The sequence below is a fragment of the Megasphaera hominis genome (assembly GCF_014269395.1).
Taxonomy (GTDB): domain Bacteria; phylum Bacillota; class Negativicutes; order Veillonellales; family Megasphaeraceae; genus Megasphaera; species Megasphaera hominis.
Genome location: NZ_JACOGK010000025.1, coordinates 1 through 42212 on the forward strand (window position 1 = coordinate 1; position 42212 = coordinate 42212).

At 46.9% G+C, this 42212-nt stretch carries 56 protein-coding genes, 1 tRNA gene and 1 pseudogene; 53 read left to right on the forward strand and 5 right to left on the reverse strand.

Annotated features, from left to right (window positions below; genetic code table 11):
• Nucleotides 1-271 precede the first annotated feature (271 nt).
• The 3 genes from H8J70_RS08670 to H8J70_RS12620 all read left to right on the forward strand — a co-directional run bounded on the left by H8J70_RS08670 (nt 272) and on the right by H8J70_RS12620 (nt 1421).
• A complete protein-coding gene (locus tag H8J70_RS08670; RefSeq protein ID WP_343068705.1) occupies nt 272-1030 on the forward strand; it encodes an SMP-30/gluconolactonase/LRE family protein in 759 nt (252 codons plus the stop codon).
• 89 nt (nt 1031-1119) lie between these two features.
• Nucleotides 1120-1195 (forward strand) — tRNA-Lys (locus H8J70_RS08675).
• Between the two features lie 58 nt (nt 1196-1253).
• Nucleotides 1254-1421, forward strand: a complete 168-nt coding sequence (locus H8J70_RS12620; RefSeq protein ID WP_246415326.1) for a hypothetical protein — start codon at nt 1254-1256, stop codon at nt 1419-1421.
• 264 nt (nt 1422-1685) lie between these two features.
• Here the strand turns inward: H8J70_RS12620 and H8J70_RS12865 are convergent.
• The 4 genes and pseudogenes from H8J70_RS12865 to H8J70_RS08695 form a co-directional block, all read right to left on the reverse strand.
• A pseudogene (locus H8J70_RS12865) lies at nt 1686-2660 on the reverse strand (recombinase family protein); the annotation flags it as partial.
• Between the two features lie 315 nt (nt 2661-2975).
• Nucleotides 2976-3617 (reverse strand): hypothetical protein, encoded by a 642-nt coding sequence (locus tag H8J70_RS08685; RefSeq protein WP_186503605.1) that lies wholly within the window; start codon nt 3615-3617, stop codon nt 2976-2978.
• Between the two features lie 30 nt (nt 3618-3647).
• Nucleotides 3648-4088: an ImmA/IrrE family metallo-endopeptidase gene (locus H8J70_RS08690; protein ID WP_186503606.1), complete on the reverse strand. Its 441-nt coding sequence runs from the start codon at nt 4086-4088 to the stop codon at nt 3648-3650.
• 8 nt (nt 4089-4096) lie between these two features.
• Nucleotides 4097-4474 carry a helix-turn-helix domain-containing protein gene (locus H8J70_RS08695; RefSeq protein ID WP_186503607.1) on the reverse strand — a complete coding sequence of 126 codons (378 nt, stop codon included), beginning with the start codon at nt 4472-4474 and terminating at the stop codon, nt 4097-4099.
• Nucleotides 4475-4648: 174 nt separating this feature from the next.
• On the opposite strand from H8J70_RS08695, the gene H8J70_RS08700 reads away from it, so the two are divergent.
• The 47 genes from H8J70_RS08700 (at nt 4649) to H8J70_RS08930 (ending at nt 35508) form a co-directional block, all read left to right on the forward strand.
• A complete protein-coding gene (locus tag H8J70_RS08700) occupies nt 4649-4864 on the forward strand; it encodes a helix-turn-helix transcriptional regulator (RefSeq protein WP_186503608.1) in 216 nt (71 codons plus the stop codon).
• Between the two features lie 41 nt (nt 4865-4905).
• Nucleotides 4906-5088, forward strand: a complete 183-nt coding sequence (locus H8J70_RS08705; protein ID WP_186503609.1) for a hypothetical protein — start codon at nt 4906-4908, stop codon at nt 5086-5088.
• Between the two features lie 3 nt (nt 5089-5091).
• Nucleotides 5092-5457: a hypothetical protein gene (locus tag H8J70_RS08710; protein ID WP_186503610.1), complete on the forward strand. Its 366-nt coding sequence runs from the start codon at nt 5092-5094 to the stop codon at nt 5455-5457.
• A complete protein-coding gene (locus H8J70_RS08715) occupies nt 5450-5857 on the forward strand; it encodes a DUF2116 family Zn-ribbon domain-containing protein (protein WP_186503612.1) in 408 nt (135 codons plus the stop codon). Before H8J70_RS08710 ends, H8J70_RS08715 begins: the two co-directional genes overlap by 8 nt.
• 1 nt (nt 5858) lies before the next feature.
• Nucleotides 5859-6365: a hypothetical protein gene (locus H8J70_RS08720; protein WP_186503614.1), complete on the forward strand. Its 507-nt coding sequence runs from the start codon at nt 5859-5861 to the stop codon at nt 6363-6365.
• Complete coding sequence (locus tag H8J70_RS08725; protein WP_186503616.1) at nt 6362-6622, forward strand: hypothetical protein; 261 nt, start codon at nt 6362-6364, stop codon at nt 6620-6622. The genes H8J70_RS08720 and H8J70_RS08725 overlap by 4 nt, the downstream gene beginning before the upstream one ends.
• A 536-nt stretch (nt 6623-7158) precedes the next feature.
• Nucleotides 7159-7491, forward strand: a complete 333-nt coding sequence (locus H8J70_RS08730) for a DUF4406 domain-containing protein (RefSeq protein WP_186503618.1) — start codon at nt 7159-7161, stop codon at nt 7489-7491.
• Between the two features lie 343 nt (nt 7492-7834).
• The gene (locus H8J70_RS08735) at nt 7835-8617 is read left to right on the forward strand and encodes a rolling circle replication-associated protein (protein ID WP_186503620.1); all 783 of its coding nucleotides are present in this window, start codon (nt 7835-7837) and stop codon (nt 8615-8617) included.
• Nucleotides 8618-8772: 155 nt separating this feature from the next.
• The gene (locus H8J70_RS08740; protein ID WP_186503622.1) at nt 8773-8976 is read left to right on the forward strand and encodes a hypothetical protein; all 204 of its coding nucleotides are present in this window, start codon (nt 8773-8775) and stop codon (nt 8974-8976) included.
• Nucleotides 8973-9344: a hypothetical protein gene (locus H8J70_RS08745; RefSeq protein ID WP_186503624.1), complete on the forward strand. Its 372-nt coding sequence runs from the start codon at nt 8973-8975 to the stop codon at nt 9342-9344. The genes H8J70_RS08740 and H8J70_RS08745 overlap by 4 nt, the downstream gene beginning before the upstream one ends.
• A 21-nt stretch (nt 9345-9365) precedes the next feature.
• Nucleotides 9366-9995 carry a hypothetical protein gene (locus tag H8J70_RS08750; protein WP_186503626.1) on the forward strand — a complete coding sequence of 210 codons (630 nt, stop codon included), beginning with the start codon at nt 9366-9368 and terminating at the stop codon, nt 9993-9995.
• Complete coding sequence (locus H8J70_RS08755; protein ID WP_222433652.1) at nt 9992-10390, forward strand: single-stranded DNA-binding protein; 399 nt, start codon at nt 9992-9994, stop codon at nt 10388-10390. The genes H8J70_RS08750 and H8J70_RS08755 overlap by 4 nt, the downstream gene beginning before the upstream one ends.
• 11 nt (nt 10391-10401) lie before the next feature.
• Nucleotides 10402-10947, forward strand: a complete 546-nt coding sequence (locus H8J70_RS08760; RefSeq protein WP_186503629.1) for a hypothetical protein — start codon at nt 10402-10404, stop codon at nt 10945-10947.
• Nucleotides 10940-11275 carry a hypothetical protein gene (locus H8J70_RS08765; protein ID WP_186503631.1) on the forward strand — a complete coding sequence of 112 codons (336 nt, stop codon included), beginning with the start codon at nt 10940-10942 and terminating at the stop codon, nt 11273-11275. Before H8J70_RS08760 ends, H8J70_RS08765 begins: the two co-directional genes overlap by 8 nt.
• Nucleotides 11257-11589 (forward strand): hypothetical protein, encoded by a 333-nt coding sequence (locus tag H8J70_RS08770; protein WP_186503633.1) that lies wholly within the window; start codon nt 11257-11259, stop codon nt 11587-11589. Before H8J70_RS08765 ends, H8J70_RS08770 begins: the two co-directional genes overlap by 19 nt.
• The gene (locus tag H8J70_RS08775; protein ID WP_186503636.1) at nt 11590-12024 is read left to right on the forward strand and encodes a hypothetical protein; all 435 of its coding nucleotides are present in this window, start codon (nt 11590-11592) and stop codon (nt 12022-12024) included.
• A 299-nt stretch (nt 12025-12323) separates the two neighbouring features.
• Nucleotides 12324-12650, forward strand: coding sequence for an HNH endonuclease (locus H8J70_RS12870; protein WP_186503637.1), 327 nt, complete (start codon nt 12324-12326; stop codon nt 12648-12650).
• 197 nt (nt 12651-12847) lie between these two features.
• Nucleotides 12848-13153, forward strand: coding sequence for a hypothetical protein (locus tag H8J70_RS08785; RefSeq protein ID WP_186503639.1), 306 nt, complete (start codon nt 12848-12850; stop codon nt 13151-13153).
• The gene (locus H8J70_RS08790) at nt 13150-14814 is read left to right on the forward strand and encodes a terminase large subunit (RefSeq protein WP_186503641.1); all 1665 of its coding nucleotides are present in this window, start codon (nt 13150-13152) and stop codon (nt 14812-14814) included. Before H8J70_RS08785 ends, H8J70_RS08790 begins: the two co-directional genes overlap by 4 nt.
• Before the next feature lie 12 nt (nt 14815-14826).
• A complete protein-coding gene (locus H8J70_RS08795; RefSeq protein ID WP_186503643.1) occupies nt 14827-15063 on the forward strand; it encodes a hypothetical protein in 237 nt (78 codons plus the stop codon).
• Nucleotides 15064-15101: 38 nt separating this feature from the next.
• Nucleotides 15102-16379, forward strand: coding sequence for a phage portal protein (locus H8J70_RS08800; protein WP_186503645.1), 1278 nt, complete (start codon nt 15102-15104; stop codon nt 16377-16379).
• Complete coding sequence (locus H8J70_RS08805) at nt 16336-16929, forward strand: HK97 family phage prohead protease (protein WP_186503647.1); 594 nt, start codon at nt 16336-16338, stop codon at nt 16927-16929. Before H8J70_RS08800 ends, H8J70_RS08805 begins: the two co-directional genes overlap by 44 nt.
• Before the next feature lie 12 nt (nt 16930-16941).
• On the forward strand, nt 16942-18096 hold the full coding sequence (locus H8J70_RS08810; RefSeq protein WP_186503649.1) for a phage major capsid protein: 1155 nt from the start codon (nt 16942-16944) through the stop codon (nt 18094-18096).
• A 13-nt stretch (nt 18097-18109) separates the two neighbouring features.
• Nucleotides 18110-18421, forward strand: a complete 312-nt coding sequence (locus H8J70_RS08815) for a head-tail connector protein (RefSeq protein ID WP_186503651.1) — start codon at nt 18110-18112, stop codon at nt 18419-18421.
• Nucleotides 18414-18773 (forward strand): phage head closure protein, encoded by a 360-nt coding sequence (locus tag H8J70_RS12875; protein WP_186503653.1) that lies wholly within the window; start codon nt 18414-18416, stop codon nt 18771-18773. The genes H8J70_RS08815 and H8J70_RS12875 overlap by 8 nt, the downstream gene beginning before the upstream one ends.
• Nucleotides 18757-19185, forward strand: a complete 429-nt coding sequence (locus tag H8J70_RS08825; protein WP_186503655.1) for an HK97 gp10 family phage protein — start codon at nt 18757-18759, stop codon at nt 19183-19185. Before H8J70_RS12875 ends, H8J70_RS08825 begins: the two co-directional genes overlap by 17 nt.
• The gene (locus H8J70_RS08830) at nt 19178-19681 is read left to right on the forward strand and encodes a phage tail terminator family protein (RefSeq protein WP_186503657.1); all 504 of its coding nucleotides are present in this window, start codon (nt 19178-19180) and stop codon (nt 19679-19681) included. Before H8J70_RS08825 ends, H8J70_RS08830 begins: the two co-directional genes overlap by 8 nt.
• Nucleotides 19682-19691: 10 nt before the next feature.
• Entirely contained in the window at nt 19692-20858 is a 1167-nt protein-coding gene (locus H8J70_RS08835) for a phage tail sheath C-terminal domain-containing protein (protein WP_186503660.1), read from the forward strand.
• 15 nt (nt 20859-20873) lie between these two features.
• Complete coding sequence (locus H8J70_RS08840; RefSeq protein ID WP_246415327.1) at nt 20874-21308, forward strand: phage tail tube protein; 435 nt, start codon at nt 20874-20876, stop codon at nt 21306-21308.
• An 8-nt stretch (nt 21309-21316) separates the two neighbouring features.
• A complete protein-coding gene (locus H8J70_RS08845) occupies nt 21317-21718 on the forward strand; it encodes a phage tail assembly chaperone (RefSeq protein WP_186503661.1) in 402 nt (133 codons plus the stop codon).
• A gap of 243 nt (nt 21719-21961) precedes the next feature.
• Nucleotides 21962-24259 (forward strand): phage tail tape measure protein, encoded by a 2298-nt coding sequence (locus tag H8J70_RS08850; RefSeq protein ID WP_186503662.1) that lies wholly within the window; start codon nt 21962-21964, stop codon nt 24257-24259.
• Nucleotides 24259-25014: a phage baseplate protein gene (locus tag H8J70_RS08855; protein WP_186503663.1), complete on the forward strand. Its 756-nt coding sequence runs from the start codon at nt 24259-24261 to the stop codon at nt 25012-25014. The genes H8J70_RS08850 and H8J70_RS08855 overlap by 1 nt, the downstream gene beginning before the upstream one ends.
• A gap of 9 nt (nt 25015-25023) precedes the next feature.
• Nucleotides 25024-26556, forward strand: coding sequence for an XkdQ/YqbQ family protein (locus H8J70_RS08860; RefSeq protein WP_186503664.1), 1533 nt, complete (start codon nt 25024-25026; stop codon nt 26554-26556).
• 4 nt (nt 26557-26560) lie between these two features.
• Nucleotides 26561-26968: a DUF2577 family protein gene (locus H8J70_RS08865; RefSeq protein WP_186503665.1), complete on the forward strand. Its 408-nt coding sequence runs from the start codon at nt 26561-26563 to the stop codon at nt 26966-26968.
• A 1-nt stretch (nt 26969) separates the two neighbouring features.
• Complete coding sequence (locus H8J70_RS08870; protein ID WP_186503666.1) at nt 26970-27398, forward strand: DUF2634 domain-containing protein; 429 nt, start codon at nt 26970-26972, stop codon at nt 27396-27398.
• Nucleotides 27399-27404: 6 nt separating this feature from the next.
• On the forward strand, nt 27405-28493 hold the full coding sequence (locus H8J70_RS08875) for a baseplate J/gp47 family protein (RefSeq protein ID WP_186503668.1): 1089 nt from the start codon (nt 27405-27407) through the stop codon (nt 28491-28493).
• A complete protein-coding gene (locus H8J70_RS08880) occupies nt 28490-29197 on the forward strand; it encodes a putative phage tail protein (RefSeq protein WP_186503670.1) in 708 nt (235 codons plus the stop codon). Before H8J70_RS08875 ends, H8J70_RS08880 begins: the two co-directional genes overlap by 4 nt.
• Nucleotides 29194-30150: a phage baseplate protein gene (locus tag H8J70_RS08885; RefSeq protein WP_186503672.1), complete on the forward strand. Its 957-nt coding sequence runs from the start codon at nt 29194-29196 to the stop codon at nt 30148-30150. Before H8J70_RS08880 ends, H8J70_RS08885 begins: the two co-directional genes overlap by 4 nt.
• Before the next feature lie 9 nt (nt 30151-30159).
• Nucleotides 30160-31662 (forward strand): phage major tropism determinant, encoded by a 1503-nt coding sequence (locus H8J70_RS08890; protein ID WP_186503674.1) that lies wholly within the window; start codon nt 30160-30162, stop codon nt 31660-31662.
• Between the two features lie 334 nt (nt 31663-31996).
• Entirely contained in the window at nt 31997-32866 is an 870-nt protein-coding gene (locus H8J70_RS08895) for a reverse transcriptase/maturase family protein (RefSeq protein ID WP_186503676.1), read from the forward strand.
• Nucleotides 32867-33002: 136 nt separating this feature from the next.
• Nucleotides 33003-33284, forward strand: coding sequence for a hypothetical protein (locus tag H8J70_RS08900; RefSeq protein ID WP_186503678.1), 282 nt, complete (start codon nt 33003-33005; stop codon nt 33282-33284).
• An 11-nt stretch (nt 33285-33295) separates the two neighbouring features.
• A complete protein-coding gene (locus tag H8J70_RS08905) occupies nt 33296-33586 on the forward strand; it encodes a hypothetical protein (RefSeq protein ID WP_186503679.1) in 291 nt (96 codons plus the stop codon).
• 19 nt (nt 33587-33605) lie between these two features.
• On the forward strand, nt 33606-33941 hold the full coding sequence (locus tag H8J70_RS08910) for a hypothetical protein (protein WP_186503680.1): 336 nt from the start codon (nt 33606-33608) through the stop codon (nt 33939-33941).
• A 13-nt stretch (nt 33942-33954) separates the two neighbouring features.
• Complete coding sequence (locus H8J70_RS08915; RefSeq protein ID WP_026385523.1) at nt 33955-34137, forward strand: hypothetical protein; 183 nt, start codon at nt 33955-33957, stop codon at nt 34135-34137.
• Nucleotides 34134-34685 (forward strand): N-acetylmuramoyl-L-alanine amidase family protein, encoded by a 552-nt coding sequence (locus tag H8J70_RS08920; RefSeq protein ID WP_186503681.1) that lies wholly within the window; start codon nt 34134-34136, stop codon nt 34683-34685. The genes H8J70_RS08915 and H8J70_RS08920 overlap by 4 nt, the downstream gene beginning before the upstream one ends.
• Nucleotides 34686-34718: 33 nt before the next feature.
• Complete coding sequence (locus H8J70_RS08925; RefSeq protein WP_186503682.1) at nt 34719-35024, forward strand: hypothetical protein; 306 nt, start codon at nt 34719-34721, stop codon at nt 35022-35024.
• A 277-nt stretch (nt 35025-35301) separates the two neighbouring features.
• Entirely contained in the window at nt 35302-35508 is a 207-nt protein-coding gene (locus H8J70_RS08930; RefSeq protein WP_186503683.1) for a CPCC family cysteine-rich protein, read from the forward strand.
• 455 nt (nt 35509-35963) lie between these two features.
• Here H8J70_RS08930 and H8J70_RS08935 read toward each other — a convergent pair whose 3' ends face one another.
• Nucleotides 35964-36839, reverse strand: a complete 876-nt coding sequence (locus tag H8J70_RS08935) for a LysR family transcriptional regulator (RefSeq protein ID WP_186503684.1) — start codon at nt 36837-36839, stop codon at nt 35964-35966.
• 176 nt (nt 36840-37015) lie between these two features.
• On the opposite strand from H8J70_RS08935, the gene nifJ reads away from it, so the two are divergent.
• The 3 genes from nifJ (at nt 37016) to H8J70_RS08945 (ending at nt 41824) form a co-directional block, all read left to right on the forward strand.
• Entirely contained in the window at nt 37016-40531 is a 3516-nt protein-coding gene (gene nifJ, locus H8J70_RS08940; RefSeq protein WP_186503685.1) for a pyruvate:ferredoxin (flavodoxin) oxidoreductase, read from the forward strand.
• 87 nt (nt 40532-40618) lie between these two features.
• Nucleotides 40619-40834, forward strand: a complete 216-nt coding sequence (locus H8J70_RS12510; protein ID WP_222433653.1) for a hypothetical protein — start codon at nt 40619-40621, stop codon at nt 40832-40834.
• A gap of 9 nt (nt 40835-40843) precedes the next feature.
• Nucleotides 40844-41824 carry an aminotransferase-like domain-containing protein gene (locus H8J70_RS08945; RefSeq protein WP_222433654.1) on the forward strand — a complete coding sequence of 327 codons (981 nt, stop codon included), beginning with the start codon at nt 40844-40846 and terminating at the stop codon, nt 41822-41824.
• Nucleotides 41825-42212 lie beyond the last annotated feature (388 nt).

Consider the following 42212-nt stretch of genomic DNA (forward strand, 5'->3'; position numbering starts at 1 on the left):
GTACAGAGGATTTGTTTACTGACAATCGTGCTACAGCATGAGATACTGATTCTTTTCCTGCAAGAATATCTAGCACCGTATGTAGTTTTTCTTCTGCACAAACCTTAGTTCTATGCATAATAAATGCTCCCTTCCAAGTAGAGTGAGATTTTATTATTTCTCATGTCTACCTAGAAGGGAGCATATCAATAACTCGGGTGGGCTTCTTTGTTAGGTACATGGTTTTATTGAGCGCTTACCCTATCCGGGCGTACAGGCGAATAAGCAGTTCATCTGCGTCCAAAGCGTCGTCACCGACGACCAGGACCACCTGTGGATCCTCGACGCAGCCAAACTGCGCGGCAAAGACGTCGACCCAGGCGGCGCCAAGCTATACCGCGTCGACCTCGGGAGCAACGAAATTGACAAAGTCTACACCCTGAAAGCACCAGCCATCCTGCCCAACAGCTACCTCAACGACGTACGCATCGACACACAGCGAAAATTCGCCTATATGACCGATTCCAGCGCCGGCGGCATCCTCGTCCTGAATCTGTCCACAGGCAAAGCCTGGCGCGCTCTCACGGGCATACAGGAAGTCGCTGCCGAACCGCAGACACCATACCAGAAAGCCCGCCACATCAAACCAGCCGCTAGCGACGGCATCGAACTCAGTAAAGACGGCAACACCCTCTACTTCACGAGCCTCGGCGGCCGCCACCTCTACGCCATCAACACAGCCAGCCTGCGCGCCCCGGACCAGACCATGGAGGAACGGCAAAAAGCCATCGAAACCCTCAGCACCACCCTGCCCGGCGCCGACGGCCTCTGCCTGCAAGGCCACACCCTCTACATGGCAAACCTCCCGGAAAACAGCCTCTACGCCTTCGACCTAAAAACCAAGCAGGGGAGAACCATCGACACCCCACCCATCCGCTGGGCCGATACCCTCGCAGCCGCCCCGGACGGCACCCTCTACTTTACGACCTCCCAGCTCAACTACGACAAAAAAGACCGCATACCCTACGGACTTTACAAACTAGCAGAATAATGTAAAAAAAATTCAAAAAAAGACTTGCAATTTATGACTAAGTGGTGTAATATACTTTATGTGCTCAGCACTAAGGCACATAAAGCCATGGACCATTAGCTCAGCTGGCAGAGCACCTGACTCTTAATCAGGGTGTCCAGGGTTCGATCCCCTGATGGTCCACCATTCGGGAATTATCAGAACACTCCAGTGTTACAGGATTCTGTAATACTGGGGTGTTTTGTTGTCTATAATTGAACCGAATTTCAACAGCGTGCTCATGGATGATAACGGCCTGGATGAGGGCTGTGACAATAATGTATTTGTAACGGTCGTCATTAGCTACGCGCTTGGCAAGGGAGTGGAAAAAGAATTCTATGGTTTCCTGGTCCACGAAGTCGCGCTGATCTAATAGTTCTTTCCGGGCTACGTCTTCGCGCATGAAGGTAAGTTGACGTTCGTAGTCTTGTACGCGGGCTGTGAGGGTGCTGGAGATCATACCGGAATCGACGGCCTTCATGCAGTTGCTCAGTTTCTTTTCCAGGTCTTTGATGTTGTCCTTTAAAGCTTTGATTTCAAAGGATACATCCTGGCTTTTCTGGACGGCCATGGCCTGCTTGGCAATGGCTTCAATAGCTTTAGGATTATTAATGATGCGGAGCGTTGCGTTAAACACCTTGTCTTCCAGGCGGTCAGCGCGGATGTAGCCTGTATCACAGGCGTTCTGACGGGACGCGCAGACATAGTAATAGTACCGGACGCCTTGCCTCGACGTGCCGGACGTACCGGACATGAGGGCACCACAGTGGGCGCAGTAAAGCTTTCCGGATAAAAGGAAATTGTAGTCACTGTTAGACCGCGTTTTTTTGCGTCGCTTCATGACAGCCTGGGCAGCTGCGTAAGTATCCGGATCAATAATGACAGGGTAGACGTTGGCATGACGGATGTCACGCCAAATGAGAGTACCTGTATAGCGTTCATTGCAAAGCATTCGGTCCAACGTAGACATGCTAATAGGTTTCCCGTTTGCCGTCAGACAACCTGCAGCTGTCAATTCACGGATAATAGAGGATAGGCTGTGGCCTTCGATATAAAGACGGTATGCCTGACGCACGTAGGGAGCCTTCGTTTCATCAATTTGCAGATAGTGATCTACTACCTTGTAACCAAGAGGTACAGGACCGCCGGGCCATTTGCCTTCCAGCACGTTTTCCGTCATGCCACGCAGTACGTTTTCAGCCAGCTCGGCAGAGTAGAATTCTGCTAGGCCTTCAATGACTGATTCCAATAGAATGCCACTAGGGTCGCCTGGAATGTTTTCCGTGGCCGACATGATGCGGACACCATAGCCGTTTAAGATATGACGGTAGCGGGAGCTGTCATAACGGGAACGTGCGAAGCGGTTCAGCTTGTAAACCAAAATAAACTGAAAATGTTTTTGCGCAGCATCCTTAATCATATGCTGGAACTCCGGACGCCGGTCAGATCGTCCGGTCTGGGCACGGTCAATATAGGTGTTGATGACCTTCAGATTGTTACGTTTAGCGAAATCTTCGCAGATGCGAAGCTGGCCTTCAATGGATTCTTCGCGCTGCCGGTCGCTGGAATACCGGGCGTAAATGACTGCATATCTATTTTCTTTATTTTCCATGGCTTTATCCTTTCAAAGGGACAACTAGTTTGATATACTATGTATATGAGTTACCCCCCATTCGCACAGGCGGTAATCAGGATTTTAACAACTCTATACCATATCCGTCAGAGCTGCTGGCCGATATGGGGATAGCCCATTATCATGTTTGTTAGCCATGGTAATGGGCTATTTTATTGCCCTAGACTAGGACAAACAAGAGCTAAGTGATATAATATAAAAGACTTCAGGGTTATGAGTCATTGAATCACAACTAGGCACGAAAGAGACCTGTATGGAAAACCATGCAGGTCTCTTTCTTTTTGCCTGCAGCAATTAATTAGGCGTGCAATCAATTGTAGTTGAAATATAAGAATGAATTTGACCATTGTATACGTCAATTGTACTGAAATTACCATTTGTTTCAGGAAACGCTTCAGCCAATGTGTCACTGTGGTAATTCGTTTTTTCCTTAGTAACCATTGGGTCACTTGTATCTTTCGATGTATCAAGCTTCTGGGCGTCAGATGGGAGCATATCTTTGATGGCATCGTTTTTATAATATTTATTGCGCGGCTCAACGACAATATTAACTACTCGATTATCTAGATCGGATACAACAACCAATGTGACATGGGATCCATTAACGGTACCTGATTTAACCATATCTCCGGTAAATTCTCCATATTCCTTTTCCCACAGATTAAAGGTATCTCCAATGCCAGCCTTAACACCGATTTCTTTCACGACTTTCTTATGATTGGACTGAGACTGTGCTGCTTTTTCCTGGGCAACATCAGCAGGCATGGTATAGTTGGCCAGACCACTAAAAGCAATCATTAAGACAAGCCATACAGGAGCAATCTGTTTGCGTTTAATACTGGGACGCTGACCGAATAACCCCCATTTAGGCTTAATGAGGGATACAATGAGCATGATCAGCGAGATCACACAGAGAGCACCGAAGATTTGATACATTAAAACCACATCCTTTATAAAATTTTAAAATTACCAATCAAGACAGCGACATAAAAGTCTATGAGCTTCTGGAGCTGGTATAACATCTCTGGTACCGGGAGCCGCCTGTAGTAACCTTTCATCAATATCAAAACTGTAAGAGAGCAAATAAAGGGCGAACAGATTTGCTTCGTATTCGTCACGAGAGCGAGTAAAAGAAGCAGTATCAGCATGAAAAGAGTTAGTAGCGCCATGAAGCATTGCATGGCCAAGTTCGTGAGCTACTACAATATAAGCTTCACGATCATCAAGGGAATCATTAATTACGATTGTTTTTCTTCGAACAGGGCGTACAAGATAACCCTTTATCTTATCTGGCAAACTAGTATATACAATAGGAATACGCAACATAGAAGCTATTTCAATAGGATTTGCTGTGCCGGTTTTATTAACGAGGTTTTTTACACGTAGTTTAATATTCTTATGTACCATAAGGAGTTTTATTTTTTATTAGCTTTTTTAGCAGCATAAAAGGCTACTTCTAAAGATTTCATTATCATTGCACGTTCCTCTTCTGTTAAATTATAGGTATCTCCATTAAATACTATCTCTGTTTGCTGTAAGAATCTATTTAGATCTTTAGGAATCTTTACTAGTTCACCATTTGACAAGTCATACTTGTAACCACTTATAAGTTCTTCGAGAGGTGTATCTGTAGCAGATGCTATAGCCTTTAAAGATGACAGGCTAGGATTATATCTATCTTTTTCAATATCCCCAATATACGATCTAGATAGATTTGTTGCTTTAGCCAGTTCGTGCTGAGTCATTCCAGCATGCTTTCTAGCATTTTTAATATTCTCACCAAGACTATTCATATTTTTTACCTTCCTTTTAATGTGAGCAGATACCATGTCTATTTTTATTGTATGGTAAATCCGTCTATAATTAAATTATAATATATATCGGACGGAAATACTATTGACTTAGTGACGGAGATACGATACAATTACAAACGTAAGACGGTATATCACGGACAGGAGGTGACGCATATGGAAAATCTGGCAGAATTTATCAAACAGGCTAGAATTAAAAAAAGAAAAACTCAACAGCAGGTTGCAGATGAGGCTGAGGTATCGCGCCCCTACTATGCGGATGTTGAAAGAGGACGTTATACGCCAAGTTTAAAATTATTGTCTAAATTAGGGATAATATTAGATTTAGATCTTAATTTTTTGAAACAAAATGACGGAAAAACAAGTTCTTAAAATAAAATAGTCAGTTATACAAGTAAAATGGAGGGAGGAATATGGATAAAAGAAAAATCCCCATCGAAGAAAGACCAGTCATAATGCCACAGAAAGAAAGATGGGGACAACTGCCCGAATTCTTTTTGGTATGTATGAATGATTTGGCAAGAGAATACAAAGATGCACACAAAAAAGAATTCGAAGCCTGGAAACGGGCGAAGCGTGCAGCTGCAGGAGGCTGAGAAATGAGGTCATATTGTAAAATTTGTGGAAAAGAATTTGAAGGTGAAAATAACCGGAAGTTTTGTGCTGTCTGTGTTGATTTAATTCGTGTAAAGCGAGAGAAAGCAAAAGAAAAACATGAACGGACAGAGCATTGCATTATCTGTGGTGCAAAGATTGAAATACCAAGATTTAACAAGTTTACCTGCTCGGATGAATGTAGCAGCTTGCTTAACAGCGTCTATCAGATTAATAGACGGAGAAGGAGAAGAAAGAAGAATGCAAAAATAGGGCAGTCCAACCTAGATCAGCGGGTAAAAGAGGCCAATGAATCAGGGTTGACATATGGATATTACATGGCCATGAAACGAGGCCAGGGCAATGACTAAAAAAGTATGCAGTATATGCGGAAAAGAATATGAATTTGTACCGCATACCGGAGGGCACGTTATATTTTGCAATGCCTGCGTGAAGCGGGTCTTAGATCAGTTAAATAAACATGAAGAAATAGTAAAAAATGGCGGTATGTTCACGCACTGCGTGGTTTGTGGAAAACCCATTAAAAACCCTAACCCGCAGAGAAAAGCATGTAGTTCGCGCTGTGGTGAAACCATAGGGAAAATCAGGAGGACTGAATACGGTCGCCAGCATCCAAGAAAGAGCACGCAAACCAAAAAGAAACCAATAAAAAAAGACCTGCATGATAATAGCAGGCTTGATGAGAAAGCAAGGGCAGCAAATAAAATGGGGCTGTCATATGGAGAATATGTTGCATTGATGCGGAGGTAACATGGACGAAGAAAAGCTACAAGATAAAAGCGGGGCATATCCGGCGGCGGAGTTTTTAGCACCGTATGCTTTAGAAGACTATCAACGATTGCAAAAAAGATACGATGACATTAGTCGTAGGGCAGGGATAGCTCTGCTGGCTTCCATCGTCACTATGGCAGGCATGCTATACAGAGTAGATTGTATCATCCACGCAGGATTGCTATCACCTGGAATCATCTTCACGACAAGGGCAATCGTGTATTTATTCAAAACGTTTAAAAGCGACAGGGTGCCTGTGTTTAATAGCGAAGAATTGATAACCGAAAAAGTATACAAGGGAACACCGGAACAAGCTGCGTCATACCTCTTGTATAAGTACATCAATATATGTCATGAAATGCGGCCATTCGCTGAAAAAAAGCAAGCAAGGCTTGATGATGGCATGGGGTGGCTAGTACTGGGGATAGTAGTTTATATTGCCGGAATTATTATGGCAGCAATACAGTTAGGAGGCGTATTTAAATGACAAACAAGATGATGGCATCTGAACCGCTGGCTACTTGGATTAATTCAAACTACGAAAAGATGCAAACGAAGACAGCGGAACAAAGGGAACAAGAAAAAAGAGAAGCCGAAGCGGCTATAAAAGTTGCTAAGGAAGTGATGGCATTGCAAAACGAGGCGGATGCTTGGAAGGGAGCAACCTTGTTTCTGGCAGCCATTCTCATGGGCGTGGCCATGATCATTTATACTATGTGGAAATTTGGCCTGATTGTACGATGAAAAAACGCTACCTATCGGCAAATAGGTAGCGCCAAGAAAAAAGAGTTTATAAAAATTATCAAGTACATTATAGCACGGGCTAAATAATTGTAAAAGAGGTGGAACGATGGAGTTTCACAGTTTTAAGGAATTTGTATCTGCTATCGTGGCCGAAGCTGGAGGCTACTCATACGAAGAGACGCAAAGCATACGGGATATGCACAGCTTCGACCTGATCAGTGGAATGTTCAGGCATGCACCTAAGTTTACTATTTTATGTATAGTACATTATTTTTTATTGCAGGTTAATCAGCATTTAGCATGGATTGCCTTCACGGTGATCTGTGCATACATTACATATGTAATAGGGATGATGCATATATGAATACATTTTGTGTACTATGTGGAGAACCGCTAAAACACAGCGTGTATTGTCATTTGCAGAAGGGCTTCATATGCATGAAGCATTGCCCAATCTGTATGTGGTTCGAATCATATTCCGGTTGCTGGCACTGCGAGTATCCGGATCAAGATGAATCAAACAAGGGGGTGAGAAAATGATGATGGTGTACGTAAGTAATCCATATTCAGGCGCAGAATGCCTGAATACAATGTGTGCCAGGCACATGGTAGCGTCATTGGCTGCTATTTTCCCACATATTTATTTTTACAATCCCATAGACGCCATGAAGGCACAAGGGAAAGCAGAACTCAGCTATGAGAGCATCATGGCTCAGTGTAAAGAAGTGATAAAAAGGTCTGATGCCGTCATTTTGGGAACCGATTGGGAAACCAGCACCGGATGCCGAAAAGAAAAGGAATGGGCTGAAGAATTTGGCAAGCCTATCTATGTAAGCGCATACGAATTTATAGATGGCGGAGTCTACTGATGAAATGCTGGTACTGCCATAAAGAATTGGATCCAGGTGAATGGACCTGGGTTGCAATCTGGGATGGCACAAGGCGCAGGGTATGCAAGGATGATCGGACGTGTAAACCAAACACCGGTATACAGGGTAACGGACTCAGGCCAGCAATTCGCAAACAGCCAAAAAAACAAGATCTTGAAACAGAATAAACAGAGAATTTGATAGGGATAGAAATCGTCCCTATCAATTTTCATATAACGGCCTATATATAATACATATATATGTCAAAAAAAACACACCACCTTCGAGGTGGTAGGGGCTAGTAGTAGATACTATCTTTAGTTCCATTTTCTAAAGAGGTGAGATGATGGGGTTCATTCGAAACGTGAAATATTACTGCGGAGATGAATATCTGGAGACCGAGTTGTTTGAGATGCCAAACATGAACGACAGAGGGAAACCACTTCGCAGGAAGAAAGAAAAACCATCTACACCTGGAAAAGCGAAATGGAACAGGAAAAATGCTATCAGAAAGTTCCGGCAAAAAGTAATGACGAACTTTTCCAAAGAAGACTACTACATGACTTTTACCTTCTCGACGGAAAACATGCCAGAAACAAAGGAAGACGGGAAAAAAGAATTCCATAATTTTATTCGACGTATCAACCGCCGCAGAAAGAAGCTGGGCCTTGATGCGGTGAAATATATGGGGACCATGGAAAGCAAGGAAAAAAAGACAGGAACAACCTATCATTTCCATATGATTATCAGCGGCGGCCTGTCACGGGACGAAATGGAAGAGATATGGAAGAAAGGGCTGTGCAATGCAAGCAAGTTACGCATTGATGACAACGAACTCATGCAGAAACTTTGCCAGTACATCACGAAAAAAATAGACAGGAAGGAAAAGCATTCCAGATCGTATCTGTGCAGCCGAAACCTGAAGAACCCTATCATCAAAAAGAATGACTGGAAATTTTCTCACCGGAAGCTTAACGAACTAGCAGGGCTGACAGATTGCCCTGAAGTATGGGAAAGCATCTACATTGGCTACCAATTTATAGAGGCTTCGGCAGTATTCTCCGATCTGAATGGCTGGCATGTCATGGCCAAATTGAAGCGAAGGGACGTGAAGCAAAAGAAATGAAAATCATAATTCCTGGAACACTGCCTAGCCTGAACGAATATGTCCGGGCCTGCAGAGGAAGTGCTCATACTGGAAACAGAATGAGCAGGGATGCACATTATCTATGTAAGCTGGGCATGTTGAAATACCATGGCCAGCATATCGGGAGAGCACGCATGACGTTCATCTGGGTAGAGAAGAACCGGAGAAGAGATAAGGACAACGTTGCCTTCGGTAAGAAATTCATTCTCGACAGCCTGCAGGAAATGGAAATCTTGAGTAATGACGGCTGGAAAGAAATCGTAAGCTTTGAAGACCGGTTTGAAGTGGATAAGAAAAATCCACACGTGGAAGTTATTGTGGAAGAGGTCAAAGAATGAACGAAGTAATCACAAAAGAAATGATTATTCATTGCCTTGAGCAGTCCTATGATGAGTTTGAGATGTATATCACGCTGGTTGAAAAAGCAGAAGATGAGGTACGCTATGAGACCGGCCATGAAAGACAAGCTCGTCGCTTTCGTCAAAAGGCCCGTGGCAAAAGGAACGAAGCAATTAAGCTGGTGAAGGTTGCCAGAAAAATGGCAAAAGAAATGGGACTGAATAACTATTTTGAATGGATGTGGATTATTGAGCTTCTTGAAGAAATGGATGGCCATGATTGGAATGGCTACTTAATAGATGATGGATTGTTAATGCTGTCGTTTTATGAACACCTGAAGTATTTCATCAAAAAAGAGGAAGTGTAAATACCGGGAGGAAGGTGGAGTATGAAGAAAGAGCCACAGAAGAAAAGCATGAAGGATAGAGGAATTATCCTGGAAGAGATGGGCCTGATCTGTGTCAAAATCAATGAGCTGTTGCAGGATTGGATTCACGCCTACGACTTCAGCAGGGAAAGCCAAATGAATTTCATCAAACGGGAACTCATGTCCAAACTCATAGATCTATACATTCGCGCGGAAAAGTTGGAGCTTGAGATTGATATGGATTGGCTCTGGCTCATCCAGAAGATCATGATGCTGCCAAAAGAATCCAGTTATCAGGGATTTAAAGAAGAGGCCATTCATAGTGCCTGGTCAGCTATACAGTATGCAGAAGAAATTGAAACGAAACTATTTACAGAACGAGGAGATGGTAAGGTGAGATGTATTGCCTGTGGGAAAAAGTTTACGCCGAAGATGGAATCATTGCTCTGTGATTCTTGCTTTGAGCAAGCGAAAGAACGGATGCGGAAAACGGAGTCTGGGAAATGCCCAATCTGTGGCGGGAGCGTAGCCTTTAATGAATTCCATCAGAACAAAGTAAATGCAGGAGTATATGCATGCAGTGCCAAATGCAGACGGATACTGAAGCTGGTGCAGCACCGGCTGTCCATGGAAAAGGCGGTGAAAAAATGAATGTAGTCGTCCTGATCGGCAGGCTCGTCAAAGACCCTGTCACCAATTACACGCCTGATGGTACAGCTGTCAGCAGCTTCACGCTGGCAGTCAACCGGCCAAAAACAAGAGACGGGAAAGAACAGGCAGATTTTATCCGGTGCATAGCCTTTAATAAAACAGCCGAAGTTGTAGACAAGTACGTCCGGAAAGGTCGCCAGCTTGCCATCCATGGACAAATCCATACAGGCCATTACGAAAAAGACGGCAGAACCTACTACACTACAGACGTAATTGTGAATCGAATGGAATTCACCGGAAAAAAAGAAGACAACACCATAACAAACACAGCCACGCACAACGGCTTCAACGACATGGGCCATGATGCGGGCCAAGACGAAGACATACCATTCTAGGGGGGACGAAGATGGCAGATGAAAAGAAAAAATATACAATGAGTGCAGATGAAATGCCAAGATGGTACCATCCACAACAAGGACAATTTACACACACACTAAAAGAGAGTGAGAACGGATTCATCCATGGATTCATCCAGAACCAGCTCGTAAGGGATGCGACAAAAGGGGAAATTGTATTTGACGCAAACACAGGGAAACTTGTCTCTTATGATGATGACGAAGAAACAAATGATGAAGAACACGAAGAATTCACGGGAATAGGTGAAGCCGAAGTGATAAATAGGGAAAGAAAACTGGAACAAAGAATTTGGGATCTCTGGGGACAGGAACAATTTACGCCCTTGGATACAAAAGAAGCGCCCACATTTGTTATTCATGACATTGAAATGATACTGCGGGATATGTATGAAATTTATCCGGAACTTTGGGAAAACAAAGTAGAAATCAGCGCGTTATCCATGGTCAATGACTGGACCTGGCAGCACAAGCTGACAGTATACGAACGGGAAAAGAGAAAAATTTTAAAAGTAAAGGAGCCGGAAGATAATGACTAGTGAACAGGACCTTATCGACATGCTGGATGAGCTGCTTGAAGAAGTCTTAGAATGGCGTGACGCATGGGAAAGCAGGGAAACAGAAAAGGCAGAAATCCTACGGGATTATGTAAAGTGGGACATGGCTAAACTGGTAGTAGAAATCCGTTGCTCAGGTGTGACGGTAGACAAGGGAACACTGACAAAACTAGAAAAGTGCATCGAATATCTGCCGAAGAAAGAGTGTACACTTGGTTACGGAGAAGAATGCGCAAGAAGAGCCAAGAAGTATATAGACGCACTGATGAAAGAGTTAGGAGCTGAACGAGAATGGTGGAATACAATTTAAAAAAGAAGAGTGATATGCGTAAAATTTGCACCTATCAAATTGATTGGGATAAAACACCTGCTGTAATGGCTGGTTGCGTTGAATGGAGAATTATAAACTACGAAGGATGTGAAAATACAGAAATTGTATTGCCTGTATCAGGAAAGAAGATAGATGGCTACAAGAGAAGCTATTTGGTAGCCAGGAATGAACGGATTGAAGATAACGTGATAGAACTCTACAGAGTTATCGTTTGTACAATAGATCAGGCAGTAAGAGAGGTGAAGGATGTAATCGAGACAGGGTTCATATTGGCGAGGGGAGGGACGGATTGATTGACGGGTAAGGAATATCTCTGGAATATCAGGAAACAACGGAACGCGCTGATGGTTACGCAAGAGGAAATCATGGAAGTCAAGAAAAAAATCCTCTACGAAATACATTGTGGCGTTGGTATGGGAACGTCAGGCGGCAAAGGGTCTGACATATCTGACCGGGTTGAACGCTGGGAAAGTTACCTGGAAAAGATAAAGCGGGAGGAAAACCTATACATCAGGGCACGTGATGCGGCCAAAGGGAAGATAAACAAAGTAGAAGACGGAGATGAACGCGCATTACTTACAGCACGGTATCTGATCAATAAAAAATGGGAAGACATTGCCTCTGATATGGATTACAGCGTACCAGGAATTTACAAATTACACGGGCGTGCACTCATCCATTTTGAAAAGGCAAATCCCGAAATCAAGCGAATGAAAAAGAGTAGATAGAAGTATAGTATCCACTTAGGTTATAATTAAAACAGAGAGATTTACCAAAGGCATTGCGTATATACGCAGTGCCTTTTTGCGTACACGAATGTAAGGAGTTGGTAGCATGGTTTATTGTCAAAACAGGAGATGCAGACACCATCCTAAAGGATGCTGCCTGAACATGAGATTGGTCATAGATCGTGAGCGCTGCATTTCCTTCGAGCCAAAACGGAAAGCCAAAAAGAAAACGCAAACAGATTTAAATCATGAACCCGTTCCCAATCGGAAACGGAATTTGATATTGAAATAGGTGCGCCATGGCCAGAGAATGGAACGCGCCTATATACAACAGCCAGCGCTGGAGGAAGGTAGCAAAGGCTTACGCAGCATCTCAGCATTATATCTGCGAGCGGTGCCATAATCAATCATTCATTGGCACCGGTAAGGAACCGCACTGGATCGTACACCATAAGCAGCACCTGACAGCAGACAATGTACAAGACGATAACATTGTCTATGGGTGGGATAACCTTGAGCTGCTGTGTATCTACTGCCACAACGCTGTTCACGCGCCGCAGGGCACCGGGAGGACCTGCCAGTTCGATGAAAATGGAAATCTGGTAGGGATTTTGGGAGAAAAATAGGCCATACCCCCCTTTATCGAAAACAATTTTCCAAAAAATTGACGCCGGGGGCGGCCATTCGTGTAACACGCAAGGCGCGCACGAGGGGGGTGTAGTCATAGCTGTTGCTTATAAAGATAAAGCAAAAAAAGAGGAGGTGGATGACGATGGCCAGATTAAAGGAAAAAACAATCATAAAACGCCGAAAAGAGAATTTAATGAAGATTTTTTCCGACATTGACGGCGATAAAATGACACTCGTCGAGCCGTCCATCGAACAGGCTGCCAAAATGGAGCAGTACATCATGCGCCTCTCTGAGCAGCTTGACGAAGTCGGCTTTATCGAAGAGTACCAAAACGGCGAAAACCAAAAAGGGAAGAAGGAGTCAACGGAATCGAAGGCATACAGCACCATGGTCAAGAACTACAATGCCATCATCCGGACACTGCTGTCATGCCTGCCTGAAACAGACCAGAAACAGGCAGAGGACGAAGTGCTTGACTATCTCAAGCGCAGAGTATGAACTACATCGAAGAGTACTATGGCCAAATCCTGGACGGTCGTGTGGCGGTATCTGAAAAAGTGCGCCGCGTATACAAGCATCTGGTCGATAAATTGCACGACACTGGGAGTCAATACGTATACGACGACGAAAAAGCCAAGTACGTCATCGAATTTGTAGAGACATTCTGCTGCCAATCGAAAGGGACCTGGGGTGGCAAGCCGCTGAAACTGGAACTGTGGCAGAAGGCGGCCACAGCTGCCCTCTTCGGCTTCGTCGATAAAGACACGGGCCTGCGGGAGTATCTGCAGCTCATCCTCATCGTCGCGCGAAAGAATGGGAAATCGACCTGGGCGGCAGGCCTGGCCTTGTATCTGCTGGTAGCTGATGGGGAGCCGGGCCCTGAAATCTACAGCGCAGCAACCAAAAAAGACCAGGCGAAAATCATCTGGAACGAAGTAGTGAGCATGATCAAGAAGTCGCCCGCACTCAATAAGCATCTCAAGTGCCTCGTCAGCTCAATAAAATGCCGGTTAAATGAAGGCGTCTTTGAACCGCTGGGATCAGACAGCAACAAGCTCGATGGTCTGAACGTCCACGGCGCCCTCATCGACGAACTGCACGCCATCAAAGACAAGAACCTGTACGACGTCCTCGTCGACGGCATGACAGCCCGTGAACAGCCTATGTGCATCATAACCACCACGGCAGGCACGGTCAGAGACAACATCTTTGATCTGAAATACGAAGAATGTGAGCGTATCATCAAGGGCTATGACGACCCGGAGGGATACCAGGACGAAACGGTCCTGCCCATCGTCTACGAACTCGACAAGAGGGACGAATGGACGAAGCCGGAGTGCTGGCAAAAGGCCAATCCTGGCCTGGGCACCATCAAACAAGAAGAAACACTGGCCAAAAAGGTCTACCAGGCGCAACACGATGCGCTGCGCGTGAAGAATCTGCTATGCAAAGACTTCAACGTTCGGGAAACGAGCGGGGAGTCTTTTTTCACATTCGAGCAGCTTAATAACGAGACCACCTATGACCTGGCAGAGCTGGCGCCACGTTATGGCATAGGCGGCTTCGACCTGTCCGAAACGACGGACTTGACCTGTGCCACCTTGCTCTTCTGCGTCCGGGGCAATCCCAACATCTACGTCAAGCAGATGTACTGGATCCCAGAGGACCTGCTGGAAAAACGGGTCCATGAAGACCAGATCCCTTATGACATTTGGGAGAAGAAAGGCTGGCTTCGGACCTCGCCCGGCTTCAGGAATGACTACCGCCTCATCTTGGACTGGTTCGTCCAAGAAATGGAACAGGACGACATCTACCTGTTCAAATGTGGCTTCGACCGCTGGAGCGCAGCCTACCTGGTACAGGCCATGCAGGAACGCTTCGGCGAAAACATCATGGTCCCTGTAGCACAAGGGAAGCAAACACTATCCGGGCCGATGAAGAACCTGGCCGCAGACATGACAGCCAAGCGGATTATTTACGACAACAACCCAATATTGAAATGGTGTATGGCCAACGTGGCCGTTGACATAGATCGCAACGACAACATCCAGCCCATGAAGACCAGTAACCCGCGCAAACGTATCGACGGCTTTGCTTCACTGCTCGACGCCTATGCCGTCTACGAACAAAACAAGGAAGACTACATGAATTTGATTTAGGAGAGTGAAGGCATGATCATCGTAAACAGTCTTGGAAATAAAGCATTTAACCTGGACAAAATAAAAATTATCTTTATCGACGACATGGAATACACCATCAACGCAGTAACGGATATGGGTGACGTTGAAGGAGTCGGAGAACTGGGGAAATATAGAAACTACACAGAGTGCAAGGAAGCCTTTGAAAAATTGATGGATCGTATTTATGATCAGCGCACAGTCGTATATATGCCGGAACGGAAAAGATAATAAGCAGGGCTGAATTATAGCAGAAAGGGGGTGAGAACGTGGAACTAAGAAGTCTATTCAAGTCCATCTTCGGCCTGGGCAAACACAAGGAAAACCTGACCCGGGCGAAGCTGCTGGACGGCTACAGCAATGACTATATGCCCTACGACGGAGAGGCCTATGACAACGCTACAGGCCGCAACTGCATCGACACCATTGCCAGGCACGCTGGGAAATTGCATCCGAAACACATTGTCCGGAAGAATGGCAACATCATCAAAGTAGCCGATGACAAGCTGCAGTATCTGCTCTCTGTCCGGCCAAACTGGCTGATGACAGCATCGGAATTCATCGAGAGGGCCGTTGCGCAGTACTACTGCTACAACAACCTCTTCATCTACATCCAGCGCGATATGCTGGGCAACGTCATGGCCCTGTGGCCGCTCAATTTCAACAACCTGGAGCTCTACGAGGACCGGAGCGGCAACCTCTATTGTAAGTTTACCTTCGGCTCGGGCGATCAAGCGACCGTCCCCTACACGGAGATGATTCACCTCAGGCGTCATTACAACCGTGACGACGTCTTCGGAGACCCGGATGGCCAAATCCTGAAGGAAGACATTGACCTCTTGAAGGCCGTCAAGGTGGCCATCATCAACATCGTCAAAAACTTCAACCGCCTGCGCGGTATCATCCAATGGACCGGTACAGTCCGGCCTGAAGACCAGAAGGCCATGTGGGATGACTTCGTGCAATCCTTCGCCGGACCTAGCAACGGCTCAGGAATCGGCGCGCTGGATAACCGGGGCAAGTTTCAGCAGCTTACGACGGACACACAAACCTTTGATAAGGCCCGTATGGAATTTGCCAGGGATAACCTCTACAAATATTTTGGCGTCAGTGCCAACATTGTGGCAGGAAGCTATACAGAAGAGGAATACCAGGCCTTTTACGAGTCTGTCATTGCCCCCATCGCCATCAAGCTGAGTCAGGAATTCACGGAAAAGATTTTTACGCCAAAAGAAAGAGGCTTTGGCAACGAAGTTGTCTTTGAAGCAAACCGCCTGTCTTACATGAGCACCGAAAGCAAGGTCAAGATAGCTGCGGCTATGATACCGGCAGGAGCTATTAAACGAAACGAAATTCGCGAACTATTTGGGTATGCCGGACTGCCAGGCGAAGAAGGCGAGCAGATTGTAGTCAGCCTGAACTACGTCAAGTCTACAGACCAGACGAAGTACCAAACCGGGCAGGAACCTGAGCCGAAACCAGCAACGGAAGGAGGTGAAGGAAATGAAGGGAAAAACGGAATACAGAAGCCTGACGGTACAGGCTGATGGAAATAATGAAGATAGCCTGCACGTCGAAGGCTATGCCGTCGTCTTCAACGAAGAAACGGTCCTTTGGCGATCGCGCTGGAGCGGCATTGAATACCGTGAAGTCATCGAAAGCGGCGCCATTGATGCGGCCACAGACATGAGCGATGTCGTCATGTACTACAATCACAGCGACGTCGCCTACATCCTGGCCAGGACCCAAAACAACACGCTGCAGCTGCAGGTAGATGAAAGAGGCCTGAAGATTAGCGCAGACATTGCGCCGACGACCTGCGGCAAGGACATCTACCAGCTCATCAAGCGCGGCGACATCAGCAAAATGTCCTTTGCCTTTTCCGTCGATAAGGAAGCCGAAGAAGAAGACAGAAATGCGAAGACCAGCACGCGCAGGGTGCAGCACATCGGCACCATCGTTGACGTCAGTCCCGTCGACATGCCTGCCTATGACGGCACCACTATCGTGGCCCGCTCGCAGACGGAAGAAATCGAAGCCCTCAAGCAGGCTGAAGAACGCTTGAAACAGGAATTGATTGTAAAAACATATCTCTAAGGAGGCAGCAACATGAACAAAAGACTCGCTGAAATCCGCAGCCGCAAGGAAGAAATCCGCACGGCACTGGAAAGCAACGAAACCGTAGACCTGAGAGCCTTGCAGGACGAACTCGCCGCTCTCGATACAGAACAGAAAGAACTTGAAGAACGTGACAAAATTGCAGCACAGATTAATCTTGGCCAGAAGCCGGAGGGAATCCAGATGAGAGAAAAACCGATGACAGAACCGAAGACCATTGAAAGCGAAGAATACCGCAAGGCCTTTATGGACTACGTGGTCCGGGGCACGGCAATCCCCGCAGAATTTCGGGCCGTAGCCAATACGACCGACGCAGGCGCCCTGATCCCACCGACGACGCTCAACCGGATCATCGAAAAGGTGCGCACGTATGGCAATATCCTGCCTCTCATTACGCGCACAGCCTATGCATCCGGCTTGGCCATTCCTACCAGTAACGTCAAACCGGTAGCTACCTGGGTAGCAGAAGGCGCAACCAGCCCGCTGCAGAACAAGACGCTCGGCACCACCATCACCTTCAGCCACTTCAAGCTGCGCTGCGCCGTTGCCGTCACGCTGGAAGTAGAATACATGACGCTCTCTGCCTTTGAAGACACCATCGTCAACAACGTAGCCGAAGCCATGGCAGTCGCCCTGGAAGAATCCATCATCAAGGGGACAGGCTCGGGTCAGCCTACAGGTATCATCCACGACCTGGAAAAGGGCACGAAATTGCCTGTGGACAAACTCGAATATGACACGCTCATCGAAGCAGAAGCTGCCCTGGAACAGGCCTATGAAGCCGGCTCTGTATGGGTCATGAGCAAACCGACCTTCATGAAATTCGTCGGCATGGTCGATGCAGACGGTCAGCCTATTGCCCGCGTCAACGCCGGAATCAATGGCGTGCCTGCCCGTACCCTGCTTGGCCGCAACGTCGTCCTCTGCGACTATCTGCCTACCTATGCAGATACCCTGACCAAGACCGACGTCTTCGCCTTCATCTATCGCATGAAAGACTACGTCCTGAACACGAACTACAGCGTGGCCATGAAGGTCTACGAAGACAACGAAACGGATGACATCATCCGGAAGTCTATCATGATCGCCGACGGCAAACCTGTAGACTTCAATTCTCTCATCATGCTCACGGGTAACGTCGGCTAAGGAGGGATAAGTCATGGCCGTAACCTTAGGGCAAGCTAAAAATTACCTGAAGTTAGACGCTGATCTGACCGATGATGACGAACTGATCACGAGCCTGATAGTTGCGGCCCGTGATTATATCCGGTACACGACGGGCAAAACAAGTGCAGGAGAAGATGATGGCCTCTATGACTTGTGCGTAAAAATGTTGGTAGCCCATTGGTACGAAAACAGGACCATCTACAGTGCAAAACCGGGAGCTATCAACGATATTCCGCACTCAGTCACGGCACTGCTAATTCACATTGCACAATGTGGCGCGTATACAGGTGATGCCAATGATTAACGTTGAGATTGGGACGCTGGACAAAAGGGTAACGCTGCTTAAATACACGGAGACAAGAGATGACTATGGTCTGACACATCAGGCCTTAGTAGATGCTATTGGTAATAGTGTATGGGCACGAATAGAACCAGCACGAGGGAAAACGTACTATGAGCAATACCGGGACAAGGTAGAAATGATTACAAAGGTAACTATCCGGTACAGGCCAGGCATCACAACAGACATGTTAGTAAAGTATGGCCAGACCATCTACAAGATAACTTCTGTCGTGGACCCATATGAGGCGCATGTAAAGCTTGAATTAATGTGTAACCGTAAACAGGCAGGTGATGTGGATGTCAATGACACTTGAGGAATTCATTGCCAGGCTAGAGACTATGCAACGGGAATATCCAGCAGATGCTGGGGAAACCTTGGAAAAGGGCGCTAAACGCATGGTCAGAGCGTTAAAAAAAGCGACGCCGGAAAGCGGCAGGAAAAAGAGCAGCCGGCAGCACCTGAAAAACCGCTGGAAGCTGAAGATGGTAGACAAGATGGACGCGCAGCCTGTAGCCAACATCAAGAACACGGCACCACATTACCATCTGGTAAACAGGGGCGTGCAAAATCCGAAGGATGCGCATGGGAATCCGAAACCGGAATGGCACGCCGCGTTAAATCGTCATGTGAAATTCTTTGAAAATGCAGTAGATGCAAACTGGGATAAAACCAGAAAAAGCATGGAAAAGGATTTCTACAAGAGAGTGAGGGAAAAGCTTGAGTGAGATTGTAAGACAGGCGCAGGTCATGAAGACCGTCGTATCGATGCTGACAACGGAATTTAATTGTCCGGTATATTCTGACGAGGTACGGGAACACTTCAGGAAACCTTGCTTTTTCATCAGCGGAAACTCCACCATGACGCCGCAAACACTGAACTGGGTAGACAAGGAACTGCGGATTACACTGGACTACTACGCTAAAGACAACGAAAAAAATGAAATTACGTATATGGACGTAATCGATCGCGTGCAAAGCCTGTTTGCTGTTGGCATTGATGCGGGTGAGCGAAATCTGAAGATAGATGAGGTAGAAGATGATCGTGTAGGCGAGGAAGATGATGTACTGAGCATTACGCTCACTATCCTCTACAAGGAACGGGTCAATAAAGCGGCCTCTACAGCAGAAACAGCAGATACAGTCAGCATGAGCATCAATCACAACGCCGGGCGCGCTGACAAAGAAACATACGGCGCGGTTATTACAAAAGAGACAATTTAGGAGGTAAAATATGGCAAAATTAGGTATGCCTTCTGTGCAAATCAGCTTCCTTGAAGCTGGCATTGAAGCAATTGAACGTAGCCAACGCGGTATTGTCGCACTGCTGCTGGAAGAACCACAAGCTACCATTACCAAGCTGCTGACTGATCATCAGGATGCTTCCAGCACGACGACCATCAGCGCCATTACCAATCCGTTTACGGTTTATACCACGGATGACATTCCAACGGAACTGACGGAAGATAACAAGGACTACATCACGAAGGCCTTGCTAGGCTACACAAAAGCACCGTACCGGATAAAAGTATATTTGCAGGCGACGGACGAAAGCCAGGCAGAAGAAGCAGACAAGTTTGCAGCTACCTTGAAAACGCTGTCTACAGATCGCTGGGATTACCTGGCTATCCCTACAATCGCTTCGGCACAGCTTGAAAGTGTTACAACCTGGATTAAAACGAACCGGGACAATAAATTTAAACGCTCTAAGGTAGTTTTACCGGGAGAAGCAGCTGACTACGAAGGTGTTATTAATTTCAGTAACACGACCATCAAAACAGCCGGCAAGACGTATACAGGCGCACAATATACGCCTCGTATTGCCGGCCTGATTGCAGGTACACCGCTGACCATCAGCGCGACTTATGCACCACTTCCGGAAGTCATTGACTGTGACCGTCATTCCGTTGATGAAAATGACGAAAAAGTAAATAAAGGCGAATTTTTCATTTTCTTCGACGGTGAAAAATTTAAGATGTCGCGTGCCATGAACAGCCTGGTAACGACGACACAGGGAAAACTGGAAGCCTATCAGACGATTAAGAGCCTGGACATTATGGATGCCATTTACGATGACATTAAAAAGACAGCACAGGACAATTATATTGGGAAGTATCCCAATGATTATGACAGCAAACAGCTTCTGATCAGTGCCATTACAGGCTATTTACGCGAACTGGAAGACGGCAGACTGCTGGAAAAAGGCTACAGCAAAGTAGATATTGACGTCGAAGCCGTCAAGAATTATCAGATTAGCCATGGCCTGTATACGGCAGACCAACTGGCGGACATGACAGATTTGGAAATTAAAAAGCTGGATACGAAGAAATTGGTATATCTCAAAGCAGATATTAAAATCCTGGACGCTATGGAAGATATTGTTCTTCCTATCAATATTTAGCGGAGGTGATCCTAAATGGAAGCAATGAATGCACAACAGGTAATGTCCGGGACAGAGGGTGAAGTTTGGATTAATGACCAGTATATGGCGCAGGTAACTGCGTTTAAAGCGGAAGTCACTCTCGTGAAGGAAGAAGTAAACCAGGTAAAAAAACGGGGAAAGCAGTATAAAGTAACAGGCTGGGAAGGAAAAGGAACAATCAAGATGAATCATGTATCTTCGTACATGGTGCAGATTATGGCCGACAACATCAAAAATGGCCACCAGACGGTTTGCACGATCGTCGTCAAGCTCTCGGATCCGGATGCCATTGGTGATGAACGTGTCGTTATTCGTGATGCTACCTTCGACAAGCTCACGCTTATGGATTGGGAAGCGAAGAAACTCACCGAAGATAACTATGACTTCACGTTTACGGACTACGACATTCTCGACGCAGCCGAAGAATAGGAGGAACCATGAATTTAGCTGAAGCATTACTGGCCGCAGATAAAGGGAAACTGACTGCGGCGGCAAAAAAAACGTATGAAGTAAAAAGGCTTTCTGAGTTACTTGGGGAGCCTTTTATATTGGAGCTGCAGCAAATTCCCAATCAACGGGTAAAGGAAATCAGGGAAAGCGCCATTTCCTATAATGGAGAAGACCCGGAAACAGATGAAGAAAAGCTGTGCATGGGGTTTATCTGTGACGGGATCGTCAACAAGGACTTCAACAACAAAGAGCTGCTGAAAGCCTATGGCGTGGCCACGAAGAAAGAACTCTTCCTGAAACTGTTTAACGCAGGTGAAATCCTGAAGATCAGCGGTGAAATTTGCAAGCTTTGCGGCTTCGTAAAGGATGAAAGCAAAATAAAAAACTAATCAATTCCGATGGTACCATTCAGGCCATGTATTTTCACTATGTGAGACATGGCCTGAAACCATCGGAATATTATAGTATGGGGCCTGGGGAACAGGCTATCATCAATGCCTTCATGGAAAAGGAACTGGAAGATGAAGCGGCAGAACGTAAGAAAATAGAAGACATGATGAAAACAAACAAAAAATCTAAAATATAGATAAAAAATGCAGGAAAGCGTAAAAAACTGCAGAAAGGAGGGAACTATGGCAGAAATAATTGACCTTGTCATGAGGCTTCAAGATCAGGTAACAGGAACGCTGGGACATATCCGGAACGAAATGGAGCAACATAACCGGACATATCAACAAATGGGAAGAAACTTATCCAACGCTGGGCGCCATGTATCAGCCCTGGCAGGTGCCATGATGCCATTAAGCGCAGGGATAGCTGCAGCTGGAGCTGTCGGGGTAAAAACGTTCATGGACTTTGACCAAACGATTACAGCGGCAGGTGTAAAAGCCGGAGCAACATCGGAAGAAATGAATCAGATGCGTGATGCGGCTGCACAAATGGGCGCTAAATTTCCAACGACTGCGCGTGATGTAGCCGCTGGCATGGACCGCTTGGCTGCAGGTGGTTTTAACGCCTCTCAAGCTATTGGAGCAATGCCAGGTATCATAGAAGCATCGATTGCGTCCGGGGAAGATTTAGCACAGACGTCTGATGTCATTACAAGCGCACTATCCATCTGGAATCTCACAACCGGAGACGTGGCAGCCAATACGACGCACGTGGCCGACGTGATTCAGGCGGCAGCCAACTCGTCAAAACTAGGCATGCAGGATTTTGGCCTGGCCATGCAATACGCAGGCGCACCTGCAGCTGCTTTGGGAATCAACATCGAAGAACTTGGTACTGCTATGGGTATCATGGCCAACAATGGCATTGAAGCCAGTACCATAGGCACGTCATTAAAATCTACGTTGTCCAGGTTAGCATCTCCACCGGCTGCGGCTGCGAAAGCATTGGAAGAACTAGGTATCTCTTCAGCGGATTTGCAAAAAGGAGACGGCAGCTTTATTGGCCTGTCCGGAGCAGTAGATCTATTGCGTGGTAAAATGCAGGGTTTATCTGACGTGCAACAAATAGCAGCCCTAACGGCTATTGCAGGGGAAGATGCGTATAATGGCCTGATGGCACTTATCAGAACAAGCCCGGAAGCCTATCAGCAAATGAGTGACGCCATTACAAATAGCGCCGGCTCGTCGCACGCAGCCTATATACAGATGCAGAAGACGCTCAAAGGGAGCATTGATGCTCTTATGAGTTCTGTTGAAGCATTGGGTATTTCCTTTGGCTCGGCCTTGGCACCTACCATCCAGAGCGTGGCCGGAGCATTGAAGGAAATCGCAGACACCTTTACCAACCTTTCGCCGGAAACTAAGACCATGATCATCCACGTCGGTGAAGCTGTCCTGGCCTTTACGGCGCTCACCTACGCCACAGGAAAGGCCCTAACCATTGCCGGGAGTATCTCCAGGACATACGGGCTTATAGGCAGGGTCCTGAACGGCGGCACCATCAGCAATAAAGCGCTGCAGTTTGCTGTACAGCAAACATCCGGGGCTTTTTCAGCTCTGGGAAGAGCACTGCCCGCACTCATGGGACCCATGGGCCTGGTAGTTGCAGGCGTGGCACTGGCGGCCTACGTCATTTACAAAAACTGGGATACAATTGGACCATTCTTTACAACACTGTGGAACAACGTCAAAGGTGCCTTTTCTGCAGCCTGGGATTCCATTTCACCGCTGTTAGATGCGCTGCGTGGTGCCTGGGATACGCTGATGGATTCCTTCAGCGAGGGAGAAGGTGTATTTGGTGTATTGAATGCCTTGTCTGACGTACTGGCTGCAGCTCTCTCAGGCCCGCTCTACGCAGGTGTTGTTATTGTGGCCGGTGTTGTGTCAGGCGTACTCTCGACGGCCTTCAATTTAGTCGTCAATTCGATTCGTATGGCCATAGGCGTATTTACGGGCCTTATCAAACTTATCACAGGCGTCTTTACTGGTGACTGGGAAACAGCCTGGGAAGGTGTAGTACAGGTGTTTGACAGTGTATTTGGCGGCCTGAAGGGAATTGTTGAAGGCATTATGGCTGGCATCAAATCAGCCATTAATGCAGTCATTGCTGGTATCAATAACATCAGTGTCGATGTACCGGATTGGGTACCGAATTACGGTGGCCAGCACATTGGCTTCAATATCCCATACCTGGCACGAGGCACAAGGGATTGGCCAGGCGGGCCGGCTGTAATCAACGACCGTGGCGGCGAAATTGCTTACATGCCTTCCGGATCAGTTGTACTGCCACATGATAACAGCATTCGTGCAGCTTACAATATGGGTTCTCAAAATGGTAATCAGATCAGCGTCAATGTCAATTTCTATGGGACTAGTGTCAATAATATGGGCGACATAAAGGAAATTGCCAGACAGATAGCGGCTGAAATCCAACGGGAAACGGAAAAGATTGCAATTAATAATACAGTGGGGGCGATTTAATGAGCAGTTTTATAAATTTCATCAATACGGCTTCCAGCGTCCTCTCTGAAGTATTGGGCGCGCTGGGTGGTACAAGTAATGGCTGCACCTTTACATTGGCCGGAGGAACAGCCAGTGTAAGCTTCCCAATAAGCCCGGCAGACTTCAAGGTCTCCAATTCGTACAACAACCAGACGGTAAACATCAATAACCTGGGTGAGATCAACATGCTGGGAAAACGAGGTTTGGCCAAGATGCAGTTTAAGAGTTTTTTCCCGGCTCAGCCTTATACCTTTTCGCAGACACTGAGCGCTGCAGGACCGTATGACTACGTAGCACAAATCAAGACCATGGCCGAAAGTGGCCAGCCTTGCACCATCTCGATTACAGGCACAGACGTAAGCATGCCTGTAAGTATTGATGACTTCACATATTCGGAACGGGACAGCACAGGCGACGTATATTTTGAGCTGTCTCTCAAGGAATACCGCTACATCATGCCGGCTTCGGACGTGACAAGCGACACGACGGGACTGAAGAGCCGTGTAGCTGATTTGACCGTAGAAAAGCAGACCACTTGCTTCGGTGTATCAGCAGCCAGCCTGGATACTGCACAGAGGGCCATACAAAAAACGACGAGTATTGCCAACCAGGGCGCACGTGTCTTAGGCCTGTACAAGGCCATGGTCAAATCCGGAGGCATTACAGCTGGGACGGTCCTGACGACGACAGCAAAAGCAGTCGCCACAAAGGGCAAATCTCTTTATACATGGTAGGTGATGGCCGTGATCAGTATCAGATACAGTGACCCGCCGGAAACCGATGCCGAAGCAAAAGCACGTAAGGAAAACGGCGGTGCAGAACCGAAGGACAACGTAGATATTAGTAATTACCTGATTAAAACTACCTGGTCAGGAGATAACAGCCAGGCGGCGCGGAAGCTGGAATTTTCCATTGCCTATAATACACCAGATAAAGATAAAAGTTTCCAGGCATTAGATCTGAAGCTGGGCGGCTATGTATATCTCTTTTACAGAGATACAGATACAAGTGATGAAGCGGAACTGTTTGAAGGACGTATCTTTTACCGGAAACGTTCTTCAAATGGCTATACCATGGAATTTACCGCCTTCGACGATCTGATCTATTTGGCCAAAAGCCAGATCAGAGCCGTCATAAAGGGAAAGGTGCCTGAGGCCATTAGCCAGGTATGCAGTGAAATAGGCATTTCTGTAGGTACGCTTCCGGATAACCTGACAGCAGAAGTGAACTTCCTGGCCGATGATAAGAGCGGGACAGAAGCACTGCGTATGATCTTGGGATTCCAGGAAACGGCAGACAAGGCGGCAGGATCGGAAACGTCCTATTTGCCTGTCTGTATATCCGGAAAAATTAATGTGGTAAAAAAGGGCGAACTCATCGAAGGCTATACAGCGACGGCAGACACCAACGTTATAGGTACGGAACATAGTGAAAGCATAGAAGGAATGGTAAACCGTATCAAAGCCGTAGATGATACCGGTGAAGTATGTCAGATGTTTGAAGACATAGACGACACGCAGCACTTCGGCACCATTCAGAAGATCTACAAGATGCAGGCGCCTAAGGCTGGAGAAACCGTGGACAACGCAAAAGCGGCGCGGGGAAAGCTGGTAAAGCAAAAGGACGAGTCAAGTCTGAAAGGGCTGGGCTACGTGCAATGCATATCAGGATATGCAATAACTGTACAGGAAGAGCAATTACAAGGGAAATTTTATATACTGACAGACTCTCATACCTTTGCCAATGGCCAGCATGACATGAGCCTGACCTTGCAATATATGCCAGAAACACCGGAAACACCGAATATTAAACAGACGGACTATAAAGCACCGGTGTTTAACAGTTCAAGTGGTAAGATGCAGGGCAATAGAGGAATATCTAACGGTTCGTTAAACGTAGACGCTGGCATTAGTGCCGGCTGGGAAGCCTGGGGGAATCAAACTATGGAAAACGGGCCGGAGGGATGCGCAGAATTTGCTACTAAGATGGGAAGTTATTACAGCCCATTCCTGGCACAGGAAGCCAACGGTAAAGTTGTAGGCTGTGACCAGCTCGTAGCCGACGCTGATGCGGCAGGCCTCTTGTCTTATGACACGAGAGACCTGCAGAAAGGCGACGTAATTGTCTATGGAGATAATAATCACGTCGTCATATATGATGGCCAGGGCGGTTACTATGGCAATAGTACAAGCCGGAACGTCACAGTCCATGACAGTCCATATACAGACATGAGCGGTCTGAGTGTAACGAAAGTAATTAAAACCAGCAGGGGGTGAGATCATGGCCAAAACGGAAGACCCATATAAGGGACTAGTAGATATTACCAGACGGATTGCCATGGCCTCGTCACTGCAGCCATTAGCAAGAATTGGCGTCATTGTTACGCCGCCACCGGCGATTACTATCAAAGTAAATGGCTATACCATCGATAGCAGCTATGTATACATAGATGACTATTGGATACCGGGACATACACGTCACATGGTAGGGGAAACAGCAAACCGGGCCGGTGGATCGGGAGAGGCACAATATGAAAGTCACAACCATCCTATCGATAATGATGAAAGTCTCACGGACACCTGGAAAGTGGGAGATAAGGTATTACTGATACCCATTGCAGACGACGATAACAGGACGGTTGTGCAGTACGTCGTATTATGCAAGCTGAAAAGATTGGATGGGAACTAATATGGCGAATCCATTTGTAACAGGACCGGCAGAAACACAGACTACAGCTGCAGATTTGCCGGAATTCGTGGAATTTGACTATGATTTTGAAAAAGATAAATTTAAAATCAACGCAGACGGCAGTCACCAGTTTGTCAGGAAGAACGAAGCCATTAAGGTATGGGTACTGCATACACTGCGAGTAGAACGGTATCGTTACTTGGCCTATTTTGATGACTATGGAATCGAACTGGATCCATTTGTTGGGACCGGTCCGAATGACAGCCAGCGGGCAAGCGAGCTTTACCAGTATATTAAGGAAGGAATGCTGGTAAATCCGTACATCTTGGGCGTGACAGCTGTATCGACGGTACGGGACGGCAAGAAAATCACGATGACGCTCGATTTGGATACGGTTTACGGAAGTACCTCTGTGGGAATCGAGGTGTAAAAGAGAATGTTTGAAGCCGAAACGAGAGCCACCATACTGGAAAGGCTCAAATCATATTATGACGAAGCAAAGGGAAGCGATGCCAGCGCAGTTGAAGGAACCTTTTCCTTCGACACGTTAGCAGCGAACGCGAAAGAGTTTGAAAAGGCCTACGCTGAAATGGATCTGATGATGGATGCCGCCTTCCCACAGACAAGCTGGGGCATTTATCTCGACCGGCTGGCAGATGAGCTGGCAGGATTGTCCAGAAGAGCTGCAACACCGGCAGTGGTTACGCTATCCATTACCGGCACCGCTGGCGTAACCGTTCCGGCTGGCTCATTATTCGCAACAGCCAGCGGCACGAACTTTGCCACCGATGAGACAGTGAAGCTGGACGACAAGGGCACTGGCACTGTAAAGGCTACAGCACAAAGTACCGGATCGGGCGGCAATGTGGCAGCGGGAACAATTACGGTTATCCCTGTCAGCATTTATGGCGTATCGAAAGTCACGAATGAAGCGGCTGCCTATAACGGGTACGAAGAAGAAACTGACGGGGCCTTGTTGGAACGGCTGCTGTTCGCAGTGAGACAGCCAGCCACATCTGGCAATGCATACCATTACATTGAGTGGTCCACATCGGTCAGCGGTGTTGGTGCTGTCAAAGTGCTGCCGCTCTGGAGTGGCAACGGGACCGTCAAAGTTATCGTTGTCGATGCCAATAAAGACACGCCTAGTGAAGACCTGCTGCAAAAAGTGCGGGATACCATCATGGAGAACGCTCCAATCGGGGCGACTGTGACTGTCACAGCACCTGTTTTGAAAACGGTCAATGTAGCTCTCAAGGTAACCGACGGGACTGGCAATGCGGATGCCATCAAAGCGGCTCTGACAAAATATTTCAAGGCCAGCGTGTTCGGCACAAACTACACTACGCAGAAGGAAACTGACACGGTGACCATCTCTTATGCCCAGATCGGCCGTATCATCCTGGATAACTCTGATACGACCGGTGTAAACGATTATGATAATCTGACGATTAATGACGGTACAGATAACATCATCTGTGCGGTGGATAATCTTCCTGTAGTTGGGACGGTGACGCTGACATGAGTGATCATAATTGGATGCGGCAAAGCATTGTAGATATCCTGCAATACCTGCCGGCGTTTCTGGCTCACAGCCAACAGTTCGAAGCCGCAAACGATGCGGACAGTAAAGAGCATGACACCATTCGGGTTAATTTGCAGGACGTGCTGGATCAACTCTATGTGAACACTGCTACATGGGGGCTGGATAGATGGGAAGAGCTGGTAGGGCTGCCTACCGACAAAAATAAAGACATTGTTCGGCGGCGAGCAGCTGTGCTGAATAAATTGCAGCCGGCAAGCAGCGTTACTGAAAAATTTCTTAAAGAAATCGTGAACACATACATTGCAAACCGCTCGTGTTCGGTAAAAAGCATCCCAGAAGATTATTCCGTGGAAATCGAATACGATGGCGGCCAGGTCAATGACTTCCATGCATTGGTGGATGCAGTGAGAACGTATATCCCCGCTCATCTTGGATTTTTGGTCAACAATGCCATGAATGAGAACCCAGTCATGGCAATAGTAAGGGAAACATTCGACCAGGAAGAGCTGACAGAAGAAATCAAACTGTTGCCAAATGGTAATGCACCTGGCTATGTTGCCATCTTTGCAATCAAAACCATTGACACAGATATTTTCCCAGCCGAGTTTGACGAAAAATCAGGCGGGAGCTGCTATCACATTTGCTGTGGAAGCGTTTTCGATGAGGAGGTGTTGGCTGAATGAGCTTAGAGACAAACAAGTATTATCTAACGAACCGTGGGCAGGAAATTTTAGGCGGAGCAATTTCTGGCACGCCCATTAATGTATCTGCTGTAAAAATTGGCTCAGATGCATTGCCAAGTGATGAGGAATCAGTACGGGCGATGACTGCACTCACAGCTGTGCAACAGACATTGCTCATTAATGGCATCGTAACGCAAAAAGGTGAAGCAAGGATTACTGTAGTAATTTCCAATGATAAAGTCACCACCGGTTATTATGCCAGGGCAATCGGGGTATATGTTATTGACCCCAAGATGAATGCAGAAACGCTATTTGCAGTTTCTGCTCTTGATGATAGCTACATCCCGGCTTACGGCATTTCCGCTAAAGTCAATCAGATTTACACAGTCCATATTGTCATTGGCGACGCACAGGTAACTGTTGTGGGTGATGGGGATTTGTACTTGTTAAAAAAAGATGCTCTGACGATTGACAGGATTTACCCGATCGGGATGGTTATCCCTCTTCTGGGAGATAATGACCCGAACAGCCTGTGGCCGACCACGCAATGGGAAAAGATGGCAGAAGGTATGGCGATGATCAGCGCCGGTGAAACATATACATCCGGCGCAACCTATGGAGCTAATGAAGTGACCATTGAAAAATGCAACCTGCCAAAAGTCAAAGTGGATATCACTACGGAGGATGCAGGGGATCATACGCATCCTTCATTAACAGGAATCAGCGAAGCCGGTTTTGATGTCACAAATGGCGGCGGTGATTCTGATGGTGGTGACCCGCTGCGTATTGCTGTAGGTGATAACCGGCCATATCACAATAACCGATATTCAGCCACCACCGACCCAGCTGGCAAGCATAAACATAAAGGGACTACAGATTATCTGGGCGATGGCCAGGGGCTCAACGTCATGCAGAAATCTGTTGCAATCAATCTTTGGAAGCGTATTGCTTAAGGAGGCAAAATGGGTAAATTTGTTATTACAGAAAAAGGAAAGGCGCTGCAAGCCAAAGTGTTTGCCGGCAAGTGTAAATATGCATTTACAAAAATCGCTGTAGGCAATGGTACATCAACATCATCTGACGATTATGTAAGGCGCAATGACTTGGTGGCACCGAAGGCAAATATCCCAATAAAATCGGTTACTGTAGATGGTGCCGGATGCGAGGTAAAAGGTCTGATGACCAACAGCGACATCAACGAAGCTTTTTACGTCAGAGAAGTGGGACTCTTTGCGGCAGATCCTGATGATGGTGAGATTATGTTTTGTGCGCATTATTATGATATGCCTATGCCTATTGATGCCGCCTCTAGTGGCAGCTACACAAAAGAATTCACGTTCCGGACTGGAATTGAATCTGCTGACAATGTCAATGTAACTGTGAACCCTGCTGGCATCGCCACGCAGGCACAGATTGTGGATTATTATAAATCAAGCTTTATCGCATTGCTCCCTGCACATTACGCAAGGAGTGTAGAATGGTCCGGATCAAAAAGCTCTATTATTGTGCCGAGCTACCTGACCGTAAATATCGGAAATCAGGGGTATGTGCATAATGGCGACAGAACTATCGACATCACGCAACCAGCGAGCTGGGACGATGCGACGCTTGCAGATGCCGCGAATCGAAAAGGAAAAGATTTTTACATTTATGCGTGTCGGCCGGCAGATGGGACCTCTGTTCCGCACCTTATTTTGTCAGCAAACAGCACAGTCCCTGACGGCTATACGGCAACCTACAGCCGAAAGATTGGCGGCTTCCATTGCCTCTGCGCAGATGTTGGGACCATATCTGATAATCTGATGTCCGGATATTCCGCCGGTGACATTATCCCCACGACGCTTTGGGACTTGAAGCATCGCCCAGTCTCGTCCCCAGAAGGGATGTTCTACGCAAACGGCAGATGGTTCGATATCTACCTGTGCAGCTGGGACGGGGCGAAGTTGGTATCCAAATACAATGCAGTTGTGGCCGACGGCGAAAGCACAAAGAGATTCAGCGGTATCGGATTCGCGGAAGAACTGGCTAAAATTGGAAAGCATCTTCCGTCTTATGACGATTTCGTGCATTTCGCAAAAGGCGTGCCAGAACTCCGGAATATCAAGGACTCTGCTGATCCAAATACTACTGGCGGTCATGTTAATACCGACAATCAGCGGATCATTAGCAGCTATGGTGCTGAAGATGTTGCCGGCGTTCAGTGGCAATTCCTTTCTGACCTTTTTGGCTCAGATTTCTCGTCCAATTGGAATCATGATTCAGTTTACAACAATCGCAACCTTGGCATTGATGTGGACCGCGGTTCCTGCTATGGTGGATGCTTGAGGCGGTTGCTCGCGGGCGGCGATTGGGGCGATGGCTTGAATTACGGGTCGCGCGCTGCGCTTGTCGCTAATTGGGCGGCGGATGCGTGGGGCGTCCTTGCGGCGCGTGGTGCGTCTGAGCCGTTGGCCGTTGGGCTGTGACCGAGGCGCGAAGCGCGGAGCGCGAAACAAAAAGCAATCAAATATGGGCAAATGGGCACACGGTTGCTCGCAGGCAGCAATTGGGACGATAGCTCGAATTGCGGGTCACGCACTGCGAATGTCAATAATTGGGCAGCGAATGCGTGGGACAACAATGCGGCACGTGGTACGTCTGATACGTAGAAATAGTATAGTGAACCCTGAACACTTGGATATAATGCGTCCAGCTAACCCTACGGCTGGTCCATTTGCCCTGGCGGAACGCCAAAACACACAACAGGGGTCCCTCTTTATTAGTAAAATCATGAGTATGAAAGTTAGGAGGAACAATTTTATGAAAAGACACGGTAATTTGTATCAGCAAATCATAAGCCGTGAAAATATAGAAATTGCGGCCCAGCGTGCCAGAAAGAGAAAGACTTGGCAGCGGGCTGTGAAGAAGTTCGATGAGCATAGGGACGAAAGGGTGATGGCCATACATGATATGCTTGCCAATCATACATTCCGAACCGCCCAGTATAAGACAAAGGAGATTTTTGAGCCGAAGAAACGCACTATTTATATTTTGCCATTCTACCCGGACAGGATAGTGCAGCACGCGATCATGAATGTTTTGGAGCCTATATGGGACGGCCTGCTCGTCGAAACCTGCTATTCATGCAGGAAGGGGAAGGGCCAGCATAAAGCGAGCGCCAGGTGCATGAAGTACGTCAAGCGGTATGAGTTTTGCTACCAGTTTGATATCCATAAGTTTTATCCATCTATAAACCACGAAATTCTCAAAAAGATTATTCGAAAGAAAATCAAAGACAAGGGAGTCTTGTGGTTGCTGGATGAAATCATAGATAGCAACCATTCCGAAACCAATGTTCCGATAGGTAACTACTTATCGCAATGGTTTGGAAATATCTATATGAACGAGCTGGACAGGCTGATAAAAGAGGCCCTTAAAATCGGACCATATGAAAGATATTGTGATGATTTCTTGATATTTGGGGACAACAAAGCAGAAATGCGGCGGCAAGGGGATATTATAGAAAAATTTCTCAACGACAAGTTGCGGCTCACACTTTCAAGGAAAAGTCTATTTCATACTTATCAGGGCGTCGATTTCATCGGGTACCGGCACTTCCATAACGGCAAGCTCTTGGTGCGGAAACGGACCGCAAAGAAAATAAAGCGGAACATCAGGGCGTTAAAATAGAAGTTGACGAATGGCAGGATAGAAAAAGACCGTGCCCGGTCTACTGTGGGCAGTGTGCATGGTTGGCTCTGTCACGCCAATACTCATAATCTTTCCGTGTCGCTCCAGTTAAAGGAACTAAGGGAGATGATAGACAATGCATAAATTTTCCGATTTTGCGAAGCCTGCTATGCTTGATGGGCAAAAGATAAAAATCAGCGAACTGTTTAACAAGCCAATTGCCGTCATGGGTGCAAAGATTACTAAGAGCAAAGTTAACAATAGCGAATGTCTCCAACTGCAAATTCGAATGGAGGAAAAGAACTATGTTTGTTTTACTGGCTCTACGGTGTTGATTCAGCAGATTAAAGATAATATGAATGAAATACCATTTGAAGCTACCATTACTACGGTTGGCAGTGCTTACCAGTTTACATAAGGAGGTTAATTATGGTTGGGTATCCTAAAAATTTAAACACAAGGGCTGACTATGAATTTGTAAGAGCAAATTTTTCAAAAGAAGATTTCCGCCAGGATTTTCAGAACCTGCTTGATACTATGGGCGACTGGTTCAATATCGGCAAGTTGTCTTCAGGAGAGCAGGGTAAAACAGACAAGACGCACAAAGTTGTAAAAGACGAATCAGGGGATTCTTACCAGTATGAGTTCAAGGAGAACCCTAATTGCCGCATGTTTCAGCTTGGCTATACAGAAGAATATGTTAAGAATATTTTGGCTTGATGGCAAAGGGGGATAAATAGTGGATTGGTGGCAGATTCTTTTAGCAGGCGTGCCGTCCTTGTTTTCAGGCATCCTGTTGTATGAGTGGGAACAGCAGCGTAAACGCATTAAAGAGCAAGAGAATGAAAAGGAAGTACGAAATGAAGCTTTGGTCAAGGGAGTGCAAGCACTGCTGCGCGACCGCCTTATCACCGGGATGGAGACATGCCTTGAAAAAGGATATGCTCCAATTAATACGGTAGAAATCATGGGCTCCATGTATGCCGCATACTGTGACCTTGGAGGGAACGGTATTGTAAGCGGAATCTATAAGCGCTTTAGCAGCCTTCCGCACAAGCTTCCGGACGACGTGTAAGGCGGTGGTGGAGTTGTTCCAGTTTGAAAAAATTGATATCGAAAACATTCTAGTCATTATTGCTCTTTCAGCGAGCCTGATAATGGCTATTTTTTATGGGCTCGATAATTTGGCCATGAGCATTGTGACCGGCCTTTTGGGATACATCGGCGGCACAATCAAGGGCTCCACACCGAAAGGAGGTGACAATAAATGAACGTATTTATTAATCCTGGCCATGCACCCAATGGCAATCCGGACCCGGGCGCGGTGAACGACAATACTGGGCTGCGTGAGTGCGATGTAGCACTGGCAGTGGGTGACCTTGTTGCTCACTATCTCAAGGCTGCTGGTGTAGGGGTGACGAACGTCTTCCAGTGTGACAGCCTGGAAGAAATCTGCAATCAGGCTAATGCCAGTGGTGCAGATCTTTTCATCTCTATCCATTGCAATAGCTTTGCTGATCCGGATGCAAAGGGTACAGAAACATGGGCATGTGCGGGCAGCTCTGCCGGTCATGCTCTGGCAGGTTGCATCCAGAATCAGATTGTTGATGCACTGGGCACTGTAGACCGCGGCGTTAAAACGGCTACGCCCGGTGTCAATGGTCTCTATGTACTGACTAATACCGATGCTCCGGCGGTCCTTGTTGAGCTGGCCTTCATTTCCAACGATGAAGATGAACAGCTGCTGGTGAAAAAGCAGGACGACTTTGCCCGGGCAATTGCCAGAGGTGTAACGGACTATGAATGCAGCATCCAGTAACCGTATGCTGCGAAAGTTGAAAAGGAGAAAATCATGAGTAAATGGACTGATGTGAGAGACAATATTGTTGATGCGCTGAATGTCGATGTCGTGACCGATGAACTGAAAGACCAGGTCACCAACACTCTGCTGGAACAAGTTATGCCAATCATTGAAAATGCCGTAGATGGCTTTTCTGAAAAGGTGAAGGCACAGGCTCCTCAGGAATCCGGCTGGTGCCGCGTCCGTGATGGCATCGTTCTGCCGCTGGTCATGGAAGGGCTGGTGTTTGTGGTAAAGACCGTACTGACGAAAGCAACGGCGGAGAACGCAAAAGAAGACACTGCCAAGGGTGTATGAAATCGAAGATTGATGATATAATAAAGGCATAGCCGTGTCTTGTGCTATGGCCTTTATTTTCATGCGACTTCCCGCCGGATCCGGACTGTAAAAAAGTCCTGTGATACCAGTACGGTGAGGTTCGTATGTGGTATGGGTAAGTTCACCACATGAAACGCCTGCAGCATTTTGTTGCAGGCGTTTTTTTTGAATAGGCGAAGCGTCAAAGCTCTATAGGCTACCACCTGTGGGGATTGGGGTGCAGTTCACTCTAGGAGGCAGCAGGAGGAACGAGAAAATGGCAAAAGAACGAGATGAAGATTTGTTGTGTCCAGTTTGCAAGAAACATTATTTTGAATTTTATGGTGATTTTGATGAATGCCCTATTTGTGGCTGGACGAATGACGTTGTTCAAAAAGATAAGCCGGACTGGGAAGGTTGCGGTAACGACATGAGCTTGAACGAAGCCAGAGAAGCCTATAAAAACGGAAAACCCATAGAATAAAATGAGGCGTTGCATATGTATCAAGAAAAGCTAAGAAAAACTAAGAAAAACACTGAAAACATATCGGGACGATAAAAAATGGCTGGATGATCTCATGGGACTTGTTGACACGGAAGATGAGGCCGAAGAACTATTATATGCCATTGACCATGGCTGGGCTAATACTCCGGGAGAGATGGTAATATATCTTGCTAGAATAAAAAACAACGCCCCATTTGAAGACGGAGAAGACAACTAGATAAAATCGTAACACCGACCACCTGCAGAAATGCAGGTGGTTTTTTCATGCCTTTACATTTTCCTTCTCTGTGCTATAGCAATCAATAGTTCATCAACCAATTGCGAGGTGATTGCATCAATCCATCATGTCAGGAGTTATCCTAAGAGACGTGGCGTTGAAGGGGAACAGCAGTATATACGCTGTCGTTGTCCCTAATTTTACATACTTACAGTCGTTACGGTTTGCTCTTAACGACTTTTTTTATAATATCTTTTACGATTTGCGTAGCCGGCGTCACGAATTGTTGTTTTTGCGTGGCAAGGCCGATCGTGCGATACGGGTTATTTTGAATATCTAAAATTTGGATATTGCCGTGAACCAATTTTAAAACGAGAGAAGGCAATATGCTGATTCCAAGGCCGCTTTCCACTAACGCGACAATAGACGAGTCGTTAGCCAGCGTATGGGGCGAAAACAAGGGGATATGATTGGCGGAGAAGAAAGGCTGAATATCGTACGTATAACCTCCCGGCGAGGCGACGAGATTATAGTTGGAGATTTCTTCAATTGTAATGAGACCTCTTTGTTTAAACGTATATTCTAACGGGGCAATGCAGACCATTTTATCTAAATACAGGGTTTCGTAATCCAATGTATCCGTTTGTATAGGAGGCAAAAAGGAAATATCCAGCGTACCGTTTTTCATATTGCTTTCCAATTCCGGGTATTCGCCTTCATGAACGATAAGCTGTATTTCCAAGTGATTCTTTTTCAGTTCCTGGAAGACTGAGGGAAGCCAGTAGCAGCATGTACTGTTGTAGGTGCCGATATGCACTACGCCATGCTGTATATTCTGCAGGATTTCTAATTCTTTATGTATTTTTGAATGTAATGCCAAAAGATTTTGAATTTGCGGCAATATTTCCCGCCCATATGTAGTAAGGATGACATTGTTTTTCGAACGGATAAATAAAGGAAATCCGACGTCTTTTTCCATTTTAGTAATGGCGTGACTGATGGCCGACGGGCTTAAATACAGGCTGCGGGCTGCTTTTGAAAAATTTCCTGTCGTTGCTACGGCGTTGAATATGCGATACGAAGAAAGTTCCATTGTATTCCTCCTATAAGAATAACGTGAATGATATTCAAATAAAATGTGAATATTATGATGTTTACTCATTACTGTATTTAGGATATCATATACATACGAAATTGGAAAGCATTCAATCAAGGCGTATTTGAATGGAAATAATATTTTTATAATATCTTTCAAGGAGGTAAGGTAAGATGCTTGTAAAAAAGTACAAATCAATGGACGGTAATACGGCGGCGGCATATGCGTCGTATGCGTTTACAGATGTGGCGGCTATTTATCCGATTACGCCGTCTTCCGATATGGCGCAGCATATCGACGAATGGGCGACGGAAGGAAGAAAGAATATTTTTGGGGAAGTCGTCAATGTATTGGAAATGCAGTCGGAAAAGGGCGCGTCCGGCGCGGTGCACGGTTCTCTCCAGGCGGGCGCGTTGACGAGTACCTATACATCGTCGCAGGGTTTGATGCTCATGATTCCCAATATGTTTAAAATTGCCGGCGAGCTGCTTCCGGGCGTATTTCACGTAGCGTCCCGCTTAGTCGCTTCGAATGGGTTAGGCATATTTTGCGATTATTCCGATGTACTGACGACGCGTCCTACAGGCTTTGCTCTGCTTTCATCGGCCAGCGTACAGCAAGTAATGGATTTGGCGGCAGTAGCTCATTTGAGCGCGATTAAAGGGCGGGTTCCCTTCCTGCACTTCTTCGATGGATTCCGCACGTCTCATGAAATCCAGAAAATCGAAGTCTTAGATTACGAAGACCTAAAAGGGCTGGTAGATATGGATGCTGTCAACGCGTTCCGCCGCAACTCCCTGAATCCGGATCATCCCCACGTACGAGGGACTGTACAAAACGCGGATATTCACTTCCAGCAGCGCGAGGTTACGAACCATTATTGGAACGATTTGCCCGATATCGTCGAACACTATATGGATGAAATCGAAAGGCTCACCGGCCGCCGGTATCATCTCTTCGATTATTATGGGGCAGACGACGCCGAACGGGTTATCATCTGTATGGGCTCTATGAGCCAGACGGCGGAAGAGGTCGTCGACGCATTGACGGCCAGAGGCGAAAAGGTGGGCGTCGTCACGGTACATCTGTATCGTCCGTTCTCGCTGAAGCATTTCTTTGCCGTCATTCCGAAAACCGTGAAAGTTATTACGGCGCTGGATCGCGTAAAAGAAATCAATGCCCAAGCGGAGCCGCTGTATATGGACGTCAAGACGGCTTTCTATAATGCCGACGTTAAGCCTATCGTAGTCGGCGGCCGTATTGGAATCGGTGGGAAAGATATCCGGCCGTCTCACATAAACGACGTATTTGAAAATATGAAGCAAGATGCGCCTAAGGATCATTTTACCGTAGGTATTATCGACGATATAAACGGCACGGGATTGCCCCATAATGAAGACGCTATTCAGATTAAGCATCCGCAAATCAGCGAATGTAAATTCTGGGGGTTAGGATCAGACGGAACGGTGGGAGCCAATAAGAGTGCCATCAAGATCATCGGCGATAACACGAATAAATACGCGCAAGCCTATTTTGCTTATGACTCTAAAAAATCCGGCGGTATTACTGTATCCCATTTGCGGTTCGGCGATATTCCCATTCGCCTTACCTATCTCGTCGACCAAGCCGATTACGTATCGTGTTCGCAGCAGTCGTATGTCTATAAGTACAATATATTGAATGGATTAAAGAAAAAGGGCATTTTCCTGTTAAATACGATTTGGAAGCCTGAAGAATTAGAGGAACGCCTTCCGGCGTCTATGAAGCGGTACCTTGCGCGGAAGGAAATACAATTTTATACGCTGAACGCCGTAGAGCTCGCCCGTGAAATCGGCCTCGGCAACCGCACGAATATGATTATGCAGGCCGCTTTCTTTAGATTATCCGGCATTATTCCCATTGAAGACGCCGTAACGTATTTGAAAAACTCGGTACAGGTGACGTACGGCAAAAAGGGCGACGACGTCGTGGACATGAACTTTAAAGCGATTGAAAAGGGCGTAACGGAATTGGTAAAAATTGATGTTCCCGACGCATGGGCTGACGCTGTTGATGTGAAGTGTACGACGGAGGAAGCTGTCCCGGCTTATGTCAAAGACTTCCTCATTCCGGTGAATCGTCTGGAAGGTGACGAGGTGCCCGTCAGCGGCATGATTCCCATGGAGGACGGCTCCTATCCCGTCGGCACGGCAGCCTATGAAAAGCGCGGCGTATCTATCTTTGTTCCCAAGTGGGATGCGGCGAAATGTATTCAATGCAATCAATGCGCTATGGTTTGTCCGCACGGTTGCATCCGTCCGATATTGCTGACGGCCGGCGAAAAAGCGGCGGCTCCAAAAGCTATTGCAACGAAACAGGCCGTCGGGGCGGCAAATTATGAATTTTACATGGCGATTTCCGTACTGGACTGCACGGGATGCCAGAACTGCGTCAACGTATGCCCAGCGAAAGAAAAAGCGCTTTCTATGCAGATTCTTTCAGAAGAGAGCGAAGAAGCTGTCCTTTGGAAGTACACGGCCGGGCTGCCACAGAAGGCCAATCCGTTCAGCAAATGGACCGTCAAAGGCAGTCAATTTGAAAAGCCGTTGTTTGAATTCTCCGGCGCTTGCGCAGGCTGCGGCGAAACGCCGTATATCAAGCTGCTGACGCAATTGTACGGCGACCGCATGTTGGTAGCGAATTCTGCCGGATGCGCTCATGTATTTTCCGGCAGCGTGCCGGCCTCGCCGTATACGACAGATGCTAAAGGCCACGGACCGGCTTGGAATAGCTCGCTTTTTGAAGATACGGCGGAATTTGGCTTAGGCTTATTCAGTGGCACGCAGCAGATCCAGCGGCAGATGGCTTCGGCGGCCCGCGCTGCTATCGCGCTGCATCTCAGCGATGAGTTGGATCAGGTGTTGTCGGATTGGCTGGATCATCAGCACGTATCGGAAGGGACGAGAGAGCGGGCTGAAACCGTATTGGCAGCTATTCGTAAAATAGAGAATCTGCCAAAGCCCTTGCAGGATTTGGCAGACAATAAGGATTATCTCGTAACACAAAGCCAATGGCTTATCGGCGGCGACGGCTGGGCTTACGACATCGACTACGGCGGCTTGGATCACGTATTGGCCCAGGGGAAAAATATCAACGCCCTCGTGCTCGATACGGAAGTCTACTCCAATACGGGCGGTCAGGCTTCCAAATCTACGCCTTTTGCAGCCATCGCCAAGTTCGCCGCCGGCGGCAAGGCGACGAAGAAGAAAGACTTAGGACGCATTTTCATGTCCTACGGCTACATATACGTCGCGCAGATCGCTATGGGCGCGGACAAGGCCCAGACACTTAAAGCACTGGCTGAAGCGGAAGCCTATCCGGGTCCGTCTATCGTCATCGCCTATTGCCCGTGTATTAATCACGGCATCAAATCGGGGATGAACAGCAGCCAGAAAGAGCAGAAAAAAGCCGTCGAATGCGGCTATTGGTCGTTATATCGGTATAATCCTTTGCTGGCGCAGGAAGGGAAAAATCCCTTTAGCATGGATTCGAAACCGCCGACGGGAAACTTCCGAGAATTCCTGATGAACGAAGTACGCTTTGCTTCTCTCATGAAAGTAAAACCAGATGCAGCGGAAGAATTGTTTAAAAAGACAGAGCAAGACGCCATGGATAAACTCGCTTATTATCAGTCGCTGGTTTCAAAATAGTAGTAAAAAAGAATCGGCGCTACCGTCGTTGCGGGATGAGGACGGCGCGCCGGTTCCCTCAGTATCGTTTGAGAGAGGATGGTATCTATGTATCACTTTGCAGATCGATGGTCGACAGAAGCCTTGGAAAAGACAGGCGTTATTTTGAATAATTTATTCAGCGCTATGAGCGACCCTACGTTAGTCTCGTTTGGTGGCGGATCGCCAGCGAAGGAAGCGCTGCCCGTCGAAATTTTGCAGCGTATTTCCCAAGCTGTATTCCAACGGGAAGGCAGGGGCGTAGAAGCCTTGGCGTATGGATAGACTCAGGGATTGACGGACCTGCGCGAGATCATCGTCACGCAGTTGTTGGCGCCTAAAGGCGTGCAGACGAAGATTGAAAACGTCATGATTACCGCCGGCGGATTGGAATCTATGAATCTCATGTGTCAGGTATTCATCAATCCGGGCGACGTTATTCTGGTGGAAGATCCGACATTCGTGCACTGTACGATGATTTTTCAGATGTTTGGAGCCAAGTGCGTTCCTTGCCCGATGGATGACCATGGACTGGTAATGGAAGAGGTAGAAGAAAAAATCAAGCAGTATCATCCTAAATTTATCTATACCATCCCGACATTCCAAAACCCGACGGGCATTACGTTGTCGCAGGAACGGAGACAGAAGCTGGCCGAATTGGCGGAAACGTACGATGTCATAGTCCTTGAAGACGATCCATACCGCGATATTCGCTACAGCGGCCATGACTTATTGCCTGTTAAATCCTTTGACAGGGTAGGAAACGTGGTGCTGGCCAATAGTTTTTCTAAGATTTTCTCGCCGGGCAGCCGCCTTGGCTACATTGTTGCCGACGAACAAATTATGGCGAAGCTGTTCGACGCTAAAATGGCGACCAATTCGCACTGCAGTAAAATTTCCGAAGTCCTTTGCGCCGAATTTTTTAAGCAAGGGTATTATCCTGAACATTTGAAGAAGATATGCCAAATATATCGGGAGCGACGCGACGCCATGATGGAAAGCCTGGATGCTTATTTCCCGGCCGGCACGAAGCATACCTATCCGGACGGCGGTTTGTTTACCTGGGTTGAATTGCCGGGAGGCATCAATACGACGGAACTCTTGGCGGAATCAGTCAGACATTGCCGCGTGGCCTTTATTGCCGGAGAAGGATTTTTTGTAGAGGGAAACGGAAAAGGCAGCAATGCCATGCGCATGAGTTTCGGCAACGTTCCTGTCGATGTTATCCGCAGTTCGATCAAGACGCTGGGAGACTATATTTGCGCGAAGTTGTAAGCTTTGATGATTTAGAATTGATGATACCTTATTAGCATCAAGAAAAACGCTCCATTTGTAGAAGAAGAAAATTGAACTAAATCGTAACAAAGACCACTTGCAGCAATGCAGGTGGTCTTTGTCATGCCTGACAGGGAGGCTACTGATGAACAAAACAAAAGAAAATCTCCAGCGGCTGCATGCCCTCGTTCGTGTCGGTACCCAATAGGCCCCTGATCCGAAGTATTGACGGATGATGAAGGGCGTAAAGTTGCCATTTAAACAAAATAGGAGGTGCGGACAAAAAGTTGGACCTGACATGATCACTAAATGTCAGGAGGTTTAAAATGTATTCTTATGAAAAACGAATGAAAGCAGTCCTGTTGCATCGAGACGCAGGTATGGGACT

What these genes read in the sequence shown, in the direction of transcription:
- H8J70_RS08685 (WP_186503605.1), bottom strand. Translation starts at nt 3,617, where the DNA reads ATGTATCAAATCTTCGGTGCTCTCTGTGTGATCTCGCTGATCATGCTC.
- H8J70_RS08690 (WP_186503606.1), bottom strand. Translation starts at nt 4,088, where the DNA reads ATGGTACATAAGAATATTAAACTACGTGTAAAAAACCTCGTTAATAAA.
- H8J70_RS08695 (WP_186503607.1), bottom strand. Translation starts at nt 4,474, where the DNA reads ATGAATAGTCTTGGTGAGAATATTAAAAATGCTAGAAAGCATGCTGGA.
- H8J70_RS08700 (WP_186503608.1), top strand. Translation starts at nt 4,649, where the DNA reads ATGGAAAATCTGGCAGAATTTATCAAACAGGCTAGAATTAAAAAAAGA.
- H8J70_RS08705 (WP_186503609.1), top strand. Translation starts at nt 4,906, where the DNA reads ATGGATAAAAGAAAAATCCCCATCGAAGAAAGACCAGTCATAATGCCA.
- H8J70_RS08710 (WP_186503610.1), top strand. Translation starts at nt 5,092, where the DNA reads ATGAGGTCATATTGTAAAATTTGTGGAAAAGAATTTGAAGGTGAAAAT.
- H8J70_RS08715 (WP_186503612.1), top strand. Translation starts at nt 5,450, where the DNA reads ATGACTAAAAAAGTATGCAGTATATGCGGAAAAGAATATGAATTTGTA.
- H8J70_RS08720 (WP_186503614.1), top strand. Translation starts at nt 5,859, where the DNA reads ATGGACGAAGAAAAGCTACAAGATAAAAGCGGGGCATATCCGGCGGCG.
- H8J70_RS08725 (WP_186503616.1), top strand. Translation starts at nt 6,362, where the DNA reads ATGACAAACAAGATGATGGCATCTGAACCGCTGGCTACTTGGATTAAT.
- H8J70_RS08730 (WP_186503618.1), top strand. Translation starts at nt 7,159, where the DNA reads ATGATGATGGTGTACGTAAGTAATCCATATTCAGGCGCAGAATGCCTG.
- H8J70_RS08735 (WP_186503620.1), top strand. Translation starts at nt 7,835, where the DNA reads ATGATGGGGTTCATTCGAAACGTGAAATATTACTGCGGAGATGAATAT.
- H8J70_RS08740 (WP_186503622.1), top strand. Translation starts at nt 8,773, where the DNA reads ATGACGTTCATCTGGGTAGAGAAGAACCGGAGAAGAGATAAGGACAAC.
- H8J70_RS08745 (WP_186503624.1), top strand. Translation starts at nt 8,973, where the DNA reads ATGAACGAAGTAATCACAAAAGAAATGATTATTCATTGCCTTGAGCAG.
- H8J70_RS08750 (WP_186503626.1), top strand. Translation starts at nt 9,366, where the DNA reads ATGAAGAAAGAGCCACAGAAGAAAAGCATGAAGGATAGAGGAATTATC.
- H8J70_RS08755 (WP_222433652.1), top strand. Translation starts at nt 9,992, where the DNA reads ATGAATGTAGTCGTCCTGATCGGCAGGCTCGTCAAAGACCCTGTCACC.
- H8J70_RS08760 (WP_186503629.1), top strand. Translation starts at nt 10,402, where the DNA reads ATGGCAGATGAAAAGAAAAAATATACAATGAGTGCAGATGAAATGCCA.
- H8J70_RS08765 (WP_186503631.1), top strand. Translation starts at nt 10,940, where the DNA reads ATGACTAGTGAACAGGACCTTATCGACATGCTGGATGAGCTGCTTGAA.
- H8J70_RS08770 (WP_186503633.1), top strand. Translation starts at nt 11,257, where the DNA reads ATGGTGGAATACAATTTAAAAAAGAAGAGTGATATGCGTAAAATTTGC.
- H8J70_RS12870 (WP_186503637.1), top strand. Translation starts at nt 12,324, where the DNA reads ATGGCCAGAGAATGGAACGCGCCTATATACAACAGCCAGCGCTGGAGG.
- H8J70_RS08785 (WP_186503639.1), top strand. Translation starts at nt 12,848, where the DNA reads ATGAAGATTTTTTCCGACATTGACGGCGATAAAATGACACTCGTCGAG.
- H8J70_RS08790 (WP_186503641.1), top strand. Translation starts at nt 13,150, where the DNA reads ATGAACTACATCGAAGAGTACTATGGCCAAATCCTGGACGGTCGTGTG.
- H8J70_RS08795 (WP_186503643.1), top strand. Translation starts at nt 14,827, where the DNA reads ATGATCATCGTAAACAGTCTTGGAAATAAAGCATTTAACCTGGACAAA.
- H8J70_RS08805 (WP_186503647.1), top strand. Translation starts at nt 16,336, where the DNA reads ATGAAGGGAAAAACGGAATACAGAAGCCTGACGGTACAGGCTGATGGA.
- H8J70_RS08810 (WP_186503649.1), top strand. Translation starts at nt 16,942, where the DNA reads ATGAACAAAAGACTCGCTGAAATCCGCAGCCGCAAGGAAGAAATCCGC.
- H8J70_RS08815 (WP_186503651.1), top strand. Translation starts at nt 18,110, where the DNA reads ATGGCCGTAACCTTAGGGCAAGCTAAAAATTACCTGAAGTTAGACGCT.
- H8J70_RS12875 (WP_186503653.1), top strand. Translation starts at nt 18,414, where the DNA reads ATGATTAACGTTGAGATTGGGACGCTGGACAAAAGGGTAACGCTGCTT.
- H8J70_RS08825 (WP_186503655.1), top strand. Translation starts at nt 18,757, where the DNA reads ATGTCAATGACACTTGAGGAATTCATTGCCAGGCTAGAGACTATGCAA.
- H8J70_RS08835 (WP_186503660.1), top strand. Translation starts at nt 19,692, where the DNA reads ATGGCAAAATTAGGTATGCCTTCTGTGCAAATCAGCTTCCTTGAAGCT.
- H8J70_RS08840 (WP_246415327.1), top strand. Translation starts at nt 20,874, where the DNA reads ATGGAAGCAATGAATGCACAACAGGTAATGTCCGGGACAGAGGGTGAA.
- H8J70_RS08845 (WP_186503661.1), top strand. Translation starts at nt 21,317, where the DNA reads ATGAATTTAGCTGAAGCATTACTGGCCGCAGATAAAGGGAAACTGACT.
- H8J70_RS08850 (WP_186503662.1), top strand. Translation starts at nt 21,962, where the DNA reads ATGGCAGAAATAATTGACCTTGTCATGAGGCTTCAAGATCAGGTAACA.
- H8J70_RS08855 (WP_186503663.1), top strand. Translation starts at nt 24,259, where the DNA reads ATGAGCAGTTTTATAAATTTCATCAATACGGCTTCCAGCGTCCTCTCT.
- H8J70_RS08865 (WP_186503665.1), top strand. Translation starts at nt 26,561, where the DNA reads ATGGCCAAAACGGAAGACCCATATAAGGGACTAGTAGATATTACCAGA.
- H8J70_RS08870 (WP_186503666.1), top strand. Translation starts at nt 26,970, where the DNA reads ATGGCGAATCCATTTGTAACAGGACCGGCAGAAACACAGACTACAGCT.
- H8J70_RS08875 (WP_186503668.1), top strand. Translation starts at nt 27,405, where the DNA reads ATGTTTGAAGCCGAAACGAGAGCCACCATACTGGAAAGGCTCAAATCA.
- H8J70_RS08880 (WP_186503670.1), top strand. Translation starts at nt 28,490, where the DNA reads ATGAGTGATCATAATTGGATGCGGCAAAGCATTGTAGATATCCTGCAA.
- H8J70_RS08885 (WP_186503672.1), top strand. Translation starts at nt 29,194, where the DNA reads ATGAGCTTAGAGACAAACAAGTATTATCTAACGAACCGTGGGCAGGAA.
- H8J70_RS08890 (WP_186503674.1), top strand. Translation starts at nt 30,160, where the DNA reads ATGGGTAAATTTGTTATTACAGAAAAAGGAAAGGCGCTGCAAGCCAAA.
- H8J70_RS08895 (WP_186503676.1), top strand. Translation starts at nt 31,997, where the DNA reads ATGAAAAGACACGGTAATTTGTATCAGCAAATCATAAGCCGTGAAAAT.
- H8J70_RS08900 (WP_186503678.1), top strand. Translation starts at nt 33,003, where the DNA reads ATGCATAAATTTTCCGATTTTGCGAAGCCTGCTATGCTTGATGGGCAA.
- H8J70_RS08905 (WP_186503679.1), top strand. Translation starts at nt 33,296, where the DNA reads ATGGTTGGGTATCCTAAAAATTTAAACACAAGGGCTGACTATGAATTT.
- H8J70_RS08920 (WP_186503681.1), top strand. Translation starts at nt 34,134, where the DNA reads ATGAACGTATTTATTAATCCTGGCCATGCACCCAATGGCAATCCGGAC.
- H8J70_RS08925 (WP_186503682.1), top strand. Translation starts at nt 34,719, where the DNA reads ATGAGTAAATGGACTGATGTGAGAGACAATATTGTTGATGCGCTGAAT.
- H8J70_RS08930 (WP_186503683.1), top strand. Translation starts at nt 35,302, where the DNA reads ATGGCAAAAGAACGAGATGAAGATTTGTTGTGTCCAGTTTGCAAGAAA.
- H8J70_RS08935 (WP_186503684.1), bottom strand. Translation starts at nt 36,839, where the DNA reads ATGGAACTTTCTTCGTATCGCATATTCAACGCCGTAGCAACGACAGGA.
- nifJ (WP_186503685.1), top strand. Translation starts at nt 37,016, where the DNA reads ATGCTTGTAAAAAAGTACAAATCAATGGACGGTAATACGGCGGCGGCA.
- H8J70_RS12510 (WP_222433653.1), top strand. Translation starts at nt 40,619, where the DNA reads ATGTATCACTTTGCAGATCGATGGTCGACAGAAGCCTTGGAAAAGACA.